The organism is Franconibacter pulveris (assembly GCF_056780215.1).
This window is the reverse complement of the sequence record NZ_CM165555.1, coordinates 3301256-3358018: the sequence shown is the minus strand read 5'-3', so window position 1 is coordinate 3358018 and position 56763 is coordinate 3301256. Positions and strand designations below refer to the sequence as shown.

Below are 56763 nucleotides of genomic sequence, written 5' to 3'. Positions count from 1 at the left end.
TGATCACCAGAATTTTCGCCGCGCCCGCCGCCGGGAACATCCAGACCATGGTGGCGATGATCCAGCCGGAAATAATCGCGTTGGCGAACATCTCGCCTGGTGTGTTCTGCATCACTTCCATACCGATAGAGACAAACGCATCGCGCGTCGCTTCGTCGAAAATCGGCATAAACTCAAACGCCAGCGCCGCAAGGCCGGTGCCGATAAGGTTACCGAACAGCACTACCCCCCACAGGCGAAACAGCAGCTTGAAGTTCGTACTGGTGGGTTTGTGCATCACCGGCAGTACCGCCGTGACGGTGTTCTCGGTAAACAGCTGCTGGCGCGCCATAATGACGATAATAAAGCCGAAGGTATAACCCAGGCTCTCCAGCAGGAAGCCGCCGGGAATGCCTTCCAGATGCACATGAAAAATCCCTTTCGCCAGCAAAGAGGCGCCCATTGAAAGCCCTGCTGCCACGGCGGACCAGAGCAGCGCCATCGCGTCGCGCTCCAGCTCTTTCTCCCCGTCCTGACGAATATGTTCGTGGATAGCCATCGCTCGCGAAGGCAGCTCTTCTTCATTCACTTCTATCTCTTCGCCGCTCTCCTTCTCTTCGCTTTCCACCTTCAGTTCATCGCTGGATTCGTCGATTTTATCTTCGCCAATTTTGTCCATAAGAGCTCTCCACGTAAAATATCGCTATCACTAAGCGTAGCGCTTTTATGCGTTTTGCCCGCAGATGAGCGAAAATTCGGACGATTATTGATCCTGAACCGAAGATTACTTCTTTTGGAGTACCCCTCATCGCCGCCCCGGATTTCTGGGCAGCGCCGCAGCTGTGCTATTATGCCGCCTCCCTGTAATAGAAGGAGCCGCGCGCCCATGCTGGAAGCACACCATCTCACCTGCGTTCGTGACGAACGCGTCCTGTTTGAAGCGCTGAGCCTGACCGTTCAGCCCGGTGAGATAGTGCAAATCGCAGGCGTCAACGGAGCGGGAAAAACCTCGCTGCTGCGTATTCTTACCGGCCTCGCAACCCCCGAATCGGGAAAGGTCTGCTGGCAGGGCGAACCCATCCGCCGCCAGCGCGACGTTTTTCATCATCAGCTTCTCTGGCTCGGCCACCAGCCCGGCGTGAAGGCGGTGCTCACCGCCGATGAAAACCTGCGTTTTTACCATCCGCGACTGTCGCAGGATGCGTGCTGGGCGGCGCTTGCTGCGACAGGCCTGGTCGGTTATGAAGATGTGCCGGTAGCGCAGCTCTCCGCCGGTCAACAGCGGCGTGTGGCGCTGGCCCGCCTGTGGCTGAGCGACGCCGCGCTGTGGGTGCTGGACGAACCCTTTACCGCGCTCGATGTCGCCGGCATCGAAACGCTGACGCGCCGCCTGGAACGCCACGCCTCACGCGGCGGCGCGGTAGTGCTCACTACCCACCAGCCCTTGCGCCCTGTGAGCTGTCCACTACGCTGTATTACGCTTAATGCGCCGGAGGCGGCGGCATGATGTGGCAGGTCTTTCAGAGAGAGCTTCGTCTGGCGCTGCGCAAAGGGGCGGAGATAGTCAACCCGCTGTGGTTCTTCCTTATCGTCATTACTCTTTTCCCGTTAGGCATTGGCCCGGAGCCGCAGATGCTCTCGCGCATCGCGCCAGGCGTGGTTTGGGTGGCGGCGCTGCTCGCTTCGCTGCTGGCGATGGAGCGGCTGTTCCGCGACGACTGGCAGGATGGCTCGCTGGAGCAGCTTATGCTGCTGCCATTGCCGCTGCCGGCAATGGTTGTCGCGAAAGTGGGCGCTCACTGGGTGGTCACCGGTCTGCCGCTGATTGTGCTGTCGCCGCTGGCCGCGCTGCTGCTGGGGCTGGATATGCGAAGCGCCATGACGCTCACGCTGACCCTGCTGCTGGGCACCCCGACGCTGAGTTTCCTTGGCGCCACGGGCGTCGGATTGACGGTGGGATTGCGGCGCGGCGGCGTGCTGCTGAGCCTGCTGGTGCTGCCGCTTACCGTACCGCTGCTGATTTTCGCTACCGCGGCGGTGGAAGCGGCGTCAATGCATATGGCGGTGAACGGTTATCTGGCGATTCTGGGCGCGTTTCTGGCGGCCAGCGCCACCTTAAGCCCGTTCGCGACGGCGGCGGCGCTGCGAATCAGTATTCAATAACAACAGCCCGGAGCGGGCATGATAAGTTTTGTGAGCGATAACCATGTGGAAAGCGTTACATCAGTTGGCTAAACCGGAGCGGCTCTACGCGCTCTGCGGCCGTTTTATCCCGTGGCTGGCGTTGCTGAGCGTTGCGCTGCTGGCGGTAGGCTGCGTCTGGGGCTTTGTCTACGCCCCGGCAGATTATCAGCAGGGGCAGAGCTATCGCATTATGTACCTGCACGTACCGGCGGCGATGTGGTCGATGGGCATTTACGCCTCGATGGCGATAGCGGCGTTTATCGGGCTGGTCTGGCAGATGAAAATGTCAGATCTGGTTGCGGCGGCGATGGCGCCGGTCGGCGCGGTCTATACCTTTATCGCGCTGGTGACCGGCTCCGCCTGGGGCAAGCCGATGTGGGGAACCTGGTGGATCTGGGATGCGCGGCTCACCTCCGAACTGGTGCTGCTCTTCTTATATGTTGGGGTTATCGCGCTCTATAACGCTTTTGACGATCGCCGTCTCGCAGGCCGCGCGGCGGGCATCCTGATTCTGGTCGGCGTGGTGAACCTGCCGATTATTCACTACTCGGTGGAGTGGTGGAACACCCTGCACCAGGGCTCTACCAATATGCAGCAGACCATCGACCCCTCTATGCGTATGCCGCTGCGCTGGACCATTTTCGGCTTCCTGGCGCTTTTTGTGACGCTGACGCTGATGCGTCTGCGCAATCTTATTCTTATTCAGGAGCGTCGTCGCCCGTGGGTGGCGGCGCTTGCCAGCCGGAAAGGAGCCGTGCAATGAATTCCGCTTTCCACAGCTGGGGCGAATTTTTCGCCATGGGCGGCTACGCCTTTTACGTCTGGCTGGCGGTCGCTTGTACGCTTATTTCGCTTGCGCTGTTGGTGGGGCACACCCTCTGGCAGCGCCGGGCGCTGCTGGCGCAGGTGCGTCAGCAGCAGGCGAGAGAACGCCGCATTCAGGCGGCGCGGCAGACAAAAGTTAAGGAAGCATAAGTGAACGCTCGTCGTAAAAATCGCCTTTATCTCGCTGTCGCGGTACTGATGGGGTTAGGGCTCACTATCGCGCTGGTGCTTTATGCGCTGCGCTCGAATATCGATCTTTTTTATACACCTGGCGAAATTCTGTACGGCAAAGGCGAAGCGCAGGAAAAACCCGAGCCGGGGCAGCGTCTGCGCGTCGGCGGCATGGTGATGCCAGGCAGCGTGCAGCGCGACAGCAAAACGCTGGAAGTGCACTTTAAGCTTTACGACGCCCGCGGCGTGATAGACGTAAGCTACACCGGCATCCTGCCGGATCTCTTTCGCGAAGGGCAGGGCGTCGTGGCGCAGGGCGTGCTGGAAGCGGGCAATCAGGTGGCGGCCAAAGAGGTGCTTGCTAAACATGATGAGAACTACACCCCGCCGGAAGTGAAAGCGGCGATGCAGGAGAACCACAAGCGCCCGCCGGAAGCTTATAAGGATAACCACTCATGATGCCGGAGATTGGCAACTACCTGCTCTGCCTTGCGCTCGGCGTTTCGCTGTTGCTGAGCGTCTACCCGCTGTGGGGCGCCGTGCGCCAGGACACGCGTTTAATGGCGCTTGCCCGCCCGCTCGCCTGGCTGCTCTTTTTCACGATCCTCGGCGCGTTCCTTACCCTGGTGCACGCTTTTGTGGTGAACGATTTCACCGTGCAATACGTAGTGAGCAACTCTAACCGCGAGCTGCCGGTCTGGTATCGCGTGGCGGCCACCTGGGGCGCGCATGAAGGGTCGCTGCTGCTCTGGGTGTTGCTGATGAGCGGCTGGACCTTCGCCGTGGCGATTTTCAGCCGCGGCATGCCGCAGGACGCGGTAGCGCGGGTGCTCGCCGTGATGGGGATGATAGCCTTTGGCTTCCTGCTTTTTATCCTCTTTACCTCCAACCCTTTCACCCGCACGCTGCCCGATTTCCCCATCGACGGGCGTGACTTAAACCCACTGTTGCAGGATATCGGTCTGATTTTCCATCCGCCGCTGCTCTATATGGGGTACGTGGGTTTCTCGGTCGCTTTCTCCTTTGCTATCGCCTCGCTGATGGCCGGGCGGCTGGATACCGCCTGGGCGCGCTGGTCGCGTCCCTGGACGCAGGCGGCGTGGGTCTTTCTCACCATCGGCATCGTGCTTGGCTCCGCCTGGGCCTACTATGAACTGGGCTGGGGCGGCTGGTGGTTCTGGGACCCGGTGGAAAACGCGTCCTTTATGCCCTGGCTTGTGGGTACGGCGCTGATGCATTCGCTGGCGGTAACCGAAAAGCGCGGCAGCTTCCGCGCCTGGACGGTGCTGCTCGCCATTACCGCCTTTTCCCTTTGTCTGCTTGGCACTTTTCTGGTGCGCTCCGGCGTGCTGGTTTCGGTACACTCGTTCGCTTCCGACCCGGCGCGCGGCATGTTCATCCTTGCGCTGCTGGTGATTGTGATTGGCGGTTCGCTGCTGCTTTACGCCGTGAAAGGCGGGCAAGTTCGGGCGCGAGTGAGCAACGAACTCTGGTCGCGCGAATCTTTCCTGCTTGGCAACAATGTGCTGCTGGTCGCCGCCATGCTGGTGGTTTTACTCGGCACGCTGCTGCCGCTGGTGCACAAACAGCTGGGGCTTGGCAGCATTTCCATTGGCGAGCCGTTCTTTAACACGCTCTTTAGCGCGCTGATGGCGCCGTTCGCGCTGCTGCTTGGCATCGGGCCGCTGGTGCGCTGGCGTCGGGACGAGCCGCAAAAGCTGGTTAAACGGCTGGCGGTGGCGCTGGCGGCGACCGTGGCGTTTTCCCTGCTGCTGCCGTGGCTGATGCAGGATCGCATTGAGGCCATGACGGTTGTGGGTCTGCTGATGGCAGGCTGGGTGCTGGTGCTGGCGCTGATGGAACTGCACGAGCGCGCCACGCACCGCCACGGTTTCTGGCGCGGCCTGGCGACGCTTTCGCGCAGCCACTGGGGAATGGTGCTGGGCCATGTGGGCGTGGCGGTGACGGTGGTCGGCATCGCTTTTAGCCAGAACTACAGCATTGAGCGCGACGTGCGCATGAAGGCGGGCGACAGTATCGACATTCACCAGTACCACTTCGTCTTTCGCGATGTGCATGACGCCACAGGCCCCAACTGGCGGGGCGGCGTGGGCATTATCGATGTTACCCGCAACGGCAAACCCGAAGCCACGCTGCATGCCGAGAAACGCTACTACAACAGCAGCCGGATGATGATGACCGAGGCGGCCATCGACGGCGGCCTGACGCGCGATCTCTACGCCGCCCTTGGCGAAGCGCTGGATGACGGCAGTTGGGCGGTGCGGCTTTATTACAAACCTTTTGTGCGCTGGATCTGGTACGGCGGCGTGCTGATGGCCCTTGGCGGCCTGCTCTGCATGCTTGACCCGCGCTACCGTCTGCGTAAAACCCTGAAGGAGGCGCAATGAAGCGCAAGGTGTTGTTTATCCCGCTGATCCTCTTTCTGCTGCTGGCGGGCGCGCTGCTCTGGCAACTGGTGCGCAACGCGGGGGGCGATGACCCGACCACGCTGGAATCCGCCCTGATTGGCAAACCGGTGCCGGTGTTTCGCCTGGAGTCGCTCAACGAGCCGGGCAAAATTTACGACCAGGCGGTGCTGACGCAGGGCAAGCCGCTGCTGCTTAACGTCTGGGCGACCTGGTGCCCTACCTGTCGCGCCGAACACCAGTTTTTAAACGGCCTTGCCGCGCAGGGCGTGCGGGTTGTCGGCATGAACTATAAAGATGACCGCCGCAAGGCGGTGAACTGGCTGAACGAATTGGGCAATCCTTATGCGTTGAGCCTTTACGACGGCAACGGCATGCTGGGGCTGGATCTGGGCGTTTACGGCGCGCCGGAAACGTTCCTTATCGACGGCAACGGCATTATTCGCTACCGCCACGCGGGCGATCTCAACGATCGCGTCTGGCAAAACGAGCTTAAGCCGCTGTGGGAGAAATACAGCAAGGGGGCGGGGGCATGAACCGCATTTTCGCGCTGTTTGTCGGCCTGCTTTTGAGCCTGAGCGCCTGGGCCGCCATCGACACCTATCAGTTTAAGGATGAAGCGCAGGAGCAACAGTTTCGCCAGCTTACCGAACAGCTGCGCTGCCCGAAATGCCAGAACAACAGCATTGCCGACTCTAACGCCATGATCGCCGCCGACATGCGCCAGAAGGTCTACGAACTGATGCAGCAGGGGCAGAGCAAGCAGCAGATAATCGACTATATGGTGGCGCGCTACGGCCATTTTGTGACGTACGAACCGCCGGTGACGCCGGGCACGATTATTCTCTGGCTGCTGCCCGCCTTGTTTGTTTTCGGCGGCGCAGTGATGATTGTTCGCCGCAGCCGTAAAAGAGCCGCGCAGGGCGCGCTCAGTGAAGCGGAACGCCAGCGGCTGGCGAAGCTGCTCGATGAAAAAGGGAACCTGCCATGACGCTGCTGATTACTGTCATCGTTGTTTTATTGGCGGCCGTTTCGGCGTTGCTCTTTTTCCCGTGGGCCGGGCGCCCGGCGGTCGATCGCGATACGCTTAACCGCGCCTTTTACCGTTCGCGCCTGCGCGAGCTGGAAGAGGAGAAAATCCCCGGGCGCGAAGAAATGGTGGTGGAGCTGCAACAAAGTTTGCTTGCGGACATTCCCGACCAGCAGCCTGCGAAACACCGCCCCTTCGGCCGTCTGGCGCTGCTGCCAGGCGTCATTCTGCTGGCGGCGGTCAGCATTGGCGCTTTTATCAAAACATCCAGTCTGTCTCACGTGCTGGAATGGCAGCAGGTTACGCAACAGACGCCAGCGCTTATCCAGCGGGTGATGGACCCGGACGCGAAACCGCTGACGATGGAAGAGATGGCGCGCCTGGGGCTTGGGCTGCGCACGCGCCTGCAGGATGACCCGCAAAACGCCGAAGGCTGGATGATGCTTGGGCGCATCGGCATGGTGCTGAACAACGCCTCTACCGCCACTGCCGCCTTTGAGCGCGCCTGGCGGCTGGCGCCGGATAACCTTGACGCGAAGCTCGACTATGCTGAAGTGCTTACCCGTTCGTCGGATGCGGAAGATAACCAGCAGGGCGAAAAACTGCTGCGGGAGGTGCTTTCCCAGCAGCATACCAATATCCGCGCGCTCGGCCTGCTCGCCTTCAGCGCTTTTGAGCAGCAGCGTTATAAAGAAGCGATTGGCGCCTGGCAAATAATGCTGCGCCTGCTGCCCGCTGACGATGAGCGCCGCGCGGTTATCATGCGCAGCATCGCGCAGGCGAAAGTAGAAAGCGGCATGGACAACGCGAAAGTGGCTGTTAAAATCACGCTGTCGCCGCAGGCGGAAAAAGCCTTGCCCGAGAAGGGGATAGTCTTTGTTTCCGTCACTGATGGCGTTTCAGCAGTGCCTGTCGCGGCAAAAAAATTGCCGCTGGGACATTTTCCGCTAACACTTACTCTTGACGATACCAACGCCATGATGCCGGACAGGCTGCTTTCCTCGGTGCGTCAGGGAATTATTAAAGTGCATATTTCGCAGGCGGGCACGCCCGCACCGCAGACGGGGGACTGGACAGGCCAGAGCGCGCTGATTCAGTTCAATGCTTCCACGCCGGTGGAAGTTGAGGTTTCGCAGCCTCAACCCTGAGCGCGACGACTTTACAGGGAGACTGAGATGAAATTTCGCCTGACCGGGCTTGCTCTGGCCGCCACGCTGCTGGCGGGCTGCGCCAGCTCTTCGCAAACGGAGCAGGGACGTTCGGACCCGTTCGAAGGGTTCAACCGCACCATGTATAACTTCAACTTTAACGTGGTGGACCCGTACGTACTGCGCCCGGTAGCGGTCGCCTGGCGCGATTATGTGCCGCAACCTGCGCGCAACGGCCTGAGCAACTTCACCGGCAACCTGGAAGAGCCAGCGGTGATGGTGAACTATTTCCTGCAGGGCAATCCTTACCAGGGGATGGTGCACTTTACCCGCTTCTTCCTCAACACCCTGCTGGGGATGGGCGGCTTTATCGATGTGGCGGGCATGGCGAATCCGAAGCTGGCGCGCGAAGAGCCGCACCGTTTTGGCAGCACGCTGGGCTATTACGGCGTGGGCTACGGTCCTTATCTGCAATTGCCTTTTTACGGCAGCTTTACGCTGCGTGAAGATGGCGGCGACGCGGTGGACACGCTCTATCCGGTGCTCTCCTGGCTGACCTGGCCGTTGTCGGTCGGAAAATGGGCGGTGGAAGGGGTTGAAACCCGTGCGCAACTGCTGGATTCCGACGGCCTGCTGCGCCAGTCTTCGGACCCCTATATTCTGGTGCGAGAAGCTTACTTCCAGCGTCATGACTTTATCGCCAATGGCGGTAAACTCAAGCCGCAAGAGAACCCGAACGCCCAGGCGATTCAGGACGATCTCAAAGAGATTGATGCTGAATAAGCGGTTGCAGGATGTGAAAAAGGCGAACTCCGGGTTCGCCTTTTTTATCGGCGCCGGTTGAAACCAGGCCGTTTTTGCAGGGCAGGTAATATTCCCACGCAAAAGAAAAGGCGAGCCATCGGCCCGCCTTTTTTGATAAGTAAACCGCTATCAGAACGCGTAGTTGAAGTTCACGCCATACAGCCAGGCTTTACCTTCAGATTTGAAGGTATACGGGCCTTCGGTGAATTCCACGTGCTGACCGTGCATATAAGAAATGCCAGCATCCACGGAAGCATCTTTATTGAAGGCGTAAGTAGCGCCGGCGCTCAGCCACAGACGATCCTGGTCCGGAATGGAGATGGAGCGGTGATCGGCCGGGACCGGGCTGTCGTCAAACGCGATACCAGTGCGGAAGGTCCAGTAGTTGTCCATGTAATAAGTGGTGCCCAGCGCGATGCGGTAAGCATCCCTGAAGTTCTCTTCTTTCTGGAACAGCGTCTGGCCGTTGCTGTTGGTCGCCTTCAGCTCCTCAAACTGGCTCCAGCTGGTGTAGGTCAGGCTATAGTGTACGGCCCACTGCGGCGCCACTTTGTTATAACCGGAGATTTCCCACATTTCAGGCAGGTTCAGCGTCAGCGCGCCGCCCGTAGTACTGCCGCCGGTGCCGTAAGGCAGACCCAGGCCATAGGCGGCGTTAATCGGGTTAATCGCCGCAGGCAGGCTGCTCTTGTAATCGCCGTCAAAGTCGATTTTGATTTCAGAACGGTAGGTAAAGCCGTAGCGGTTATCTTTATCCACTTCATAAAGGATGCCCGCGTTCCAGCCAAAGCCCCACTCATCGCCCTTCAGATAGGCGATTTGAGTATCCGAACTGATGCCGGCCGCCTGAGCTGCAATAGCGCGCGCAGTCGCTGCAGGAATAAGACCCGCCTGCGCCTGTCTTGCAATGCCGCCAGCAAGCAGCTGCGGCAGATCGCCTGCGTAACGTTCAATCTTCGCGCGCGCATAAACCGCGTCGAAGCCCACGCCGAAGCTCCAGTGGTTGTCCAGGCGATAGGCGCCGCTTAAGTTAAGGTTAATGGTTTCGAGGTCGGTATTGCCGCCCACGGAGCCGGCGGCGTAGCTGTCGTCATATTCCGTCGCCAGACCGTAGTTAGAGGTCACCGACGCGCCCCAGCCAAACTGCTCGTTAATCGGCGCCACGAAATGCAGGTTTGGCACCCAGGCGGTCGGCGCGATATTGTCCGCGTCCAGGCTGCGGCCAGTCTGCGAACGGCCGGAGACGTTGACATCCGGGTCTACGAAGATGGCGCCGCCGGAGAAGGTCGGGCGGTCGAACATCATAATCAGCGCCGGGTTGCGGCTCGCGTTGCCCGCATCGTCGGCGATAGCGCCTTCCCCTGAATAGGCACGGCCCAGGCCAGAGGAAGAAAATTCGTTTAGCTGGAAACCTGCAGACCAGGCTTGAGAAGAGACGATTGCCACTGCGACCGCGAGAGCAGACTTGGTAAACAGGGTTTTCTGGCTCATGACCATAACCTCATCCATTTATTATTTTTAAATAATGTTACCTAAGGTAACAGGAGCGCGAAGTGTAGGGTCTGAGGTACGGCTTACAAATCAGACCAGTGGCGAGAGTATAGGTCCGACCAGCCAATATGTTGCAAGTATGTTTATAACATTTTTCAATTGTGATCTTCGAAACGCGATCCCGTCTGCAAAATTCGAAGCGGCGTCGATCATCAGGTTGGGTGAATTTTGCGTTAGATCATTTTTAATTGTGATTTCGGTCACTTATCGCCGCTTAAACAAAGTTAATGTGGAGGGTGAATTTCCGGCAGCGTAAAATAACCGCATCGTTTTTGCGTTATTAAAAGAGGAAATCACAATGAGTAAATGCAGTGCTGATGAAACCCCGGTTTGTTGCTGTATTGATGTGGGTACCATCATGGACAATACCGATTGTACCGCCTCTTACAGCCGCGTATTCGCAAGCCGCGCCGAAGCAGAGGAAACCCTGGCGGCCCTGACGGCGAAGGCCCGTGAAGTGGAGTCGGAGCCGTGTCAGGTCACGCCGCGCTTTACCGACGTGGAAGGTGGCGTACAGCTGGATATTGATTTTGTTTTTGCCTGCCAGGCTGAAACCATGATTTTCCAGCTCGGCCTGCGGTAACCCCTTCTTCTTAAAACGCCTTCTTTTTACCAGGAAGGCGTTTTCTTTTGCCCCTCAATTCGTGTTTCGCCTCGCACTTTTTCCTCTCTCCGATTGGCTCAATGTAAATTTTTGGTTAAGAATGTTATCAGGTCAGACCACTTTTGCGCTTTAACGTTTTTACAGGGGAAGGTTATGAGTCAGGCATTACCGCTGGTCACCCGGCAGGGGGATCGCATTGCGATTATCAGTGGGTTACGTACCCCTTTCGCCCGTCAGGCGACGGCGTTTCACGGCGTTCCGGCGGTGGATCTCGGTAAGATGGTGGTCGGCGAACTGCTGGCGCGCAGCGAAATCTCGCCAGACGTTATCGAACAGCTGGTGTTTGGCCAGGTTGTGCAAATGCCGGAAGCGCCCAATATCGCCCGTGAAATTGTGCTTGGCACCGGTATGAACGTTCATACCGACGCTTATAGCGTCAGCCGCGCCTGCGCCACCAGCTTCCAGGCGGTAGCCAACGTCGCGGAAAGCCTGCTGGCGGGCACGATTCGCGCCGGGATTGCCGGCGGGGCGGATTCCTCCTCTGTGCTGCCGATTGGCGTGAGCAAAACGCTGGCGCGCACGCTGGTGGATGCGAACAAAGCGCGCACCATGAGCCAGCGGCTTAAGCTTTTTTCACGTCTGCGGATGCGCGACTTGCTGCCGGTGCCGCCTGCGGTAGCGGAATACTCCACGGGCCTGCGGATGGGCGATACCGCCGAGCAGATGGCGAAAACCCATGGCATTACCCGCGAGCAGCAGGATGCGCTGGCGCACCGCTCGCACCAGCTAGCCGCAAAGGCCTGGGAAGAGGGGAAACTTGCGCAGGAGGTCATGACCGCTTACGTGCCGCCTTACCGTGAACCCTTTAGCGAAGACAATAACGTTCGCAAAAATTCGACAATAGCCGATTACGCTAAGCTGCGCCCGGCATTCGACCGCCAGCACGGCACCGTAACCGCCGCGAACAGCACGCCGCTCACCGACGGCGCTGCGGCAGTTGTCCTGATGACCGAATCCCGCGCCAGAGAGCTGGGGCTGCAGCCGCTGGGCTACCTGAGAAGCTACGCTTTTACCGCGGTCGATGTTTGGGAAGATATGCTGCTCGGCCCCGCCTGGTCGACGCCGCTGGCGCTGGAGCGCGCCGGGCTTACGCTTAACGATATTACGCTGTTCGACATGCATGAAGCCTTCGCCTCGCAAACGCTCACGAATTTGAAAATGCTGGCAAGCGATCGTTTTGCCCGTGAGGTGCTTGGGCGCGATCGCGCGACGGGCGATGTGGACGAATCAAAATTCAACGTGCTGGGCGGCTCCATCGCCTACGGGCATCCGTTTGCCGCCACCGGCGCGCGCATGATTACCCAAACCTTAAACGAACTGCGCCGCCGCGGCGGCGGCTTTGGCCTGGTGACCGCCTGCGCGGCGGGGGGCCTGGGCGCGGCAATGGTGCTGGAGGCCGAATAATGGAATCGACATCCGCTTTTTATCTTCACGTTCGCCCGGATAACGTGGCGGTGGTGACTATCGACGTGCCGGACGAGAAAATGAACACCCTGAAGGCGGAGTTTGGTCCGCAGGTGCGCGCCATTCTTCGGCAAATTCGCGATAACAAAGCGCTGGAAGGGGTCGTGTTTATCTCGGGCAAGCCGGACAACTTTATCGCCGGCGCCGATATCAACATGATAGCCAGTTGCAAAACGGCCCAGGAGGCGGAAGCGCTGGCGCGCCAGGGGCAGCAGATCATGGCGGATATTCATGCGCTGCCAATCCCGGTCGTGGCGGCGATCAACGGGCCGTGCCTTGGCGGCGGGCTGGAGCTGGCGCTGGCCTGCCATCGCCGCGTCTGCACCGACTCCCCTAAAACGCTGCTGGGACTGCCGGAAGTGCAGCTGGGGCTGCTGCCCGGTTCCGGCGGCACTCAGCGCCTGCCGAGGCTGACTGGCGTCAGCACGGCGCTGGAGATGATCCTCGCTGGCAAGCAGCTACGACCGCGCCAGGCGCTGAAAGTTGGGCTGGTGGACGATGTGGTGCCACCCGCTATTTTGCTGGATGCCGCCGTAGCGCTGGTGAAAAAAGGTCGCGGCAACGGGCGGCGTTTGCCGGTGCGCGAACGCGTGCTCGCCGGGCCGCTGGGCCGCGCGCTGCTGTTTAAAATGGTGACGAAGCAAACCGAGCAGAAAACCCATGGCAACTACCCGGCGGCGCGGCGCATCATCGATGTCGTACGCACCGGGCTTGAGCAGGGGAGCGCGAGCGGCTACGACGCTGAAGCGAAAGCGTTTGGCGAGCTGGCGATGACGCCGCAGTCGGCGGCGCTGCGCGGTATTTTTTTCGCCAGCACCGAACTTAAAAAAGAGACCGGCAGCGAGGCGCAGCCAAAGCCCCTTCGCGCAGTGGGCGTGCTGGGCGGCGGGCTGATGGGCGGCGGCATCGCGTATGTCACCGCCAGTAAGGGCAAGCTGCCGGTTCGCATTAAGGATATTAATGAAAAAGGCATCAGCCACGCGCTGAAATACAGCTGGGATCTGCTTGAGAAAAAGGTGCGCCGTCGCCATCTCAAAGCAACAGAGCGCGACAGCCAGATGGCGTTAATTTCCGGTTCCACCGATTACCGCGGCTTTCATAATCGCGACATCGTCGTGGAAGCGGTGTTTGAAGACCTGGCGCTCAAGCAAAAGATGGTGGAGGAAGTGGAGCAGCACGCCGCGCCGCATACGATTTTCGCCTCGAACACCTCTTCGCTGCCGATTGGCGATATCGCCGCGAACGCGGCGCGCCCTCAGCAGGTCGTCGGCCTGCATTATTTTAGCCCGGTCGATAAAATGCCGCTGGTGGAGGTGATTCCGCACGCCGGCACCAGTCCGGAAACCATCGCCACCACCGTGCAGCTTGCTAAAAAGCAGGGCAAGACGCCGATTGTGGTGGCCGACTGCGCCGGGTTTTACGTCAACCGTATTCTTGCTCCCTATATGAATGAGGCGATGCGCTGCCTGATGGAAGGGGAGAGCATTGAACATATTGATGACGCGCTGGTGAAGTTTGGTTTCCCGGTTGGTCCAATCCAACTTTTGGATGAGGTAGGCATTGACGTAGGCACTAAAATTATCCCGGTGCTGGAAAAAGCCTATGGCTCCCGTTTCAGCGCGCCGCACGACGCCGTTGCAGCAATATTGAAGGACGATCGCAAAGGCAGAAAAAATGGCCGTGGTTTCTATCTTTATCCTGCGAAAGGGCGTAAAAGCAAAAAACAGCCAGACCCGGCTATTTATACGTTGACCGGCGTGAAGCCAGTCAACCGGCTTACCGGGGCGCAAATCGCCGAGCGCTGCGTCATGATGATGCTTAACGAGGCGGCGCGCTGTCTGGATGAAGGGGTAGTGCGTTCGCCGCGCGATGGGGATATCGGCGGCGTGTTCGGCATTGGTTTTCCGCCGTTTCTTGGCGGCCCGTTCCGCTATATGGATAGGCTGGGCGCGGGTGAGGTGGTCGCGACGCTGCAACGTCTTACCGCCCAATATGGGGAGCGCTTTGCCCCTTGCGACAGGCTGATACGGATGGCCGAAGAACGCCTCGTTTTCTGGTCTGAATTGAACCAGAAGGAAAAAATTGAGGTCAAACAAGAGTAACATCCGCTGCGGATGAAGCGCCGGTCGGTCAGTTTGTAAACGTTGATTGACTATACTTGCAGCAATAAGGTAAAAAACAGCGTTTCATCTGAAGTACGGATCAGGCACAATGCCCGGCCGCCCTGATAACCTTACTGGTTGTGTTATACCCGAAGGGGAAAAGGGCGATTCTGGTTAACAAAAGCGGTGCAATATGCAAGTTTTTATCATGCGTCACGGCGACGCAGCACTCGATGCCGCCAGTGATTCGGTTCGTCCGCTAACCCATTGCGGTTGTGATGAATCCCGTCAAATGGCGACCTGGTTAAAAGGTCAAAAGGTGGATATCGAACGTGTTCTGGTGAGCCCTTTCCTGCGAGCCGAACAGACACTGGATGTCGTACGGGAGGCAATGAATTTGCCGGAAACACAAGACATCCTGCCGGAGCTGACGCCTTGCGGCGATGTTCATCTGGTAGGGGACTATCTGCAGGCGCTGGCGAAAGAGGGAACCGCCTCGGTGCTGGTGATTTCGCACCTGCCGCTGGTCGGTTATCTGGTCTCTGAGCTTTGCCCTGGCGAAACGCCGCCAATGTTCACCACTTCCGCTATCGCTAACGTTACGCTCGATAACGAAAGCGGCAAAGGGGTGTTCAACTGGCAGATGAGCCCCTGCAATCTCAGAATGAAAAAAGCGATTTAACGCCAGTCGCATGAAAAAAGAGCCGCCCAGTGCGGCTCTCTGCTTTTTTGGCCCGGCGCTTTCTGTCTGTTCCCGCCATCTGCTGTGCAGCGCGCACGCGTCGGCTCAGGGCAACTGCGGCGGCTGCCACTCTTCCACTTCAATCAGCACCACCAGCGCGGCGTCGCCGCCATACTCTTTCGGCGCCTGATGAAACGCCATCACGTGGGGATGCTGCGCAAGCCACAGCGGCGTCTGCTGCTTAAGAATGTGCTTGCCGTGGCCGTGCATCACGCAGGCGCAAAAAACATGCTCGCGGCGGCAGGCGGCGATAAGCGCGCCCAGTTCCTGTTTCGCCTGCATCTGCGTCAGGCCGTGCAGGTCGAGGAACAGTTCAGGGGAGTAGTCGCCCCGGCGCAGCTTTTTCAGTTCGAAGTGATCGACGCCCGGGCGCACGTAGCGCATCGGCCCATCGCTGTTCAGCAGCGGCTGGAACTCATCGGAAAAGTAGTGGCTATTGTCCACTTGCTCTTGCAACAGGCGCTTTGGCGGCACCTCGCTCAGTTTCTTACGCGGCGGCGGATGGACGATGGTGTCCTGCTTTATCTGGCGGGTTCCGCGCATCAAATCACGAAACAGCGCGCTTTCTTCCTCGCTCAGCGATGGCTTCTTTTTCATCTCGTTCTCGTCTTAAGCATTTTGGGGCAGTTTACCTGACTTCGTGCGCGTGCCAAATAAAACGCCCAATTCCCGGCCTGCCGCGTCGGCGAATGCTGATTTATCGCCGTCTTCATGGCAAACTAGCCGCCGAATGTAAACGCGGTGCGGCCTGCGGAGGGCAATGTGGATAAAATTTTCGTCGATGAAGCAGTCAATGAACTGCACACCATTCAGGATATGCTGCGCTGGGCGGTTAGCCGGTTTAGCGCGGCGAACATCTGGTATGGTCATGGCACGGACAACCCCTGGGATGAGGCGGTGCAGTTGGTGCTGCCCACGCTCTGGCTGCCGCTGGATATTCCGGAAGATATGCGCACCGCGCGCCTGACCTCCAGCGAGCGTCACCGCATCGTTGAACGCGTGATTCGCCGCGTTAACGAGCGTATTCCGGTGGCCTACCTTACTAACAAAGCCTGGTTCTGCGGCCACGAGTTTTATGTGGATGAGCGCGTGCTGGTGCCGCGTTCGCCCATCGGCGAGCTTATCACCAACCGCTTCGCCGGGCTGATTGACCATCAGCCGCAGCACATTTTGGATATGTGCACCGGCAGCGGCTGCATCGCCATCGCCTGCGCTTATGAATTCCCGCAAGCGGAAGTGGACGCAGTCGACATCTCCACCGACGCGCTGGCGGTCACCGAACACAATATCGAAGAGCACGGCATGATCCACAACGTCACGCCGATCCGCTCCGATCTCTTCCGTGACCTGCCGAAAGTGCAGTACGACATCATCGTCACCAATCCGCCTTACGTGGATGAAGAAGATATGTCCGACCTGCCGGGCGAATACCGTCACGAGCCGGAGCTGGGGCTCGCTGCGGGCAGCGACGGGCTGAAGCTGGCGCGCCGTATTATGGCCTGCGCGCCGGATTACCTTACCGACAACGGCATTCTGATTTGTGAAGTGGGTAACAGCATGGTACATCTGATTGAGCAATATCCGGATGTCCCCTTCACCTGGCTTGAGTTTGACAACGGCGGTGATGGCGTCTTTATGCTGACCAAAGCGCAGCTTATCCGCGCGCGCGAACACTTCAGCATTTATCGGGATTAATCCGTACCTTGCGGGCCTGCGCGCCCGCATTCACTCCTTTCACATATAACGATGACAACGGTAAGGAGCCGTGATGGCAGGGAACAGTATTGGACAATTCTTTCGCGTAACGACCTTCGGTGAATCCCACGGTCTGGCGCTGGGCTGCATCGTGGACGGCGTGCCGCCGGGCATTCCGCTTACCGAAGCGGACCTGCAGCACGACCTCGACCGCCGCCGCCCCGGCACCTCTCGCTATACCACACAGCGCCGTGAACCGGACCAGGTGAAAATACTCTCCGGCGTGTTTGAAGGCGTCACCACCGGCACCAGCATCGGCCTGCTGATTGAAAACACCGATCAGCGCTCGCAGGATTACAGCGCTATTAAAGATGTGTTTCGTCCCGGCCATGCCGATTACACCTACGAACAAAAATATGGCCTGCGCGACTACCGTGGCGGCGGGCGCTCCTCAGCGCGTGAAACCGCGATGCGCGTGGCGGCGGGCGCCATCGCTAAAAAATATCTGGCGCAGAAATTCGGCGTGCAGATCCGCGCCTGCCTGACGCAGATGGGCGATATTCCACTGGAAATCAAAGCGTGGGATCAGGTGGAGCAGAACCCGTTTTTCTGTCCGGACCCGGATAAAATCGACGCGCTGGATGAACTGATGCGGGCGCTCAAAAAAGAGGGCGACTCAATCGGCGCGAAGGTGACTGTCGTGGCGGACGGCGTACCGCCGGGCCTCGGCGAGCCGGTATTTGACCGTCTTGATGCCGATATCGCCCATGCGCTGATGAGCATCAACGCGGTGAAAGGGGTGGAAATTGGCGAAGGTTTCGGCGCGGTGGCGCTCAAGGGCAGCCAGAACCGTGATGAAATCACCAAAGCGGGCTTCCAGAGCAACCACGCGGGCGGCATTCTCGGCGGCATCAGCAGCGGCCAGCAGATCGTCGCACATATCGCGCTTAAGCCCACCTCCAGCATTATGGTGCCGGGCCGCACCCTCAACCGCTTCGGCGAAGAGGTAGAGATGGTGACGCGCGGGCGCCACGATCCCTGCGTGGGGATCCGCGCGGTGCCGATCGCCGAAGCGATGTTGGCGATCGTGCTGATGGATCACCTGCTGCGTCAGCGCGCCCAGAACGCCGACGTCAGCACAACACTGCCTCGCTGGTAAAAGCATGAAAAAAGCACTCTGCGCGCTGCTGGCTCTCTGTGCCAGCAGCGCGGTTTTCGCCGCCACGCCGTGGCAAAAAATCAGTCATCCTATTCCCGGCAGCGCCCAGTCTATCGGCGCCTTTTCCAACGGCTGTATTGTGGGCGCGCAAGCGCTGCCGCTTAACGACGATGCTTATCAGGTAATGCGCACCGACCAGCGTCGCTATTTCGGTCATCCGGATCTGGTGCGTTTTATCCAGCGTCTCAGCGGCGAAACGCATCGCCTCGGCATGGGCACCGTACTGGTCGGCGACATGGGAATGCCTGCGGGAGGACGCTTTAACGGCGGTCACGCCAGCCACCAGACCGGGCTTGACGTCGATATCTTCCTTCAACTGCCGAAAACGCGCTGGAGCGCCTCACAGCTGCTCAAGCCTCAGGCGCTGGATCTGGTGGCGCGCGACGGGAAATCGGTTGTGCCTTCATTGTGGAAACCGGAAATCGGCGGGCTTATCAAGCTTGCCGCGCTGGATGATGAAGTGACGCGTATTTTCGTCAACCCGGCCATTAAGCAGCAACTGTGTCTGGACGCCGGGCCGGATCGCGACTGGCTGCGCAAAGTGCGCCCGTGGTTCCAGCACCGCGCCCATATGCATGTGCGCCTGCGCTGTCCGGCTGACAGCCTTGAGTGCGAAGAGCAAGCGCCGCCGCCGCCAGGCGATGGCTGCGGCGAGGAGCTGCAAAGTTGGTTTATTCCCGCCAAACCGGGCGGACAGGCGCCAGTGAAGAAAGCGCCGCCGCCGCCACCGCCTTCCTGTCAGGCGCTGCTGGATGAGCATGTACTTTAAGGATAAGTAAATGGATCTCTTTATGGTTTCCCCGCTGCTGCTTGGCGTGCTGTTTTTCGTCGCCATGCTGGCGGGGTTTATCGACGCGCTGGCGGGCGGCGGCGGGCTGCTGACCGTGCCTGCGTTGCTGGCGGCGGGCATGTCGCCCGCGCAGGCGCTGGCCACCAATAAGCTGCAGGCGTGCGGCGGTTCAATCTCTTCCTCGCTCTATTTTATCCGTCGCGGCGTGGTGGATCTTAAATCGCAGAAGCTTAACATTCTGATGACCTTCATCGGTTCGACCACCGGCGCGCTGCTGGTGCAGCATGTGAAATCTGACGTGCTGCGCCAGATCCTGCCGCTGCTGGTTATCGGCATCGGCCTCTATTTTTTGCTGATGCCGCGGCTTGGCGAAGAGGACCGGCAGCGTCGTCTCTATGGCCTGCCTTTTGCGCTGGTGGCCGGGGGCTGCGTGGGTTTTTATGACGGCTTCTTCGGCCCCGGCGCAGGCTCGTTTTACGCGCTGGCCTTTGTCACGCTCTGCGGCTATAACCTTGCTAAATCCACCGCTCACGCCAAGGTGCTCAACGCCACCTCGAATATTGGCGGCCTGCTGCTGTTTATTATCGGCGGCAAAGTGGTGTGGGGGACCGGGTTTATTATGCTGGCGGGGCAGTTTTTGGGCGCCCGCCTGGGTTCAAGGCTGGTGCTGAGCAAAGGCCAGAAGCTCATTCGCCCGATGATAGTGATTGTCTCGGCGGTCATGAGCGCCAAACTTTTATATGACAGCCATGGAACGGAAATTCTGCAAGCCTTAGGGATAAACTAATGAGTAAAGAACACCATTACCAACAGCTAATAGAGATATTCGACGGCTGCTTTGCCGGAGAATTTAATACCCGTCTGATTAAAGGCGACGATGAACCTGTCTATCTTCCGGCTGATGACGAAGCGCCTTATAACCGGGTGGTTTTCGCCCACGGTTTTTACGCCAGCGCCCTGCATGAGATTTCGCACTGGTGTATTGCGGGCAAAGCGCGGCGCGAGCTAGTGGACTTCGGCTACTGGTACTGCCCGGACGGACGCGACGAAGCCACGCAGCACCAGTTTGAAGATGTTGAAGTGAAGCCGCAGGCGCTGGAATGGCTCTTTTGCGCGGCGGCGAATTTTCCGTTTAACGTTAGCTGCGACAACCTGAGCGGCGATTTTGACCCGGATCGCATCGCTTTTCAGCGTCGGGTGCACGCTCAGGTGATGACTTATCTGGAGCAGGGGATCCCGACGCGCCCGGCGCGTTTTATCGCTGCTCTGCAAGATTATTACCAGACGCCGCCGTTTACGGCGGAGCAATTTCCATGGCCGGAAGACTTGTGCTGATCGCCATAGTACTGAAAGAGGAAACAAGATGATCGCGGAATTTGAAGCACGCATTCTGGCGCTGATTGACGACATGGTGGCGCATGCCAGCGATGATGAACTGTTCGCCAGCGGCTACCTGCGCGGGCACCTGACGCTGGCGGTAGCCGAGCTTGAGCAGGGCGACGATCATTCGCCGGAAGCGGTGTATGCGAAAGTGACCAACAGCCTTGAAACCGCCATCCATGCCGGCGAGCTCTCCCCGCGCGACCAGGCGCTGGTGCTTGGCATGTGGGATAACCTGTTCCAGCAGGCGAAGTTTAAGTAACCCTCGGGTCTTAACTTGCACCGCTCCTCTTCCTGACGGGGAGGAGCGGTTCAGGTATGCGTGAACGACTCCGGGCTGAAAAGCGTAGCGCCTTTCCCATCCACTGCGACACTCACATCACTTCACCGCTTTTCCTTTCAGCAGCTTTCGCACCCATAGACGGTTGGGGTTCAGCGTCGCAAGCGTTGCGCTATCCAGCGGCAGCGGGTCATCGTTCATTTGCGAAGCGAGAATTTCCGCAGCCAGCGGCGCGCTGCATAGCCCGCGGGAGCCAAGCGCGCCCAGCATAAAGAGATTGGCGTGAACCGGGGCGGGGGCGGCGTTTTCCGGCGCGGCGGCAAGCGTCGCGTATTGCGAAAGCGTTGCTGCGTAGTCCGCCACGTTGCCCACCATCGGCAAGTGGTCGCGCGTTGCGCACCTCACGCCGCAGCGCGCTTCGCCGCCGCTGACATTCACTTCCTGCGCCCAGTCGGCCTGCGGCAGGCAGTCAATCAGCCGCTGGCGGTTATGCTGCTGATCCGCCTCGTTATAAACCATCTGCTCGCGTCCGCGATGATAGCTTGCGCCGATACAGTGCATGCCGTTGGCCGGGTTTTGCGGCGTCAGATAACCGTCATAGCAGAGCACCTGGCGCAGCTTGCCAAGCGCCGGCGCGGTGGGGATATGGCTTACCTGGCCGCCGACCGGGTAGACCGGCAGCGGCGCCGTCTGTTCAAAGCGGCTTATCTGCCAGCCATTCGCCAGCACGGCGACCTGATGGTAAGCCTGCTCGCCGTTATCAAAATTGAGCCTCCAGCCGGTTTGCTCCTGTGCGAGCGCAGTAACGCGGCGACGATAATGCGTTTTTAAACCCAGCTTGCAGGCAAGCTCCAGCACGCCCGCCGTGAGTTGAGCGGGGCACAGCCAGCCGCCCTGCGGATATTCAATGCCGCCGCAGCCGGTGCGTACGCCCGCACGCGCTTCCACTTCCTGCGCCGTAACCGCCCGCGCCAGCGTCTGGGGTAAATCCAGGCTCAGCATCTGGTCAATCTTCTGCTGGCTTTTTTCATCGAAGCCAAGCTGCGTGACGCCGCACCAGTCGTGGTCGAATGTCACCGGCAGGCTGTCGTAAAGACGACGCGCAAACGTAAAAGCAGCCGGGAAAAAGCGCGCCAGCGCGGCGTCGTGCTGGCTTAGCAGCGGATAAAGCGCGCCCTGGCGGTTGCCGGATGCGCCCTGAGCCGGAGCGTCATCTTCACAATAAAGCGTCACCTGCCAGCCGCGGCGTAACAGCGCGAGCGAGAGCAGGGCGCTGGCGATGCCGCCGCCGATAATCGCGGCTTCCCGGGCGGCGGCAGGCGAGCGGGCAAACCAGGGCGTGCGCGAAACGGCGTCCTCTCGCGCTTCAAGGATGCCGGTCAGCATTTCGCGCTTGCGCCCAAAGCCTTTGCGCTTTTGCATGGTAAAACCCGCCTCCTGCAAACCCCGGCGTACAAACCCGGCTGAGGTGAATGTCGCAAGCGTGCCCTCTCTACGCGCCAGGCGCGCCATTGCCGAGAAAAGCTTCGGCGTCCACATATCCGGGTTTTTCGCTGGCGCAAAGCCGTCCAGAAACCAGGCGTCTACCTGTTGATTGAGCGAATCATCCAGCTCATCGACAAGCGAGTTGATATCCCCAAACCAGAGATCGAGCGTGACGCGCCCGTCGTCCAGCAACAAACGCTGGCAACCCGGCAGCGGCAGCGGCCATTGCTGCTGCAGCTTTTGCGCCCACGGCGCGAGTTCAGGCCAGTGGGCGTGCGCTTGCCTGAGATCCTGCGCGGTCAGCGGAAATTTTTCGAAGCTGATGAAGTGCAGGCGCTGAAGGGTCGCCTGCGGGTGGGCATGGCGAAAATCGTCAAACGCCTGCCAGAGCGTTAAGAAGTTGAGGCCAGTGCCGAAGCCGCTTTCGGCGACGACTAACGACGAACGGGGATGCGTGAGGAAGCGTTCCGGCAAGTGATTGCCGCCGAGAAAAACATAACGGGTTTCTTCCAGCCCATTATCATTAGAAAAGTAAACGTCATCAAAATCTCGGGAAACAGGTGTACCCTCACTATTAAAGTCAAGGCTGGCCGGTTGTATCGCGTTAAGTTTCACGTAAGTTGCTCGTCTGACAGGCGGTGGCACGATCTTAACGATGTGTGTAAAGCGGTGCAAATTTCCTGATATTTTGGCTGATCGGACTTGTTCGGCGTACAAGTGTACGCTATCTTGCGACACGAATCTTACAAAGTGCGACTACAGAGGTATTGAATGAAACGTGCAGTGATTACTGGCTTGGGCATCGTTTCCAGCATCGGTAATAACCAGCAGGAAGTCCTGGCATCTCTGCGTGAAGGGCGCTCGGGGATCACTTTCTCTCAAGAATTTCTCGATTCCGGTATGCGCAGCCACGTCTGGGGTAACGTAAAACTGGACACCACTGGCCTGATTGACCGCAAAGTGGTTCGTTTCATGAACGATGCCTCTATCTATGCGTATCTTTCGATGCAGGAAGCCATCAAGGATGCAGGCCTGAGCGAAGAGGTTTATCAGAACAACCCGCGCGTTGGCATCATCGCTGGTTCCGGCGGCTCTTCCAAAGCGCAGGTATTTGGCGCAGACGCGATGCGCAGCCCGCGCGGTCTGAAAGCGGTTGGTCCATATGTCGTGACCAAAGCGATGGCTTCCGCGGTCTCCGCCTGCCTGGCGACGCCGTTCAAAATCCACGGCGTGAACTATTCCATCAGCTCCGCTTGCGCGACTTCCGCACACTGCATCGGCAACGCGGTTGAGCAGATCCAGCTTGGCAAACAGGATATCGTTTTTGCCGGCGGCGGCGAAGAGCTGGGCTGGGAAATGGCCTGTGAGTTCGACGCCATGGGCGCGCTCTCCACCAAATACAACGAAACGCCGGAAAAAGCGTCCCGCACCTATGATGCGAACCGCGATGGCTTTGTTATCGCAGGCGGCGGCGGTATGGTCGTTGTGGAAGAGCTGGAGCACGCGCTGGCGCGCGGCGCCCACATTTATGCTGAAATCGTCGGCTACGGCGCGACTTCCGATGGCGCAGATATGGTTGCTCCGTCGGGCGAAGGCGCGGTGCGTTGCATGAAGATGGCGATGCAGGATCTCGACGCGCCAATCGACTACCTGAACTCGCACGGCACTTCCACGCCGGTGGGCGACGTGAAAGAGCTGGGCGCTATTCGTGAAGTGTTCGGCAACAATACCCCGGCGATTTCCGCCACCAAGGCGATGACCGGCCACTCTCTGGGCGCCGCAGGCGTGCAGGAAGCTATCTACTCCCTGCTGATGCTGGAGCACGGTTTTATCGCGCCGAGCATTAACATTGAAGAGATGGATGAGCAGGCGGAAGGTCTTAACATTGTAACGGAACCGACCGTGCGCGAGCTGACGACCGTGATGTCTAACAGCTTCGGTTTTGGCGGCACCAACGCCACGCTGGTTATGCGTAAGCTGAAAGCGTAAAACGCTACCCGATAGAAAAGAGCGCGAAGGCGCTCTTTTTTTTGCCTTTTTGCCAGCTTAGCCCGGCGGTAGCGCTGCTTCAGGCTCTCCCCACAGCCCACTATTTTCCCGGTGCGGATAGTAAAGCAAATCATAAACAGGCGGTTTCAGATGGTTATTAATTCAGGGTTGTGTCTCTTTAAAAGAAATAACCCTGCGACAAGCGGCATTAAAATTTGATGCTGTATTTTTTAGATTGATAACGGCCGGGATTTATATATTAAAAAGAAAGGAATAAATGCCGCTAATAATAAGTCAGGGGATTAATTCTTTAGTCAGCTAATTAATAAGGTTGCATCACCCTGGTTGTTAAAGGGGTGGACGCTCGCTTTGTCTGTATCATTCTCCCGGTTTCCCTCGCCGCCCCAGTCCTGGTCAGGGCTCAGGAGACGAGCCTGGCCTGATGGCAGCCTCCGCCTAAGCAAAATTTATCTCCTTGTATTTAAAGTAATTACCTAAAAAATATCCTGCTGCATATATGTAAAATTAAAGTTTTGCTGAACTAAGCCGATAGAGTGTAGCGCCACTAAAGCAAGCAAAAAGAAATATCACCTGTTTATTTTGATAGTTCTTCCTGCAATAAGTAGTTCCATTCTGCTGCTGGCGGCATTTATGCAGACATATGAAAGCCGAAATTTTTAATTTGCGGAATTCAGGGAAAACTTTTTTATTAAGGCGTTAAATCGCCCGGGAGTTGTTATGCCCTCAAAAAAGTCTTTGGGTAAACGGACTTTTTCGATTACAGGGAAATCAGTTTTGATTGTGATGCTCTCTGCTTGCAGCGGCGGCGGCGGCGGTGGCGGTGGTGGCGGCGACAACAGCGGCACCGTTAACGGCGTCACGGGCGACGGCGCCAGTAAGACGAGCGCGCAGAACAGCGGCGGCGGCGCGGGTAATAACGCCAGTTCGGGCAACGACAGCAGCGGCGTTGCGGCAACCCCGCCGGTCAACAACACGCTTTTAAAAGCGCCGGTTGCTCAGCCCGGCGGGCCTGCGCTTTCTGCAGGGGAAACCGTTGTCAGCACGCCATGGAACCAGAACCTGTTTACTACCAACGCGGCGGCGGCGAGAGCGGCAGGCGTGAACGGCGCCGGCGTTACCGTTGGCGTTGCGGATACGGGCATCGACAGCCAGAACCCGGCATTGCAGGGCGCCGTGACGGGCGTGCTCAATTATGTCGACCCGGCAACCAACAACCTTAACGTAGAAGATGTGCGCGGCCACGGCACGTCGGTCGCCCAGACGCTGGCGGGCCGTACAGCCCGCGTTTTCTCCGGCGGCACCGCTTCCGGCGCGTCGCTTATCAGCGCCCGTATTATCCCCGACAGCAGCAACGCCGCCTACAGCCTTTCCCTGTCTCAGGTTAACAGCGACCTGGCGCGCGCGGGCGCGAAAATCATCAACAACTCATGGGAAATCCCGAACTGGGACACGACGAATAGCGCGACAACCAACTACTACGTCAACGCCTGGAAGCCATTTATCGCCCAGGGCGGACTGGTGGTGTTCGCAAGCGGCAACAGTTCCGCCGCCAACCCGAGCACCATCGCCAGCCTGCCTGTCGTTTCAGGCTCGCAGGAGCTGGAAAAAGGCTGGCTGGTGGTGACGGCGACCAATAACCTGAACGCTATCGCCTCTTACGCGAACCGCTGCGGCATCAGCAAATACAATTGCCTCGCTGCGCCGGGTAACGTTTATGTGCTTGAGGAAGACGAGCAGGGCAACGCGCAGCTGCGTCTGGTGAACGGCACCTCTTTCGCCGCGCCGCAGGTCTCAGGCGCGGCCGCGCAGGTCTGGCAGCAGTTCCCTTATTTCTCAAACGATCTGGTACGCCAGACGCTGCTTGGCACCGCCGCCGACCTCGGCGCGCCGGGGGTGGATGAGGTTTATGGCTACGGCATGCTCGACGTGGGCAAAGCCATCAAAGGTCCGGCGAAGTTTGACTGGGGCGATGTCAGCGTATCGTTTGATGGTTACAGCTCGACCTGGAGCAACCCCATCAGCGGCGCAGGCGGGCTGATTAAAAACGGCACCGGCACGCTGGTGATGACGGAAGAAGCCACCTATACCGGCGCGACCCGCGTACTGGGCGGCATCCTCTCCGGCAAGGGCATCGCCTCTTCCGCAAGCGTAGGCAGCGCAGGCGCCCTCGACATGCGCGGCGTAAAGGGCGATGTTGATAACCGTGGATATGTGATCCTTCGCGATGGCGAAACCCGCTTCGGCGGCAACTACACGCAGTATGGCGAAGGGCATCTTGCTTTCATGCTGGGCTCTACGCTTAACGTTGCGGGTAATGCCGCGCTGGATGGCGATCTTCACGTGTTGGGCGTGCCTCAGGGTTACGTTACCAAAAGCCAGCAGGAGGTGATTAACGCCGGGTCGGTGCAGGGGCAGTTCAGCAGCTTCACGCAGGAGCCAGGCGTTTTCCTGGACGCTTCGGTAGGTTACAGCGCAAACCAGGTCTGGCTGAATATTCAGCGCCTTCAGGCCACGCAGGTGAGCGGCGTGAATTACACGCCAGCCGCCGCTTCCGGCGCAACGCGCCTTGAGCAGGCTTTTGTGCAACTGGATAACCAACCGGCGGACGCGCAGAAAACCGCGTTTGCGGCGACGGCGGCGCAAATTCAGCAAGCGCCGACGGCGCAGGCGGCGCAGGCGACGCTTGAGAGCCTTTCCGGGCAGCTTCCGGCGGCGGGCAGCGCGATGGCCTATCAGTCCATCAACCTGAGCCAGCGTCGCGACGCGGAGCATATCGCGCAACTGATGGACGCGCCGCAAAGCCGCCAGTGGGCGGAGCGTTTCTCCTGGAACGGCAGCCTTGGCCACGCCGGTTTTGCGCCAGTAAACTACGCCGCGAACGGCTGGGTGACGGGGCACGATACCTTTATCGACAGCAACACCTTTATCGGCAGTTCGCTGATGTTTGGCAACACCTCCGGCAGCCTGAGCAGCGGCGGTGAAAGCAGTCGCGGCACGCTGAATGAAGCGGCGCTTTACGGCGGCAAAATCTTTGGCGGCTACTATGTGACCGGACGTATGGCGTCCGGCTACTACGACGGCGATCAGCGCCGCATGCTGTGGCTTGGCAGCCAGTCCGAGCGCGTCAGCAGCCGTCAGAGCGGCAGCTGGTTTACGCTTGGCAGCGAGAGCGGTTATCGCTTCAGCGGCGAGCAGTGGCAGGTTACGCCGTTTGCGGACGCGCAGTATATCAGCCTGCGTCAGCGCGCTTTCGAAGAGCAGAGCCGCAGCGGCTTCGGTCTGAAGGCGGATGACCAGACCACCGGCCGCTGGCAGGCGGGCGTGGGTTTACGCACCCGCTACACGCAGGAACTGCTGAAATATGGTCGCATTGGCGTCGGTTTCCAGACGCATTATCAGCGCACCGTCAGCCAGGAAAGCGGCCGTTATCAGGCAAGCTTTACCGGCGTCGACCAGGCTATGCCGCTGGCGGGCGTCACAGCGCCGCAGGATGTCTGGACGACGGGCGTCAGTGTGATGTGGCAATTTAACGATGATTACAGCCTGTCGTTTGGCGGTGAACATACCCTCAGCGACGGCCGAAGCGACGCGCAGCTGGAAGCAGGCTTCAGCGTCGGCTTTTAATCACGGGTAATGAAACAAAAGGCTCCCTTCGGGGAGCCTTTTTTATTGCGGCTAGATAACCAGCCAGAGCAGAAGCAGTACGATGACAAACGCGAACAGCGCTAGCCCGGGGCGGGCCGAGAGGTTTTTCATCGGCTCGATAACCGAGGCGATAAGCGGGTTATAGATAGGCTGGATGTTACGCACTTCAAGGCTTTCCGGCGAACGTTCGGCGCGGCGGACAAACACCTGGTTGAGGATATCCTGCACCTGGGCGGTCGTCAGCAGGGTTTGCGGCGTGGCCTGATAGCGCTGCTGGGCGTAATCGCTCATCTCTTGCCATTCTCGCGGCTCCATCGGCTGGCGCAGCGCGGCCTGCACGCTATGCAGCGTGGGCGAAGGCTGCTGGGCGAGCGTCTGGCGCGCCGTAAGCCAGGTCGTCAGCAGGGCGAAATGTTTCGCCGGGATCAGCTCGCCGGTTTTCACGCCGGAGAGTTCCAGCATCGATTGCCAGATGAGCTTCGGCGACTCGCCCGTGGCGGCGGCAAGCTTCGTCACCAGTTGGTTAAGCGTATTGTGCTCGGCAGGCTGCAACGGGCGGTCGGTGGCCGGGCGCTGCTGCGGCTGCGGAATATTCAGTTGATTATTCTGTAAAAGCGACAACACGCTTTTAAGCTGGTCCGGCGTAAGCTGGTTCAGGGCCGCGTGGCCAAACTGCTGGCGAATGTAATCGCTCGCCGCCTGGCGGTTGTTGCCCACGCTCAGCAACTCGGTAAGCTGCGACAACACCTGGCGGTTGGCATGGGTTTGCTGCGCGCTGGTCAGGCGCTGGTTCAGGTTTTGCTCGGCGGCGGGAAAATGGCGCGAGAGCAGGGGGGCGTCGCTTTTAAGCCCTAAATCATGCTTCATGCCCGCCCACACTTCCGCGCTCTGTTGCTGAGTCAGCGCAACAAGGCGGGTAATGAGGCGCTCCAGCACGGTGCGCTGCTGAGTGGAAAGCGGCTGCTCTTGCGGTGGAAGTGCGGAGGGCGGCTCGCCGGGAGGGCGCGCCGTAGCGCCCTGAATGGGTTGCATCATCAATAATCCTTAACTGACCGGACGTTGTCGCGAAACATTACCAGGCTGTTAAGTATGCCTGGCGGCGAGATTATGGCACACTTACCGGTTATCTCCCGCACAAAACAGGTACTGAAACGTGAAAATCCTCGTTGATGAAAATATGCCTTACGCCCGTGAGCTTTTCAGCCGCCTTGGCGAGGTAAAAGCGGTGCCGGGCCGTCCAATCCCGCAGAGTGAACTGGACGACGCCGACGCGCTGATGGTGCGCTCGGTGACGAAGGTCAACCGCGACCTGCTTGCCGGTAAACGCATAAAATTCGTCGGCACCGCCACCGCCGGCACCGATCACGTTGATGAAGCATATTTACGCGAGGCGGGCGTCGCTTTTTCCGCCGCGCCCGGCTGTAACGCCATCGCCGTGGTGGAATATGTTTTCTCCGCGCTAATGGGGCTTGCCGAGCGCGACGGCTTTGCGCTTACTGACCGCACCGTCGGCATCGTCGGCGTCGGCAATGTCGGCTCCCGCCTGCAGGCGCGGCTGGAAGCGCTGGGCGTGCGCACGCTGTTGTGCGACCCGCCGCGCGCAGAGCGGGGCGACGACGCGGATTTCCGGCCGCTGGACGAGCTGGTTAATGAGGCGGATATCCTGACGTTCCACACGCCGCTTTATAAAGAAGGCGCTTACAAAACGCTGCATCTGGCCGATGAGGCGCTGATCCGCCGCCTCAAGCCCGGCGCCATTCTTATTAACGCCTGCCGCGGGCCGGTGGTAGATAACGCCGCGCTGCTGAAATGCCTGAACGAAGGGCAGAAGTTAAGCGTGGTGCTGGATGTCTGGGAGCCGGAGCCGGAACTCAACCTCGACCTGCTGAAAAAAGTGGATATCGGCACCGCGCACATCGCCGGTTACACCCTGGAAGGCAAAGCGCGCGGCACGACGCAGGTGTTTGAAGCATTCAGCGCGTTTATCGGCCAGGCGCAGCAGGTTGCCCTTGATACGTTGCTTCCCGCGCCGGAGTTTGGCCGCATTACGCTGCACGGGCCGCTCGATCAGGCAACGCTAAAAAGACTTATCCATCTGGTGTATGATGTGCGCCGCGATGATGCGCCGCTGCGTAAAGTAGCGGGCATCCCGGGTGAGTTTGATAAGCTTCGCAAGAACTACCTTGAGCGCCGCGAATGGTCGTCCCTGTATGTGCAGTGCGACGACGCCGTCAGCGCTGAACTGTTGCAAAAGCTTGGCTTTAACGCTGTTTATCATCCGGCCCGTTAACCACTTTCTCTCATTCCCCGCCCGTAGCGCGCGGGGAATGCTTTTTTATTGTCTGGAGTAAACCACCATGTCTGAAGGCTGGAACATCGCCATACTGGGCGCCACGGGCGCCGTGGGAGAGGCCCTGCTCGAACTGCTTGCCGAGCGTCAGTTCCCGGTGGGCGAACTTTACCCTCTGGCTCGTGCGGAAAGCGCGGGCGAAACGCTGCGTTTCGCAGGCAAAAGCGTGCAGGTTCAGGATGCCGACGCGTTTGACTGGACTCAGGCGCAGCTCGCCTTTTTCGTTGCGGGCGTCGAAGCTTCCGCGCGCTATGCGGAAGAGGCCACTAACGCGGGCTGTCTGGTTATCGACTCCAGCGGCCTGTTCGCGCTGGAGCCGGATGTGCCGCTGGTCGTGCCGGATGTTAACCCGTTTGTGCTGGCCGATTACCGCAACCGTAATCTGGTGGCCGTGGCGGACAGCCTGACCAGCCAGCTGCTGTGCGCGCTCAAACCGCTGATTGACGAAGGCGGCCTTTCCCGCATTCAGGTCACCAGCCTGCTTTCCGTTTCCGCGCAGGGCAAGGCGGCGGTGGATGCGCTGGCGGGGCAGAGCGCGAAGCTGCTCAACGGCATTCCGATTGATGAAGACGATTTCTTCGGCCGCCAGCTGGCGTTCAACCTGCTGCCGATGCTGCCGGACAGCGAGGGCAGCGTGCGTCAGGAGCGCCGCCTGGTAGATGAAGTTCGTAAAGTCTTGCAAGACGAAGGGCTGATTATCTCCGCAAGCCTCGTGCAGTCGCCGGTTTTCTACGGCCATGCGCAGATGGTGAATTTTGAAGCGCTGCGCCCGCTGGCGGCGGAAGAGGCGCGCGACGCCTTCGCGCGCGGCGAGGATATCGCCCTTTCCGAAGAGAGCGAGTTCCCGACGCAGGTGGGCGACGCATCCGGCAATGCTCAGCTTTCCGTAGGCTGCGTGCACAACGATTACGGCATGCCGGAGCAGATCCAGTTCTGGTCGGTGGCGGATAACGTCCGCTTTGGCGGCGCGCTGATGGCGGTAAAAACCGCGGAGAAACTCCTTCAGGAGTATTTCTACTGATGTCGGAAAGTCTGGAAAAGCCGGTAATGAAAATCGCGCTCGGCATTGAGTACGACGGCAGTAAATATTATGGCTGGCAGCGTCAGCAGGAAGTGCGCAGCGTGCAGGAGAAGCTTGAGAAAGCGCTTTCGCAAGTGGCGAACGAGCCTGTCAGCATCTTTTGCGCCGGGCGCACCGACGCGGGGGTACACGCCACCGGGCAGGTTGTGCATTTCGAAACCACGGCGCAGCGTAAGGACGCGGCCTGGACGCTGGGCGTAAATGCGAATTTACCTGGTGACATCGCCGTACGCTGGGTAAAAGATGTGCCGGAAGATTTTCACGCGCGATTTAGCGCCACGGCGCGCCGCTATCGTTACGTTATCTATAATCATCGCCTGCGCCCGGCGGTGTTGCAGCAGGGCGTAACCCATTACCACCTGCCGCTGGACGCCGAACGTATGCACCGGGCGGCGCAGTGCCTGCTTGGCGAAAACGACTTTACCTCGTTTCGCGCCGTGCAGTGCCAGTCGCGTACGCCCTGGCGCAACCTGATGCACATCTTCGTAACGCGCTATGGCGCTTACGTGGTGGTGGATATCAAAGCGAACGCTTTTGTACACCATATGGTGCGCAATATCGTCGGCAGCCTGATGGAAATCGGCTGCGGCAACCAGCCGGAAACCTGGATGGCGGAGCTGCTGGCGGCGAAGGACAGAACCCTTGCCGCCGCCACAGCGAAAGCGGAAGGGCTCTATCTGGTTTCGGTGGACTACCCGGCGCATTTTGCGCTGCCCAGACCGCCGATGGGCCCCCTTTTTTTAGCTGACTGAATGCTGTTGAGGAAGGCAAAACATGATGGATGCTATCCGCTTTATCGTTGATTTTATTTTGCACATTGATGTGCATCTGGCCGAACTGGTGGCCGCCTACGGCGTCTGGGTTTACGCCATACTGTTCCTGATTTTGTTCTGCGAAACGGGGCTGGTGGTGACGCCGTTTTTACCGGGCGACTCGCTGCTGTTTGTGGCGGGGACGCTCTCCGCGCTGCCTTCCAACGATCTCAACGTGCATCTGATGGTCGTGCTGATGGTGATTGCCGCTATTCTTGGCGATGCGGTGAACTACACTATCGGGCGTCTGTTCGGCGCGAAGCTTTTCAGCAACCCGGACTCGAAAATCTTCCGGCAGAGCTATCTTGATAAAACGCATGCGTTTTACGAGCGCCACGGCGGCAAGACGATTATTCTGGCGCGCTTCGTGCCGATTGTGCGCACTTTCGCGCCGTTCGTCGCTGGCATGGGCCATATGTCCTACCGCCATTTCGCTTTCTATAATGTGATTGGCGCGCTGTTGTGGGTGCTTATCTTTACCTACGCTGGCTATTTCTTCGGCACCATACCGTTAATTCAGGAAAACCTGAAAGTGGTTATGGTGTTGATTATTCTCGCGTCTGTCTTGCCGGGCGTTTATGAAGTGGTGCGCCACAAGCGCGCCGCAGCGCGGCAGTCAAAATAAGGGCTATAAGCGGTTCGACCACTTTTTTATCCAAAGTCGCGGGCCATTATGGTTTAATGAACAGCATTTATGGTCTGTCGGGGGCAAAAATGGCATTATGCGCCCCCACAGAAAAACTGGCATCGACCAGGTTCAGGCAGAAAGGTCATCAATGAGCTGGATTGAACGAATTCTCAATAAAAGCAATATTACCCCCACCCGCAGGGCGAACATTCCGGAAGGCGTGTGGACCAAGTGTGACAACTGCGGCCAGGTGCTTTATCGCGCCGAGCTGGAGCGCAACCTGGAGGTCTGCCCGAAGTGCGACCACCATATGCGCATGGCGGCCCGCGATCGTCTGCACAGCCTGCTGGACGAAGGTTCGCTGGTGGAACTGGGTAGTGAGCTTGAGCCGAAAGATGTGCTGAAGTTCAAAGATTCCAAAAAATACAAAGACCGTCTGGCAACCGCCCAGAAAGAGACCGGCGAAAAAGACGCGCTGATCGTTATGAAAGGCACCCTGCACGGGATGCCGGTTGTCGCGGCGGCCTTTGAGTTTGCTTTCATGGGCGGCTCCATGGGTTCTGTCGTCGGCGCGCGTTTTGTCCGCGCCGTTGAGCAGGCGCTGGAAGATAACTGCCCGCTGATTTGCTTCTCCGCCTCTGGCGGCGCGCGTATGCAGGAAGCGCTGATGTCGCTGATGCAGATGGCGAAAACCTCTGCGGCGCTGGCGAAAATGCAGGAGCGCGGCTTGCCGTATATCTCCGTGCTGACCGACCCGACCATGGGCGGCGTCTCCGCGAGCTTCGCGATGCTGGGCGACCTTAACATCGCCGAGCCGAAAGCGCTGATTGGCTTCGCCGGCCCGCGCGTTATCGAGCAAACCGTACGTGAAAAACTGCCGCCGGGCTTCCAGCGCAGCGAGTTCCTGATCGAAAAGGGCGCTATCGACATGATAGTCCGTCGTCCGGAGCTGCGACTGAAGCTTGCCAGCATTCTGGCGAAGCTGATGAATCTGCCGGCGCCGAACCCGGATGCGCCGCGCGAAGCGGTCGTGGTTCCGCCCGCGCCGGAACAGGGTCAGCAAGAGGCCTGATAGTCTTGAAGGGCAGGGCCGCACCGGCGCTGCCCTTTTTCTTTTCTGAACCGTAACCAGGATACGGGCATCATGGAACAGCAATCTATTCCGCAAGCCACGTCGCCTCTGGCCACGTGGCTTTCTTATCTGGAAAACCTGCACAGTAAAACCATCGACATGGGGCTTGAGCGCGTCTCCCGCGTGGCGGCCGCGCTTGGCGTAACCAAACCCGCACCGTTCGTTTTCACCGTCGCGGGCACTAACGGCAAGGGCACCACCTGTCGCACGCTGGAAGCGGTGCTGATGGCGGCCGGCTACAAGGTAGGGGTGTATAGTTCTCCGCATCTGGTGCGTTATACCGAACGCGTGCGCGTACAGGGCAAAGAATTGCCCGAGGCGCGCCATACCGCCTCCTTCGCGGAAATCGAAACGGCGCGGGGCGAAACCTCGCTCACCTATTTCGAATACGGCACGCTCTCGGCGCTGTGGCTTTTTAAACAGGCGCAGCTGGATGTGGTTATCCTCGAAGTCGGGCTGGGCGGTCGTCTGGACGCGACTAACCTGGTGGATGCGGATGTGGCTGCGGTCACCAGCATCGCGCTCGATCACGTCGACTGGCTGGGGCCGGATCGCGAAAGCATCGGCCGCGAAAAAGCGGGCGTTTTCCGCCAGGGCAAACCGGCCGTGGTGGGCGAGCCGGATATGCCCCATACCATCGCCGACGTGGCTGCGGAGAAAGGCGCGCTGCTGCTGCGCCTCGGCGCAGACTGGAACTATGAGGTAGGTGAAGGGGGCTGGCGGTTTGCTGACGCTCAGGGCGCGCTTGAAAACCTGCCGCTGCCGCAGGTGCCGCAGCCTAACGCCGCCACGGCGCTCGCCGCGCTGCGCGCAAGCGGGCTGGCGATAAGCGAAGAGGCTATCCGCGAGGGCATTGCCCGCGCAACGCTGCCGGGACGTTTTCAGATTGTGAGCGACTCCCCGCGCCTTATCCTCGATGTGGCGCATAATCCTCATGCGGCAGCTTACCTGGCCGAACGCCTGCGCCAGGCGCCAACGCGCGGCCGGGTGCTGGCGGTGATCGGCATGCTGCATGACAAAGATATCGCCGGGACGCTGGCCTGTCTGGAGCCTGTAGTCGATAGCTGGTATTGTGCCCCTCTGGAAGGGCCCCGCGGCGCCAGCGCAGAGCAGTTAATCGAGCATCTCGGCGCAGGCGAGGTTTTCGCAAGTGTGGCCCAGGCCTGGCGTGCGGCGATGGCGCAGGCGCAGGCGTCAGATACGGTGCTGGTGTGTGGGTCGTTCCACACGGTAGCGCAGGTAATGGAAGAGATGGACGCGGGGAGAACCGGTGGCGAGTAAGTTTCAGAACCGATTAGTGGGAACCATTGTGCTGGTGGCGCTCGGGGTAATCGTGCTGCCAGGGCTGCTTGACGGAAAGAAAAAGCATTATCAGGATGAGTTCGCCGCTATTCCTCTGGTGCCGAAACCAGGCGACACGAACGAACCCGATATGCTGCCGGCGGCCACTCAGGCGCTGCCGGCTCAGCCGCCGGAAGGGGCGGCGGAAGAGGTGAGGGCGGGCAACGCGGCGACCTCTTCTATTGATACCACGCGCCTGCCGGCGGAAACCGGCGCGGGCATTGACGAAGTACCGGAAGAGGTACAGCCGAAACCCAAACCGAAGCCGGTGGAGAAACCGAAGCCGGTAGAGAAGCCGCAGAGCAAACCGCAGCGCGATAAAACCGATGAGCAGCTGGCGATGCTGAGCGAAGAGGAACAGCCTGCCGCGAAGCCGACCCAGAACAAACCCGAAGCGCCGCCTGCCGGTAAAGCCTATGTGGTGCAGTTGGGCGCGCTGAAAAATGCCGACAAAGTAAATGAAATTGTTGGTAAACTTCGCGCCAGCGGCTATCGCGTTTATACCTCGCCTTCAACGCCGGTGGCGGGGAAAATCACCCGCATTCTGGTTGGCCCGGAAGCGTCAAAAGATAAGCTTAAAGGTTCGCTTGGCGAACTGAATAAGATTTCCGGCCTCAACGGCGTGGTGATGAACTATAGCGTGAACTGATAAAAGCGCGCCGGTCAGGCGCGTGAATCGGTCAGCCGTTTGCGAAGCGGTCAGGGCAACAAGTAAGCGAAACGGGCCTTTACCGCGCTGCGCGGGATAATGGCGTTGAATCTTTTTTCAACGCCATTTTTTATTGAAGTGGGATAAGGAAACCCTACGCAAACGTTTTCTTTTTCTGTTAGAATGCGCCCCGAACTGGACGTCAGGGCGATTTATCGTGGGACACATTCATGGTCTGGATAGATTACGCCATTATTGCGGTGATTGGCTTCTCCTGTCTGATTAGCCTTATCCGCGGGTTTGTGCGGGAAGCGTTATCACTGGTGACGTGGGGCTGTGCTTTCTTTGTCGCCAGCCATTACTACACTTACCTGGCAGTCTGGTTCACTGGCTTTGAGGACGAACTGGTACGAAATGGGATTGCTATCGCGGTGCTGTTTATCGCGACGCTTATCGTCGGTGCGGTGGTCAACTATGTGATTGGCGCGCTGGTGGAGAAAACCGGCCTGTCGGGGACAGACAGGGTGTTGGGGATCTGTTTCGGTGCTTTACGAGGAGTGCTGATTGTCGCCGCCATTCTGTTCTTTCTGGATACCTTTACCGGCCTGTCGAAAAGCGAAGACTGGCAAAAGTCGCAGCTCATTCCGCAATTCAGTTTCATCATCAGGTGGTTTTTTGATTACCTGCAAAGCTCGTCAAGTTTCTTACCCCGGTAATCGTGCCGGGGGCAGGCTTTGAATTGAGGAAAAGACAACATGTGCGGTATTGTCGGTATCGCCGGTGTTATGCCGGTAAACCAGTCGATTTATGACGCGTTAACGGTGCTTCAGCACCGTGGGCAGGATGCCGCAGGCATCATCACCATTGATGCAAATAACTGCTTCCGTCTGCGTAAGGCAAACGGTCTGGTGAATGATGTATTCGAAGCCCGCCATATGCAGCGTCTGCAGGGCAATATGGGCATCGGCCATGTGCGCTATCCGACCGCAGGCAGCTCCAGCGCTTCCGAGGCGCAGCCGTTCTACGTCAACTCCCCGTATGGCATCACGCTTGCCCACAACGGCAACCTGACCAACGCCCATGAGCTGCGCAAAATGCTGTTCCAGGAAAAGCGCCGCCATATCAACACCACCTCCGATTCCGAAGTTCTGCTGAATATTTTTGCGAGCGAATTAGATAACTTTCGCCACTACCCGCTGGAAGCGGACAACATTTTCGCCGCCATCGCCGCCACCAATCGCCTGATTCGCGGCGCTTACGCTTGCGTGGCGATGATCATCGGCCACGGCATGGTCGCTTTCCGCGACCCGAACGGCATCCGTCCGCTGGTGCTTGGCAAGCGCGACGTGGGCGACGGGCGCACCGAGTATATGGTCGCTTCTGAGAGCGTGGCGCTGGATACGCTGGGCTTTGAGTTCCTGCGCGACGTGGCGCCGGGCGAAGCGGTTTACATCACCGAAAAAGGCCAGCTCTTTACCCGCCAGTGCGCGGATAATCCGGTGAGCAACCCGTGCCTGTTCGAATATGTGTACTTTGCGCGTCCGGACTCGTTCATCGACAAGATCTCTGTCTACAGCGCCCGCGTGGGCATGGGCAAAAAGCTCGGCGAGAAAATCGCCCGCGAGTGGGAAGATCTGGATATCGACGTGGTTATTCCTATCCCGGAGACCTCCTGCGATATCGCGCTCGAAATCGCCCGCATTCTGGACAAGCCGTACCGCCAGGGGTTTGTGAAAAACCGCTACGTGGGCCGCACCTTTATCATGCCGGGTCAGCATCTGCGCCGTAAGTCGGTGCGCCGCAAGCTTAACGCCAACCGTGCCGAGTTCCGTGATAAGAACGTGCTGCTGGTGGATGACTCCATCGTACGCGGCACCACCTCTGAGCAGATTATCGAGATGGCGCGCGAAGCGGGCGCGAAAAAGGTTTACCTCGCTTCCGCCGCGCCGGAGATTCGCTTCCCGAACGTTTATGGCATTGATATGCCAAGCGCCAATGAGCTTATCGCCCACGGCCGCGAAGTGGATGAGATCCGCCAGATTATCGGCGCCGACGGGCTGATTTTCCAGGATCTCAACGATCTTATCGAGGCGGTGCGCGCTGAGAACCCGGATATTCAGCAGTTCGAATGCTCCGTGTTTAACGGCGTGTATGTGACCAAAGATGTGGATCACAACTATCTGGAGTACCTGGATTCCCTGCGTAACGACGACGCCAAAGCGGTGATGCGGCAGAACGAAGTGGAAAACCTCGAGATGCATAACGAAGGCTAAGCTTTTCGCTTCGCTTTGATAAAACGCGAACTTTTTAGTTCGCGTTTTGTTTTTCAGGGGCGACAGATTTGCATCTCGCGGCGTCTTGCGGCAAAGTCAGCCCACCATAAAAGCAGGGGCGATAGTATGAAACGACTCATAGTGGGCATTTCCGGGGCGAGCGGGGCGATTTACGGCGTGCGCCTGTTGCAGGTGTTGCAGAACCTGGCGGAAATTGAAACCCATCTGGTGATGAGTCAGGCGGCGCGCCAGACGCTGTCGCTGGAAACGAATTTTTCCCTGCGCGAAGTGCAGGCGCTGGCGGATGTGGTGCACGACGCCCGGGATATCGCTGCCAGCATCTCTTCCGGTTCGTTTAAAACCGACGGCATGGTTATTTTGCCTTGTTCGATTAAAACCCTTTCCGGCATTGTTAACAGCTATACCGATGGGCTGCTCACCCGCGCGGCGGACGTGGTGCTGAAAGAGAGAAGGACGCTGGTGCTGGGCGTGCGTGAAACGCCGCTGCACCTGGGCCACTTGCGGTTGATGACCCAGGCGGCAGAACTGGGCGCAGTGATTATGCCGCCAATGCCGGCGTTTTATCACCGTCCGCAAAGCCTGGACGAGGTGATTAACCAGACCGTTAACCGGGTGCTGGATCAGTTTGACATTACGCTGCCGGCAGATCTTTTCGCCCGCTGGCAGGGCGCCTGAGCGCGGTAAATCGCGCCAACAAAGTGCAATACTTTGCGGCGCGCCTCATTTTGGGGCGATTCTGTAACAGCGATCATATCCTGCAAAATTAATCCCGCCTTTTTGCTTTTCCCGCTGAGATTCCGAAGCGGGGAGTGCTATCTTTCCCTCAGATAACGTTGTTGCAACCTTCCATTAACATTATTTGGCGCGATTTTCAGGCGCAGAAAAGTGGCATGAGAAGTGCAATACGATAGCTGTTACACACAACAACACAACGCAACAGATAATAAAATCAGCAAACTTGAGGGTAATGTATGAAGAAGAAGGTGCTCGCTCTGTCTTTACTGCTCGGCCTGACTGGCGCGTCGAGCGTATTCGCAGCGCTCCCACAGACGGTTCGTATTGGTACGGATGCCACTTATGCGCCGTTCTCTTCAAAAGATGCGAAGGGCGACTTTGTCGGCTTTGATATCGACCTTGGCAACGAGATGTGCAAGCGCATGCAGGTGAAATGCACCTGGGTTGGCAGCGACTTTGACTCCCTGATCCCGTCTCTGAAGGCGAAGAAAATCGACGCCATTATTTCCTCACTCTCCATCACTGAAAAACGTCAGCAGGAAATCGCGTTTTCCGACAAGCTCTACGCTGCCGATTCCCGTCTGATTGCCGCGAAAGGCTCGCCCATTCAGCCAACCATCGACTCGCTGAAAGGCAAACACGTGGGCGTGTTGCAGGGCTCCACGCAGGAAGCGTATGCCAATGAAAAATGGCGCAACGCGGGCGTCGACGTGGTGGCTTACCAGAACCAGGACCTGATCTATTCCGACCTGACGGCTGGTCGTCTGGATGCCGCTTTGCAGGATGAAGTGGCCGCCAGCGAAGGCTTCCTGAAACAGCCAGCCGGTAAAGGGTACGATTTTGCCGGCCCGTCGGTGAAAGATAAGAAATACTTCGGCGACGGCACCGGCATTGGCCTGCGCAAGGATGACGCCGAGCTGAAAGCGGCATTCGACAAAGCTTTCGCCGAGCTGCGTAAAGATGGCACCTACGACAAAATGGCGAAGAAATACTTCAACTTTAATGTCTATGGCGACTGATACTCATCGGTAACGCGACGGCCCGGTAACACGGGCCGTCAGATTAACTGGCGTTTCGCTTGTAAAGGCGTGCTTTTTTCTGGTGCGCGCCCGGCAAAGTTGCATCATCGTGGTGCATTTGGCGCACCAGAATGGGGCGATACTGCATAGTTAAGCATTTGAGAGCGGAAAAAGTGCATGCGCACCGATAATTTTTTGCTTTAGAATGCACAAAAATGGCACGATAACTGCACCTTTTAGGTTATAAAAAGTGTCCATTGCGCGTTTACTGAGGATTAACATGAAAAAACGGCTGTTATCGCTTTCTCTGGTGCTGGCTTTTTCCAGCGTTTCCATGGCCTTCGCCGCGATCCCCCAAAAATTACGTATCGGTACCGACCCCACTTACGCGCCTTTTGAATCCAAAAACGCGCAGGGCGAACTGGTGGGGTTTGATATCGATCTGGCGAAAGAGCTTTGCAAGCGTATTCAGACGCAGTGCACCTTTGTGGAGAACCCGCTTGATGCGCTCATCCCTTCGCTGAAAGCGAAAAAAATCGACGCCATCATGTCTTCGCTCTCCATTACTGAGAAACGCCAGCAGGAAATCGCCTTCACCGACAAGCTTTACGCCGCCGATTCTCGCCTGGTGGTGACTAAAGGCTCGCCCATTCAGCCCACTCTTGAGGCGCTGAAAGGCAAACGCGTGGGCGTGCTGCAGGGCACCACGCAGGAAACATACGGCAATGTGCACTGGGCGCCGAAAGGGGTGGAGATTGTCTCCTATCAAGGGCAGGACAATATTTACGCCGACCTGACGGCGGGCCGCATCGACGCCGCGTTCCAGGATGAGGTGGCCGCCAGCGAAGGCTTCCTCAAGCAGCCCATCGGCAAAAATTACCAGTTCGGCGGCTCGTCCATCAAAGACGAGAAGCTGTTCGGCGTAGGCACCGGCATGGGGCTGCGTAAAGAAGATAACGAGCTGCGCGAAGCGCTGAACAAGGCGTTTGCGCAAATGCGCGCCGACGGCACCTACGACAAGCTGGCGAAGCAGTATTTCGATTTCAACGTATACGGTGACTAACGTTCGCCTGTAGCAGCACGTTTAAGGAGAAAGGCTTGCGGGCCTTTCTCTTAACGTCAGCGGCAAGGCGAAACGCGTTACCCGCAAAGACCGCACTGACGACAGGACTGGCAGCATGTTGTATGGGTTTTCAGAAGTGATTTTACAGGGGGCCATCGTCACGCTTGAACTGGCGATAAGCTCCGTCATCCTTTCCGTTATTATTGGCCTTGCCGGCGCGGGCGCGAAGCTTTCCCGCAACCGTCCGCTGGCGCTGGTGTTCGAAGGTTACACCACCCTTATTCGCGGCGTGCCGGATCTGGTGCTGATGCTGCTGATTTTCTATGGCCTGCAGATTGCCCTCAATACCGTTACCGACGCGATGGGAATGGATCAGTTTGATATCGACCCGATGGTCGCTGGCATCATTACGCTGGGCTTTATCTACGGCGCGTACTTTACCGAAACGTTCCGCGGCGCCTATATGGCGGTGCCGAAAGGGCATATCGAGGCGGCGACCGCTTTTGGCTTTACGGGCTCGCAAACCTTTCGCCGCATTCTGTTTCCGGCCATGATGCGTTACGCGCTGCCGGGCATCGGCAACAACTGGCAGGTGATTTTAAAAGCCACGGCGCTGGTTTCCCTGCTGGGGCTGGAAGATGTGGTCAAAGCGACCCAGCTTGCCGGGAAAAGCACCTGGCAGCCGTTCTACTTCGCGATTGTCTGCGGGGTTATCTATCTGGTGTTTACTACCGTGTCAAACGGCGTGCTGCTGCTGCTTGAGCGCCGCTACAGCGTGGGCGTGAAGAGGGCAGACCTGTGATTGAGATTATTCAGGAATACTGGAAATCCCTGCTGTGGACCGACGGTTACCGCTTTACCGGCGTGGCCATCACGCTCTGGCTGCTGATCGCTTCCGTGGTGATGGGCGGCATTCTGGCGCTGTTTCTGGCGATTGGCCGCGTCTCCAGCAATAAGTTTATTCAGTTCCCCATCTGGCTGTTTACCTATGTGTTCCGCGGTACGCCGCTTTATGTTCAGCTGCTGGTGTTCTACTCCGGCATGTATACGCTTGAGGTGGTGAAGGGCACCGAACTGCTCAACGCCTTCTTTCGCAGCGGGCTGAACTGTACGGTGCTGGCGCTGACGCTTAACACCTGCGCCTATACCACGGAGATTTTCGCCGGCGCTATTCGTTCCGTGCCGCACGGTGAAATTGAAGCGGCGCGCGCCTACGGCTTTTCGCGCGTGAAAATGTATCGCTGCATTATTCTGCCTTCGGCGCTGCGCATCGCGCTGCCGGCTTACAGCAACGAAGTGATCCTGATGCTGCACTCTACGGCGCTGGCCTTTACCGCTACGGTGCCAGACCTGCTGAAGATAGCCCGCGACATCAACTCCGCTACCTATCAGCCGTTCACCGCCTTCGGCATTGCCGCGGTGCTCTACCTGATAATTTCTTATGTTCTGATTAGCCTCTTCCGCAAGGCGGAAAAGCGCTGGCTGGGGCACGTTAAACCCGTTTCCTCGTCGCACTGAGTGATCACGCATGTCTGAGAATAAATTAAACGTTACCGATCTGCACAAACGCTACGGCGAACATGAAGTGCTGAAAGGGGTTTCGCTGAAAGCGAACGCCGGGGATGTTATCAGCATCATCGGCTCTTCCGGCTCCGGGAAAAGCACATTCCTGCGCTGCATTAACTTCCTTGAAAAGCCGAGCGAAGGTTCTATTGTCGTGAATAACCAGAACATTACGCTGGTGCGCGACAAAGACGGCCAGCTTAAGGTGGCGGACAAAAATCAGCTTAGGTTGCTGCGCACCCGCCTGACCATGGTGTTCCAGCACTTTAACCTCTGGAGCCACATGACGGTGCTGGAGAACGTAATGGAAGCGCCGATCCAGGTGCTGGGCTTAAGCAAGCACGAAGCCCGCGAACGCGCGCTGAAATACCTCGCTAAAGTGGGTATTGACGAGCGTGCCCAGGGCAAATACCCGGTGCACCTCTCAGGCGGCCAGCAGCAGCGCGTTTCCATCGCCCGCGCGCTGGCGATGGAGCCTGAAGTGCTGCTGTTCGACGAACCCACTTCCGCGCTCGACCCGGAGCTGGTGGGCGAAGTGTTGCGCATTATGCAGCAACTCGCCGAAGAGGGGAAAACGATGGTAGTGGTAACCCACGAGATGGAGTTTGCCCGCCACGTTTCCACCCACGTTATCTTCCTGCATCAGGGAAAAATTGAAGAGGAGGGGGCGCCGGACGAACTCTTCGGCAACCCGAAAAGCCAGCGCCTGCAACAGTTTTTGAAAGGGTCGCTGAAGTAATATGCAGGCTGCCGGTTTGCCCGGCAGCCTTTTATCACAGCGACAGCAGCCGGTTCGCCGTGGCTTCATCCGTCACCAGCCCGTTTACCCAGCGCCCCGCCACTGCCGCGCGAATGGCGGCAAACTTACGCTCGCCGCCCGCGAAGCCGATAATATTTCGCGTGGTGTTCGCCTCAAGCGGCACGCTGGTCAACAGCGCATCCAGTTCACTGTAGATTCGCTCTCCTTGCTGGTTGAAAAAATGGCCGAGCATTTCGCCCGCGGCGCCTTTGCTTTGCAGGTCGCTGACCTGTTGATCGGTAATAAATCCTTCCGCATTCAGCGGGCAGCCTGGCGAAACCTCGCCGATGCCAAGGAAGATGACGCTGGCGTTTAATGCGCGTTGAGTGACGCGCTGATAAACCTGATGCCGGCACCACATTTCACGATCGTCAGGGCTGTCGGCATAGAGCGGCGCGGGAATAAAGAAATATTTACCCTGCATTTTTTCCGCCATTTTCAGCGGCACATCGTAGCGCGTGCCTGAGTCATCCCGCGCGATGGCGCCAATCATAGAAACGCAGTGATGCTGCGGTCGGTCTGTCCAGGGCAGGGCATCGATAATGGCGCGCAAGGTTTTACCCGAACCGATGCCGAAGGTGTGCGGTTTGTCTTCGCTAATAAACTGCGACATCACTTCTGCGCCTTCTACCGCCAGCATCTGCTGTACGGCGTCATCATCAAGCTGGCCTGAAGGAACCACGCGGCAAAGCGTCAGCCCGAACTTTGCGCTCAGCGCCTGCGCCAGCGCAAGACAATGGGTAACCGGATGCGCAATCTTAACGCTCACCATGCCTTGCTCGCGGGCGGCAGACACTAACCTCTGGGCGACCTGGCGAGAAAGCCCCAGCGACTGAGCAATCTCCTGCTGTGTTAATCCCGCCACGTAATACATCCATGCGGCGCGCGCCGCCAGCTCCTGTTTTTTCTCTTCTTTGTTCATGCCCGTTCCTCAATTTTTCTGCCGCTAGTTTACGGCCTGACGCTATGTTTTGTTAGCCGGGCAATTGTCAGGTTAGAGAGCAAATGACCATTTTGTGATGGTTGTCGCTGAATAGTTTCCGGGGTCGCAACTACCATATAACAAACGGGCAAATGCTCAATTAGATGGCAAATGTTTAAATTGGAGGGTGTATGGCTGCTCAGTCTGTCTGGATGCATATTGGCGCAGGGTCTTTTCATCGGGCGCATCAGGCCTGGTATCTGCATAAGCTTATTGAACAAGGCGACGATAGCTGGACTATCGCGTTGGGCAATGTGCGTGACGATGCGCGCGACCTGCTGGAGCGGCTCGCGGCGCAAAACGGCGAATACATGCTGGAGACCGTGTCCCCGCAAGGCGACCGTCGCTACGAAAAAATCACCTCTGTACGGAAAGTACTGAAGTGGGATAGCGAAATTAGCGAGTTGGTGAAGCAGGGCGCCAGCGAAGAGACCCGCGTTATTGCCTTCACCGTTACCGAAGGCGGTTATTATCTTACGCCGGAGCACGAGCTCGATAGTGAGCAGGCCGATATTCAGGCGGACCTGAAAGGGGAAATCCGCACTCTGTATGGCGCGCTTACCCGCATACTTAAACAGCGTATGGCCGAAGGCGGCGCGCCCGTCACACTGTTGAATTGCGATAACCTGCGTCACAATGGCGAACGTTTTCGCCACGGCTTTCTTTCCTTCCTGAGAGCCAAAGAAGAAACCGCGCTTTATGCGTGGGTGAGTCGCCAGACGACCTCCCCCAATACCATGGTCGACCGCATTACGCCGCGTCCCACTGCCGATGTAGCGGAGCGGGTAAAAGCCGCGACCGGCATGGCGGACCGTGCGCCTGTCATGGGCGAATCGTTTATCCAGTGGGTGATAGAAGATGACTTTATCGCCGGGCGCCCGGCGCTGGAAAAAGCTGGCGTTGAGCTCGTCGATTCCGTCCTGCCATGGGAAGAGGCGAAAATCCGCATCCTTAACGCCACGCATAGCTGCATCGCCTGGGCGGGAACGCTGGCAGGGCTTTCTTATATTGACGAAAGCACTCGCGAGCCCGCCATAAGGCAAATGGCATGGGACTATGTTTCGCAGGATGTCATTCCTTCTCTCACACCAGGTACGCTTGATTTAGCGCAATACCGGGACGTGGTGCTGGCCCGTTTTAGCAACCCCTACATCAAAGACACCAACCAACGCGTAGCCGCCGATGGGCTGTCAAAAATTCCGGGCATGGTGACGCCTACGCTTATCGCTTGCTATGCGCGAGGCCACGAACCGCGAGCCAGCGCGGTGTTGCCTGCGCTTTTCTTCCTGTTCCTGCGGCGCTGGGCGCAGGGGCAACTGCCTTACGAATATCAGGATGGCGTAATGCAGCCCGCGCTGATGGCCGCGCTTTTCGCAAGCCCCGATCCCTTAAAAACGTTTACCGCCAACGAAGCGCTGTTCGGCGAGCTGGCGCATCAGCCCTCGTTCCATGAGCTGATGAAACGTACCGTTGCTCGGTTAGAGGAATGGGTAGAAGAAACCACCGGGCAACCGCTGACAGCCTGACGGGAGGCGCTATGTACCTCGGCATTGATATTGGCACATCAGAGCTTAAAGCCTTGCTGCTGGATGAGCAGGGGGAAATCGTGGCGTCGCAGCATGCGACGCTGACGGTACAGCGTCCGCATCCACACTGGGCGGAACAGGATCCGCACGCCTGGTGGCAGGCGACCTGCCAGGTTGTGGCAGCGTTACGTCAGCAGGCGCCGCAGGCCTGGTCTTCGGTGCGCGCCATAGGACTTTCGGGCCAGATGCACGGAGCCGTATTACTGGATAAGAATGGAAACGTATTGCGTCCCTGCATTTTATGGAATGACACGCGCAGCGCCCCGGAGTGCGATGACCTGCGCGTGCGCCACCCTGAGATGATGGCGATAAGCGGCAACATGATCATGCCGGGGTTTACCGCCCCGAAGCTGCTCTGGGTGGCGCGCCATGAGCCAGAACTATTCCAAAAGGTTGATAAGGTCCTGCTGCCAAAAGATTACTTACGCTGGCGCCTGAGCGGCGAATTTGTCTCCGATCCTTCCGATGCGGCAGGCACGCTGTGGCTTGATGTAGCAAAACGCGACTGGTCAGAAACGCTGCTGGCGGCGACTGACCTGCGTCGTGAACAAATGCCGCGCCTGGTGGAGGGCAGTGCGGTGAGCGGCGTGTTGCGGGCTTCACTCGCGACGGAATGGGGACTCAGCGCTGATGTCGTGATAGCGGGCGGCGGCGGCGATAACGCCACGTCGGCGGTGGGCGTGGGGGCGATAAACCCCGGCGATGCGCTGATCTCGCTTGGCACCTCGGGTGTCATTTTTGTCGTCAACGATGCGCTTCAGGCGGACCCAACATCCGGAGTACATGCGTTTTGCCATGCTCTGCCGGCGCGCTGGCACCAGATGAGCGTTATGCTCAGCGCCGCAAGCTGTCTGCGTTGGATATGTAATCTGTTGGGCGTTACGGAAAGCCAACTGATGGCGGAGGTGGCGCGCCTTTCTGATGAGGAAAAAAGGCGGGCGCCTATCTTTCTGCCCTATCTGAGCGGCGAACGGACGCCGCATAACGATCCCCACGCCACCGGCAGCTTCTTTAACCTGCGACATGAAACCTGTCGCGCGCTATTAGGGTACGCGGTGATCGAAGGCGTTACCTTCGGCCTGGCTGATGGCATGGCGGTGCTGGGAACGGCCCGGGATACCATTACGTGCTGCAGCCTGACCGGCGGAGGGGCGCGCAGCCCGCTCTGGGCGCAACTTATCGCCGATGTGCTGCAGGTGCGCGTGGTAACGCATCCTGCAAGCTCCTCGGGCGCGCTTGGCGCGGCCCGGCTCGGCTGGCTGGCGAAAGGAGGCGAAGCGCAAAAGGTCTGCCGCAAGCCGCCCGTCTTACACGCCTTTGAACCCGATGATGCGCGCTATCCCTGGCTTGCGCAGCGGCTGGCTCTGTTCCGCCTGCTTTATCAACAGCAGCAGCAGGCCCGCGAGTTATTACCCGACTAATTAAGACAAACGGCCCGGAAACCGTCGTCGTTTCCGGTCTACCTGTACCCAAATTAAGAGGACGGTGTTATGCAATCTCAACAATACTGGTTTGGCCTGCCCAGACATTTGCTGTGGGGGTTTATCGCTATTGCCATCTTCATGAGCGGTGATGGCTTTGAGATGGCGTTTTTATCCAAACACATTACCGATCTCGGGTTCAGCCCGGCGCAATCGGCAATGGTTTTTGCCGTTTACGGCTTTGCCGCCGCGCTGGCGGCCTGGGCATCGGGCGTCGTCGCGGAGCTTATCACCCCGCAAAAAGCGATGCTGATCGGCTTTGCGCTGTGGATTGTGATGCATACGTTGTTTATGGCGCTCGGCTTAGGACTGCGCAACTATCCTTTAATGCTGCTGTTTTATGGCATCCGCGGGCTGGCTTATCCGCTGTTTATTTACTCGTTTATGATGATGCTGGTACAGGTACTGCCGCGTGAGAAGCTGGCGGCGGCGACGGGCTGGTTCTGGGCGATGTACTCGGTCGGTATTGGCGTGGTGGGAAGCTATCTGCCAAGTTTTACCATTCCGATGATAGGTGAAACCGGTACGCTGTGGATGGCCATTGGTTGGGTTGCGCTGGGCGGCATCACCGCGTTTATTAGTCTGCGCAACGTGCCGGTGGACCGCTCGCGGGTAAATTTGCCGGTGAAAGAAAAAATGACGGAATTGAGCCGGGCGGCGACCATTCTGTTTACCAACCGCGACATTTTTTACGCCTGCCTGATTCGTATTATTAACACGCTGTCGCTTTTCGGTTTTGCCATCATTATGCCGCTGCTGTTCGTTGACCGTCTTGGCTTCACCATTTCCGAATGGCTGCAAATCTGGGCAGTGTTCTTCTTCGTAACGATTTTTACCAACATTATATGGGGGATTACCGGTGAGTATATCGGCTGGATCCGTCAGGTGCGTTGGTTTGGCTGTCTGGGCATGGCGGTCTCCAGCCTGACCTTTTACTACCTGCCGCTCTGGGCGGGACACAACTTCGCGATGGCGCTGATCCCGGCGGTTATGTTGGGGATTTTCGTCGCCGCTTTTGTGCCGATGACGGCAGTGTTCCCGACGCTTGAGCCGCATCACAAGGGCGCTGCGGTATCGATTTATAACTTGTCCGCTGGCATGAGTAACTTTCTCGCCCCCGCAATCGCATCGCTCATTTTGCCTTTCTTCGATATAGAAGGCGTAGTATGGGCCTATACCGGGCTGTACGTTTTTGCGGGCGTGCTGACTTTCATTATCAACGTTCCGCAGCCGAAACGCGCCTCAAAAGCGGCGAAAGCCGCCGACGCCTACGCTGAACAACGTATCTGAATGCCGGGCCACGCAAGTGGCCCTTTTTTCACCGCACCACGTCATGCAGCGCTTCTTCCAGGTCAAACCAGCGAAAGCCGAAGCCGGACTCTTCAAGCCGCTTCGGCAGCGCGCGCTGGCCGCCCAGCACCAGCACGGCGGATTCGCCCATGATCAGGCGCACGGCGCTTGCCGGCGCGCGCATAAAGGCGGGGCGGTGCAGCACGTGGCCGAGCGCATGCGCGAACTGCTCGTTGCGAACCGGGTAAGGGGAGACCATATTGAACGGCCCGCGCAGGTCGTTGTTCAACAGCCAGAGGATGGCGTTGACCATGTCATCAACGTGGATCCAGGCGAGATACTGACGGCCGCTGCCGATAGGCCCGCCGAGCCCGGCGCGAAAAAGCGGCACCAGTTTGCCAAGCATGCCGCCTTTCGGCGCCAGCACCGCGCCGGTGCGCAGCAGGCAGACGCGGGTTTTGTCGCTCTGCGCCCCGCAGGCGATTTGCTCCCAGCGGGCGCAGAGTTTATGGGTGAATTCGTTATGCGGCGGTTCGTCTTCATTCACCACCACTTCGCCCAGATCGCCGTAATATCCTGTAGCGGAGCCGGAAATCAACACCTCTGGCGGGTTTTCGCCAGCGTGAAACATCTCTACCAGACGCTGGGTTGTCTGCCAGCGGCTCTGACATAGCCGCTGCTTTTGCGCCTCCGTCCAGCGCTTGTCGGCTATCGGCTCGCCCGCAAGGTTAATGACGGCGTCAAACTCGTCGAGGTTTTCATGATCGGTAAGCCCTTTCCACAGATTGACGCGGGCGTCGAACGTGGTGCGGGCTTTGTTGAGATCGCGAGTGACGACGGTGACGTGGTGACCCAGCTCCAGCAGGCGCGGCACAAGGTGACGGCCAATCAGGCCAGTGCCGCCAGTTATCAGGATATTCATGCAACCTCCCGGTTGCGCTTAGCGTCGCCAGCTCATGGTCATTGAGACGGAATCGGCGTAACGCAGCGCGTGAAGTTTATCTATCTCCACTTCAGCATAGGTGACCCAGGCGTGATCGCGCGCGATATTGAGCACATCCTGGGTTAATTTCTCCAGCAGGGAGAAGCGGTTGCTCTCGACATGCTGAATTATCTGCTTGGTAATGGTGCGGTAGTTCAGCGCGTCGTTGATATCTTCGCTGGCGCGCGCTTTCTCCGCCGGATAGTGGATCGTCACGTTGACGACGATATCCTGTCGGTTTGCTATCTCTTCTTCTTTGATACCGATAAAAGTGCGCAGGCGCAGGTTTTTGACGCGAATAATGGCGTCTGGCTGCTGTGTCATGCCGGTTTCCTCCGTGGGGCTAAGTGGCGCCTATCATACAGGAGGAAGCGAAGCGCGCCCATGCCGGGCGCGCCATTGTCAGACGGTTTCCGCGCGTTTCCAGGCGCGCTCCGTGGCCGGGCGGTTCTGGATGCGGGTAAACCAGTTATTCACCGCCGGATAGATGTTGAGATCGATGCGCTGGCGCTCGTGAGACACGACCCACGGATAGGCGGCGATATCCGCAATGCTGTAGCCGTCGCCACCGAGCCAGGGCGTCTTCTCCAGCCGTTTGTTGAGCACGCCATACAGGCGCTGCGTCTCTACCTGATACCGTTCAATGGCGTAGGGCACCGGTTGCGGCGCGAAATGATTAAAGTGGTGATTTTGCCCAAGCATCGGGCCGAAGCCGCCTACCTGCCAGAAGAGCCACTGCAGGGTCGCCTGCCGCTCGCGCAGTTCAGTACTCAGCAGCTTGCCGGTTTTCTCTGCTAAATAGAGCAGAATGGCGCCGGATTCGAAAATGCTTAGCGGGCCGCCGCCGTCGGCAGGGTCATGGTCGATAATGGCCGGAATTTTATTATTAGGCGAGATGGCGAGAAATTCGGGTTTGAACTGCTCCCCTTTGCTGATATCCACGCGGTGCAGGCGATAATCGAGTTCCGCTTCCTCCAAAAACAGCGTCACCTTGTGACCGTTCGGGGTGGGCGCATAGTACAGGTCGATCATAACAACTCCCGTCAGAACGTAATGAAAATTCCTCTTCCGGCAAGTATAGGCGCAAAGCGTGCACGCGCAGGCAGCGCAGGGGTTTCTGGCAGGTGACAGCCCGATGTTTTGCTGTATATTTTTTAATTTTACCCCTGAAGCCTGCGAGGAAATATGTCCACACCTGCTATTACGCTCTGGTCCGACGCCAATTACTTTAGTCCGTACGTTATGTCCGTTTACGTGGCGCTACAGGAAAAGGGGCTTGATTTCTCGCTGAAAACCATCGATTTGTCGAGTGGAGAACATCTCAGGCCCGGCTGGCAGGGCTTTGACTCAACCCGCCGGGTGCCGCTATTGCAGGTGGGCGATTTTTTTCTTAGCGAATCTTCCGCGATTGCTGAATATCTGGAAGAGCGTTTCGTCCCGCCAGTCTGGAGCCGTCTTTATCCGCATGAGCTTGAAAAGCGCGCCCGCGCGCGGCAGGTGCAGGCGTGGCTGCGCAGCGACCTGATGCCGATACGCGAAGAGCGACCCACGGAAGTGGTGTTTGCCGGCGAGAAAAAAGCGCCTTTAAGCGAGGCGGGTCGCCAGGCGGCGGAAAAACTCTTCGCGCTTGCCCAGTCATTGCTGGTGGAAGGGCAGCAAAACCTGTTCGGCGAATGGTCGATTGCCGACACCGATTTAGCGCTGATGCTCAACCGCCTCGTGCTTAATGGCGATGCGGTGCCGGAACGGTTGGCGGATTATGCGGCGTTTCAGTGGCAGCGGGCTTCCGTTCAGCGTTTTATCGCACTCTCTGCGAAGCATCCGGGCTGATAAGCCAGGCGGGATAGGCTATCATTCGCCAACCGAATACAGACTTACAAAGGTGAGTTATGAAACTGATGATTGCATCGGATATTCATGGTTCGCTACCGGCTACCGAGCGCCTCCTTGCCTTGTTCGGGCAGAGCGGCGCCCGCTGGCTTATTCTGCTTGGCGACGTGCTTTATCATGGCCCGCGCAACGCGCTGCCGGAAGGTTACGCGCCAGCGGAAGTGGCCGAACGGCTCAACAGGCTGGCGGATAAAATTCTTTGCGTGCGCGGAAACTGCGACAGCGAAGTGGATCAGATGCTGTTGCAGTTCCCCATTACCGCGCCCTGGCAGCAGATACTGCTCGAAAAGCAGCGTCTGTTTTTGACTCACGGTCATCTCTATCACCCGGAAAACCTGCCGCCGCTGGGCGCAGGCGATGTGTTTGTCTCAGGACACACGCATATTCCGGTGGCGGAGCGCCGAAACGACATCATCTTCTTCAACCCAGGCTCCGTCAGCATACCCAAAGGGGGCTTCGCCGCGAGCTATGGCATGCTGGAAGATGACGTTTTGAGCATTAATGCGCTGGATAATTCTGCGGTTATTGCGCAGATTTCAATTAACCCGTAAGTTGAGCTATTAATCATAAACGCGCCGTAAGAGCGCTTAGCGAGAAGGTTTCCCGATGGTGGAGCAGAGTCATTTGGCAGGCACGGAATGGGTGGATATTGTCAACGAGGACAATGAGGTGATCGCGCAGTCGAGCCGCGAACAAATGCGCGCCGAACGGCTGCGTCACCGCGCGACGTATATCGTGGTGCACGACGGGATGGGCAAAATCCTCGTGCAGCGCCGCACAGAAACCAAAGATTTCCTGCCAGGCATGCTCGACGCCACCGCAGGCGGCGTGGTTCAGGCGGATGAAGCGCTGCTGGAAAGCGCCCGCCGCGAGGCGGAAGAGGAGCTTGGCATCGCAGGCGTGCCATTCGCCGAGCACGGGCAGTTCTATTTCGAAGATGAAAACTGCCGCGTCTGGGGCGGGCTGTTCAGCTGTGTGACCCACGGTCCGTTCGCGCTGCAGGAGAGTGAAATCAGTGAAGTATGCTGGATGTCGCCGGAAGAGATCACCGCTCGCTGCGATGAGTTCACGCCGGATACCTTAAAAGCGCTGGCGCTGTGGCTCAGTCGTAACGCCAGCACCGAATCCAGCAAGGCGGAAGAAGCGTAATCGCGACGTTTTGCAGGAAATAAAAAAGGCAGCCAGGTGGCTGCCTTTTTCGTTGCCGCAGCAGATTACTGCTGGGAAGCCTGAATCGCAGTCAGGGCGATGGTGTAGACGATATCGTCAACCAGCGCGCCGCGGGACAGGTCGTTTACCGGCTTACGCATACCCTGCAGCATCGGCCCGATGGAGATCAGGTCTGCGGAACGCTGTACGGCTTTGTACGTGGTGTTGCCGGTGTTCAGATCCGGGAAGATGAACACGGTAGCGCGACCCGCAACCGGCGAGTCCGGCGCTTTGGACTTCGCTACGTCCGCCATTACCGCAGCGTCATACTGCAGCGGGCCGTCAATCATCAGATCCGGGCGTTTTTCCTGCGCCAGACGAGTCGCTTCGCGTACTTTCTCAACGTCGCTTCCCGCGCCGGAGTTGCCGGTGGAGTAAGAGAGCATCGCTACGCGCGGCTCAATGCCGAAAGCGGCAGCGGAGTCAGCGGACTGAATCGCGATTTCCGCCAGCTGTTCTGCGGTCGGATCCGGGTTGATCGCGCAGTCGCCGTAAACATAAACCTGCTCCGGCAGCAGCATGAAGAACACGGAAGAAACGAGCGAGCTGCCCGGCGCGGTTTTGATTATCTGCAGCGGCGGACGGATGGTGTTGGCGGTGGTGTGTACCGCGCCGGAAACCAGGCCGTCGACTTCATCCTGCTCCAGCATCAGCGTGCCGAGCACCACGTTGTCTTCCAGCTGTTCGCGAGCCACCGCTTCGGTCATGCCTTTGCTCTTACGCAGCTCAACCAGACGGGCGACATAGCTTTCGCGAACCACTTCCGGATCGACGATTTCGATGCCGGTGCCGAGCTCAACGCCCTGCGCGGCCGCCACGCGGCTGATTTCATCCGGGTTGCCTAACAATACGCAGGTCGCGATGCCGCGCTCGGCGCAGATGGCCGCCGCTTTTACGGTACGCGGTTCGTCGCCTTCCGGCAGCACAACGCGTTTGCCCGCTTTGCGCGCAAGCTCGGTCAGCTGGTAACGGAACGCTGGCGGAGAGAGACGGCGGCTGCGCTCGGAAGTGGCAGACAGGGAATCAATCCACTCGGTGTTGATGTGGCTTGCCACATATTCCTGTACTTTCTCGATGCGCTCGTGGTCGTCAGCAGGCACTTCAAGGTTGAAGCTCTGCAGGCTGAGCGAGGTCTGCCAGGTATTGGTGTTGACCATAAAGACCGGCAGGCCGGTGGCGAAAGCGCGCTCGCACAGCTTGTTGATGCGGGCGTCCATTTCGTAGCCGCCGGTCAGCAGGATAGCGCCGATTTCCACGCCGTTCATCGCGGCCAGGCACGCGGCAACCAGCACGTCCGGACGGTCTGCCGAGGTGACCAGCAGCGAGCCCGGGCGGAAGTGTTCCAGCATGTGCGGAATGCTGCGCGCACAGAAGGTGACAGACTTCACGCGGCGGGTTTTGATATCGCCTTCGTTAATGATGGTGGCGTTCAGGTGGCGAGCCATGTCGATGGCGCGGGTGGCTATCAGATCAAAGCTCCACGGCACCGCGCCCAGTACGGGCAGCGGGCTGACGGTCTGCAGATGCTGCGCATCGATGCTGACCACTTTCGCTTTCGTAGAGTCGTCGAAAATCTCAGAGAGATCCGGACGGGTGCGGCCCTGCTCGTCAACCGGCGCGTTCAGCTTGTTGACGATAACGCCGGTAATGTTGCCGTTTTTCGTGCCGCCGAAGCTGCTGCGAGTCAGTTCGATGCGCTCTTTCAGCTGTTCCGGGTTGTCGGTGCCCTGAGACATCACGAACACGATTTCCGCGTTCAGCGTCTTGGCGATTTCATAGTTCAGCGACTGGGCGAACTGATGTTTGCGGGTCGGCACCAGGCCTTCCACCAACACCACTTCAGCGTCTTTGGTGTTCTCGTGGAAGCGAGCAATGATCTCTTCCATCAACACGTCTTTCTGGTTGCTGGAAAGCAGCGATTCGACGTGGCTCATACGCAGCGGTTCAGCAGCCGGCAGGTTGCTGTTGGCGCGCACGATAGCAGTGGTCTGATCGAGCTTATCGCCGCCGGTACGCGGCTGGGCGATAGGCTTGAAGACGCTCAGACGAACGCCTTTACGTTCCATAGCGCGGATAACGCCGAGGCTGACGCTGGTCAGGCCGACGCTGGTTCCGGTAGGAATAAGCATGATAGTACGGGACACGGTTTATCCTCTTTCGTTCGTTGCGGCCAGAATCCTCTGGCGCGACACAAAACAACACCGCCAGCACAGGCTGGCGGTGGGGTATCAGGCGGTCAGACGGCTGGCGTCCTGAGCGATAACCAGTTCTTCGTTGGTCGGGATGACCACGGCGAGGGTGGTGCCTTCTTTGTTAATGAAGCCAGACTTGCCGAAGCGGGCGGCCAGGTTGCGCTCGTGGTCGACTTCAAAGCCGAGCACGCCCAGTTTGCCAAGGGAGAGTTCACGCACCATAGCGGCGTTCTCACCGATGCCGCCGGTGAAGACCACGGCGTCCAGACGGCCTTCCATCAGCGCGGTGTAGGAGCCGATGTATTTCGCCAGGCGGTGGCAGTAAACGTCCATCGCACGCTTCGCGTCTTCTTTCGCTTCGTAGTTGTCTTCAACGTAGCGGCAGTCGCTGGTCACTTCGGTCAGACCCAGCAGACCGGACTCTTTGGTCAGCAGCTTGTTAATCTGATCAACGCTCATGCCCAGCGCATCGTGCAGATGGAATACGATAGCCGGGTCGATGTCGCCGGAACGGGTGCCCATCACCAGACCTTCCAGCGGGGTCAGACCCATAGAGGTATCCACGCATTTGCCGTTACGGATAGCAGAGACCGAGCCGCCGTTGCCCAGATGGCAGGTAATGATGTTCAGCTCTTCCACCGGCTTGTTCAGCATTTTGGCCGCTTCCTGAGTGACATAGAAGTGGCTGGTGCCGTGCGCGCCGTAACGGCGGATGCCATGCTCTTTGTACAGTTTGTACGGCAGAGCGTAGAGATAAGACTCTTCAGGCATGGTCTGATGGAACGCGGTGTCGAATACGGCCACGTTTTTCTTAGCCAGTTTCGGGAAAGATTTCAGCGCTTCAGCGATGCCGATAAGGTGAGCCGGGTTGTGCAGCGGGGCGAAAGAGGCTGCATCTTTGATGCCCTGGATGACCGAGTCGTCAATCACGACTGAGCTGGTGTACTTCTCGCCGCCATGTACGATACGATGACCAATTGCGGTCAGCTGTGCGGAGAGTTCAGGTTTTTGTGCCAGAATAGTATTAACGATGAAGTTCAGCGCTTCGCTGTGTGCAGCGCCTGCGCCCAGCGCAGCTTCCTGCTTACCGCCATCCATTTTCCATTTGATGCGGGCTTCAGGAAGATGGAAACACTCGGCCAGACCGGAGAGGTACTCTTCACCATTAACAGCATCGATGATTGCGAATTTCAGTGAGGAGCTACCGCAGTTGAGAACCAGTACTAACTTACTCGACATGGAAGTACCTATTATTGATACGTGGCTAAAAAAACGTCAGGGAGTCTCTGAGCGTAGCGCAAGATGACGCCGACATTTATGATTAACGTCATGCCAGGCGAACATTCTGCCATGACAAGAAATACTCATGAGTTTACGCCATTTTGCGCGTTTTTTCGGCAACGGCGTTTTATGAATTAGTTTGACAGCGTCCGGCGCCCGGTCTACGCCATCACAGGCGCGCACAGGATACTCGATCGCGGCGAGGATTGACAAAATATTTTGAACGTTGTCATGTACAGTTGTTATCTTGCACGATTATTTTATTTTTTATATTTGAAGTTGAGGTGACGCCATGTCTACACCCGAAAATCGCCCGGTGAGTTTCTTCAGTCTGTTCCGTCGCGGGCAGCACTATGCGAAGACGTGGCCTCTTGAAAAACGCCTCGCTCCCGTCTTTGTTGAAAACCGCGTTATCCGCGCCACCCGCCATGCAATCCGCTTTATGCCGCCGATTGCCGTATTTACATTATGCTGGCAAATTGCGCTTGGCGGGCAGCTGGGCCCGGCGGTCGCGACCGCGCTGTTCGCCCTGAGCCTGCCGATGCAGGGGCTGTGGTGGCTTGGCAAACGTTCGGTCACGCCGTTGCCGCCTTCGGTATTGCAATGGTTTTACGAAGTGCGCGGCAAGTTGCAGGAGGCAGGGCAGGCGCTGGCGCCGGTCGAAGGCAAGCCTGATTATCAGGCGCTGGCCGATACGTTAAAGCGCGCGTTTAAGCAGCTCGACAAAACTTTCCTTGATGATTTGTAATTGACCCCGGGTTGCGCATATAAAGGAAGGCACACTTTTTCTGTGCTCTCAGGCCTTTTATG

At 58.4% G+C, this 56763-nt stretch carries 55 protein-coding genes (1 of these 55 running past the window's edge); 44 read left to right on the top strand and 11 right to left on the bottom strand.

Annotation, left to right across the window (positions count from 1 at the left end):
• Positions 1-658, bottom strand: partial view of a formate/nitrite transporter family protein gene (locus ACU4F7_RS15845; protein WP_029593492.1) — the 5' portion only. It extends 296 nt beyond the left edge of the window; the window shows 658 of its 954 coding nt (coding positions 1-658); its start codon is at positions 656-658; its stop codon lies beyond the left edge, outside the window.
• Between the two features lie 207 nt (positions 659-865).
• Between ACU4F7_RS15845 and ccmA the strand changes: the two genes are divergently transcribed.
• The 10 genes from ccmA to mlaA are packed head-to-tail and all read left to right on the top strand — an operon-like array spanning position 866 to position 8546.
• Positions 866-1486, top strand: a complete 621-nt coding sequence (gene ccmA, locus ACU4F7_RS15840) for a cytochrome c biogenesis heme-transporting ATPase CcmA (protein ID WP_481637310.1) — start codon at positions 866-868, stop codon at positions 1484-1486.
• Entirely contained in the window at positions 1483-2142 is a 660-nt protein-coding gene (gene ccmB, locus ACU4F7_RS15835; RefSeq protein WP_029593490.1) for a heme exporter protein CcmB, read from the top strand. The genes ccmA and ccmB overlap by 4 nt, the downstream gene beginning before the upstream one ends.
• Before the next feature lie 43 nt (positions 2143-2185).
• Complete coding sequence (locus ACU4F7_RS15830) at positions 2186-2926, top strand: heme ABC transporter permease (RefSeq protein ID WP_029593489.1); 741 nt, start codon at positions 2186-2188, stop codon at positions 2924-2926.
• Complete coding sequence (ccmD, locus tag ACU4F7_RS15825; RefSeq protein ID WP_481637309.1) at positions 2923-3138, top strand: heme exporter protein CcmD; 216 nt, start codon at positions 2923-2925, stop codon at positions 3136-3138. The genes ACU4F7_RS15830 and ccmD overlap by 4 nt, the downstream gene beginning before the upstream one ends.
• The gene (ccmE, locus tag ACU4F7_RS15820) at positions 3139-3618 is read left to right on the top strand and encodes a cytochrome c maturation protein CcmE (protein WP_024558513.1); all 480 of its coding nucleotides are present in this window, start codon (positions 3139-3141) and stop codon (positions 3616-3618) included.
• Complete coding sequence (locus ACU4F7_RS15815) at positions 3615-5567, top strand: heme lyase CcmF/NrfE family subunit (RefSeq protein ID WP_029593486.1); 1953 nt, start codon at positions 3615-3617, stop codon at positions 5565-5567. The genes ccmE and ACU4F7_RS15815 overlap by 4 nt, the downstream gene beginning before the upstream one ends.
• A complete protein-coding gene (gene dsbE / locus ACU4F7_RS15810) occupies positions 5564-6121 on the top strand; it encodes a thiol:disulfide interchange protein DsbE (protein ID WP_029593485.1) in 558 nt (185 codons plus the stop codon). The genes ACU4F7_RS15815 and dsbE overlap by 4 nt, the downstream gene beginning before the upstream one ends.
• Positions 6118-6576, top strand: a complete 459-nt coding sequence (locus ACU4F7_RS15805; protein ID WP_029593484.1) for a cytochrome c-type biogenesis protein — start codon at positions 6118-6120, stop codon at positions 6574-6576. Before dsbE ends, ACU4F7_RS15805 begins: the two co-directional genes overlap by 4 nt.
• Positions 6573-7763 carry a c-type cytochrome biogenesis protein CcmI gene (ccmI, locus tag ACU4F7_RS15800; protein WP_481637308.1) on the top strand — a complete coding sequence of 397 codons (1191 nt, stop codon included), beginning with the start codon at positions 6573-6575 and terminating at the stop codon, positions 7761-7763. Before ACU4F7_RS15805 ends, ccmI begins: the two co-directional genes overlap by 4 nt.
• A gap of 27 nt (positions 7764-7790) precedes the next feature.
• Positions 7791-8546, top strand: coding sequence for a phospholipid-binding lipoprotein MlaA (gene mlaA / locus ACU4F7_RS15795; RefSeq protein ID WP_029593482.1), 756 nt, complete (start codon positions 7791-7793; stop codon positions 8544-8546).
• A 150-nt stretch (positions 8547-8696) separates the two neighbouring features.
• Here mlaA and fadL read toward each other — a convergent pair whose 3' ends face one another.
• Positions 8697-10058, bottom strand: coding sequence for a long-chain fatty acid transporter FadL (gene fadL / locus ACU4F7_RS15790; RefSeq protein ID WP_481637307.1), 1362 nt, complete (start codon positions 10056-10058; stop codon positions 8697-8699).
• 358 nt (positions 10059-10416) lie between these two features.
• On the opposite strand from fadL, the gene ACU4F7_RS15785 reads away from it, so the two are divergent.
• From ACU4F7_RS15785 to sixA, 4 genes are all read left to right on the top strand, one after another.
• Entirely contained in the window at positions 10417-10701 is a 285-nt protein-coding gene (locus tag ACU4F7_RS15785; protein ID WP_029593480.1) for a YfcZ/YiiS family protein, read from the top strand.
• 174 nt (positions 10702-10875) lie between these two features.
• On the top strand, positions 10876-12186 hold the full coding sequence (gene fadI / locus ACU4F7_RS15780) for an acetyl-CoA C-acyltransferase FadI (RefSeq protein WP_481637306.1): 1311 nt from the start codon (positions 10876-10878) through the stop codon (positions 12184-12186).
• The gene (gene fadJ / locus ACU4F7_RS15775; RefSeq protein ID WP_481637305.1) at positions 12186-14348 is read left to right on the top strand and encodes a fatty acid oxidation complex subunit alpha FadJ; all 2163 of its coding nucleotides are present in this window, start codon (positions 12186-12188) and stop codon (positions 14346-14348) included. The genes fadI and fadJ overlap by 1 nt, the downstream gene beginning before the upstream one ends.
• 193 nt (positions 14349-14541) lie before the next feature.
• Positions 14542-15030, top strand: a complete 489-nt coding sequence (gene sixA, locus ACU4F7_RS15770; RefSeq protein WP_029593477.1) for a phosphohistidine phosphatase SixA — start codon at positions 14542-14544, stop codon at positions 15028-15030.
• 105 nt (positions 15031-15135) lie between these two features.
• Here sixA and smrB read toward each other — a convergent pair whose 3' ends face one another.
• Positions 15136-15687, bottom strand: a complete 552-nt coding sequence (gene smrB / locus ACU4F7_RS15765; protein WP_029593476.1) for an endonuclease SmrB — start codon at positions 15685-15687, stop codon at positions 15136-15138.
• A gap of 165 nt (positions 15688-15852) precedes the next feature.
• On the opposite strand from smrB, the gene prmB reads away from it, so the two are divergent.
• The 6 genes from prmB to ACU4F7_RS15735 all read left to right on the top strand — a co-directional run bounded on the left by prmB (position 15853) and on the right by ACU4F7_RS15735 (position 20436).
• Positions 15853-16785, top strand: coding sequence for a 50S ribosomal protein L3 N(5)-glutamine methyltransferase (gene prmB / locus ACU4F7_RS15760; protein WP_029593475.1), 933 nt, complete (start codon positions 15853-15855; stop codon positions 16783-16785).
• Positions 16786-16858: 73 nt separating this feature from the next.
• Complete coding sequence (gene aroC / locus ACU4F7_RS15755; protein WP_024561607.1) at positions 16859-17944, top strand: chorismate synthase; 1086 nt, start codon at positions 16859-16861, stop codon at positions 17942-17944.
• 4 nt (positions 17945-17948) lie between these two features.
• Positions 17949-18773, top strand: coding sequence for a penicillin-insensitive murein endopeptidase (gene mepA / locus ACU4F7_RS15750; protein WP_029593474.1), 825 nt, complete (start codon positions 17949-17951; stop codon positions 18771-18773).
• Between the two features lie 10 nt (positions 18774-18783).
• Positions 18784-19581 carry a sulfite exporter TauE/SafE family protein gene (locus ACU4F7_RS15745; protein ID WP_024558227.1) on the top strand — a complete coding sequence of 266 codons (798 nt, stop codon included), beginning with the start codon at positions 18784-18786 and terminating at the stop codon, positions 19579-19581.
• Positions 19581-20129, top strand: a complete 549-nt coding sequence (locus ACU4F7_RS15740) for an elongation factor P hydroxylase (protein ID WP_029593472.1) — start codon at positions 19581-19583, stop codon at positions 20127-20129. Before ACU4F7_RS15745 ends, ACU4F7_RS15740 begins: the two co-directional genes overlap by 1 nt.
• 28 nt (positions 20130-20157) lie before the next feature.
• Complete coding sequence (locus ACU4F7_RS15735) at positions 20158-20436, top strand: YfcL family protein (protein ID WP_029593471.1); 279 nt, start codon at positions 20158-20160, stop codon at positions 20434-20436.
• Between the two features lie 117 nt (positions 20437-20553).
• On the opposite strand, the gene mnmC is transcribed toward ACU4F7_RS15735, so the two are convergent.
• Positions 20554-22554, bottom strand: coding sequence for a bifunctional tRNA (5-methylaminomethyl-2-thiouridine)(34)-methyltransferase MnmC2/FAD-dependent 5-carboxymethylaminomethyl-2-thiouridine(34) oxidoreductase MnmC1 (gene mnmC, locus ACU4F7_RS15730; RefSeq protein WP_481637304.1), 2001 nt, complete (start codon positions 22552-22554; stop codon positions 20554-20556).
• 156 nt (positions 22555-22710) lie between these two features.
• On the opposite strand from mnmC, the gene fabB reads away from it, so the two are divergent.
• Together fabB and ACU4F7_RS15720 are read left to right on the top strand one after the other, a co-directional pair.
• On the top strand, positions 22711-23928 hold the full coding sequence (gene fabB, locus ACU4F7_RS15725; RefSeq protein ID WP_029593469.1) for a beta-ketoacyl-ACP synthase I: 1218 nt from the start codon (positions 22711-22713) through the stop codon (positions 23926-23928).
• A gap of 804 nt (positions 23929-24732) precedes the next feature.
• Positions 24733-27573 (top strand): S8 family serine peptidase, encoded by a 2841-nt coding sequence (locus ACU4F7_RS15720; RefSeq protein WP_481638743.1) that lies wholly within the window; start codon positions 24733-24735, stop codon positions 27571-27573.
• 51 nt (positions 27574-27624) lie between these two features.
• Here ACU4F7_RS15720 and flk read toward each other — a convergent pair whose 3' ends face one another.
• Entirely contained in the window at positions 27625-28626 is a 1002-nt protein-coding gene (gene flk / locus ACU4F7_RS15715) for a flagella biosynthesis regulator Flk (protein WP_481638742.1), read from the bottom strand.
• Between the two features lie 121 nt (positions 28627-28747).
• On the opposite strand from flk, the gene pdxB reads away from it, so the two are divergent.
• The 15 genes from pdxB to hisP all read left to right on the top strand — a co-directional run bounded on the left by pdxB (position 28748) and on the right by hisP (position 43000).
• The gene (pdxB, locus tag ACU4F7_RS15710) at positions 28748-29884 is read left to right on the top strand and encodes a 4-phosphoerythronate dehydrogenase PdxB (protein WP_481637303.1); all 1137 of its coding nucleotides are present in this window, start codon (positions 28748-28750) and stop codon (positions 29882-29884) included.
• Between the two features lie 67 nt (positions 29885-29951).
• Positions 29952-30965, top strand: coding sequence for an aspartate-semialdehyde dehydrogenase (locus tag ACU4F7_RS15705; protein WP_024561728.1), 1014 nt, complete (start codon positions 29952-29954; stop codon positions 30963-30965).
• On the top strand, positions 30965-31777 hold the full coding sequence (gene truA / locus ACU4F7_RS15700; RefSeq protein WP_029593465.1) for a tRNA pseudouridine(38-40) synthase TruA: 813 nt from the start codon (positions 30965-30967) through the stop codon (positions 31775-31777). The genes ACU4F7_RS15705 and truA overlap by 1 nt, the downstream gene beginning before the upstream one ends.
• A 25-nt stretch (positions 31778-31802) precedes the next feature.
• Complete coding sequence (locus ACU4F7_RS15695) at positions 31803-32462, top strand: DedA family protein (RefSeq protein WP_028020010.1); 660 nt, start codon at positions 31803-31805, stop codon at positions 32460-32462.
• Between the two features lie 151 nt (positions 32463-32613).
• Positions 32614-33537, top strand: a complete 924-nt coding sequence (accD, locus tag ACU4F7_RS15690) for an acetyl-CoA carboxylase, carboxyltransferase subunit beta (RefSeq protein WP_024556193.1) — start codon at positions 32614-32616, stop codon at positions 33535-33537.
• Between the two features lie 72 nt (positions 33538-33609).
• Positions 33610-34878: a bifunctional tetrahydrofolate synthase/dihydrofolate synthase gene (gene folC, locus ACU4F7_RS15685; RefSeq protein WP_481637302.1), complete on the top strand. Its 1269-nt coding sequence runs from the start codon at positions 33610-33612 to the stop codon at positions 34876-34878.
• The gene (gene dedD / locus ACU4F7_RS15680) at positions 34868-35587 is read left to right on the top strand and encodes a cell division protein DedD (protein ID WP_029593463.1); all 720 of its coding nucleotides are present in this window, start codon (positions 34868-34870) and stop codon (positions 35585-35587) included. Before folC ends, dedD begins: the two co-directional genes overlap by 11 nt.
• Positions 35588-35817: 230 nt before the next feature.
• Positions 35818-36303, top strand: coding sequence for a colicin V production protein (cvpA, locus tag ACU4F7_RS15675; RefSeq protein WP_024556196.1), 486 nt, complete (start codon positions 35818-35820; stop codon positions 36301-36303).
• A gap of 39 nt (positions 36304-36342) precedes the next feature.
• Entirely contained in the window at positions 36343-37860 is a 1518-nt protein-coding gene (purF, locus tag ACU4F7_RS15670; RefSeq protein ID WP_024556197.1) for an amidophosphoribosyltransferase, read from the top strand.
• Between the two features lie 126 nt (positions 37861-37986).
• The gene (locus ACU4F7_RS15665) at positions 37987-38556 is read left to right on the top strand and encodes a UbiX family flavin prenyltransferase (RefSeq protein ID WP_481637301.1); all 570 of its coding nucleotides are present in this window, start codon (positions 37987-37989) and stop codon (positions 38554-38556) included.
• A gap of 296 nt (positions 38557-38852) precedes the next feature.
• The gene (gene argT / locus ACU4F7_RS15660) at positions 38853-39635 is read left to right on the top strand and encodes a lysine/arginine/ornithine ABC transporter substrate-binding protein ArgT (RefSeq protein WP_024556199.1); all 783 of its coding nucleotides are present in this window, start codon (positions 38853-38855) and stop codon (positions 39633-39635) included.
• A 280-nt stretch (positions 39636-39915) separates the two neighbouring features.
• Positions 39916-40698, top strand: coding sequence for a histidine ABC transporter substrate-binding protein HisJ (hisJ, locus tag ACU4F7_RS15655; RefSeq protein ID WP_481637300.1), 783 nt, complete (start codon positions 39916-39918; stop codon positions 40696-40698).
• Between the two features lie 115 nt (positions 40699-40813).
• Positions 40814-41500, top strand: coding sequence for a histidine ABC transporter permease HisQ (locus ACU4F7_RS15650; RefSeq protein ID WP_029593459.1), 687 nt, complete (start codon positions 40814-40816; stop codon positions 41498-41500).
• Positions 41497-42216: an ABC transporter permease gene (locus tag ACU4F7_RS15645; RefSeq protein WP_024556202.1), complete on the top strand. Its 720-nt coding sequence runs from the start codon at positions 41497-41499 to the stop codon at positions 42214-42216. The genes ACU4F7_RS15650 and ACU4F7_RS15645 overlap by 4 nt, the downstream gene beginning before the upstream one ends.
• Positions 42217-42226: 10 nt before the next feature.
• Positions 42227-43000 carry a histidine ABC transporter ATP-binding protein HisP gene (gene hisP / locus ACU4F7_RS15640; protein ID WP_024556203.1) on the top strand — a complete coding sequence of 258 codons (774 nt, stop codon included), beginning with the start codon at positions 42227-42229 and terminating at the stop codon, positions 42998-43000.
• A 34-nt stretch (positions 43001-43034) separates the two neighbouring features.
• Here the strand turns inward: hisP and ACU4F7_RS15635 are convergent, their stop codons facing one another.
• On the bottom strand, positions 43035-43982 hold the full coding sequence (locus ACU4F7_RS15635) for a sugar-binding transcriptional regulator (RefSeq protein ID WP_029593458.1): 948 nt from the start codon (positions 43980-43982) through the stop codon (positions 43035-43037).
• A gap of 191 nt (positions 43983-44173) precedes the next feature.
• Between ACU4F7_RS15635 and dalD the strand changes: the two genes are divergently transcribed.
• The 3 genes from dalD to ACU4F7_RS15620 all read left to right on the top strand — a co-directional run bounded on the left by dalD (position 44174) and on the right by ACU4F7_RS15620 (position 48399).
• Positions 44174-45568: a D-arabinitol 4-dehydrogenase gene (gene dalD / locus ACU4F7_RS15630; protein ID WP_481637299.1), complete on the top strand. Its 1395-nt coding sequence runs from the start codon at positions 44174-44176 to the stop codon at positions 45566-45568.
• Between the two features lie 11 nt (positions 45569-45579).
• The gene (gene xylB, locus ACU4F7_RS15625) at positions 45580-47049 is read left to right on the top strand and encodes a xylulokinase (RefSeq protein WP_481637298.1); all 1470 of its coding nucleotides are present in this window, start codon (positions 45580-45582) and stop codon (positions 47047-47049) included.
• 69 nt (positions 47050-47118) lie between these two features.
• Positions 47119-48399 (top strand): MFS transporter, encoded by a 1281-nt coding sequence (locus tag ACU4F7_RS15620; RefSeq protein ID WP_029593455.1) that lies wholly within the window; start codon positions 47119-47121, stop codon positions 48397-48399.
• Between the two features lie 28 nt (positions 48400-48427).
• On the opposite strand, the gene ACU4F7_RS15615 is transcribed toward ACU4F7_RS15620, so the two are convergent.
• The 3 genes from ACU4F7_RS15615 to yfcG all read right to left on the bottom strand — a co-directional run bounded on the left by ACU4F7_RS15615 (position 48428) and on the right by yfcG (position 50413).
• Positions 48428-49321, bottom strand: coding sequence for a TIGR01777 family oxidoreductase (locus ACU4F7_RS15615; protein WP_481637297.1), 894 nt, complete (start codon positions 49319-49321; stop codon positions 48428-48430).
• 18 nt (positions 49322-49339) lie between these two features.
• Positions 49340-49705: a dihydroneopterin triphosphate 2'-epimerase gene (gene folX, locus ACU4F7_RS15610; RefSeq protein WP_035888750.1), complete on the bottom strand. Its 366-nt coding sequence runs from the start codon at positions 49703-49705 to the stop codon at positions 49340-49342.
• A gap of 78 nt (positions 49706-49783) precedes the next feature.
• Entirely contained in the window at positions 49784-50413 is a 630-nt protein-coding gene (yfcG, locus tag ACU4F7_RS15605; RefSeq protein WP_481637296.1) for a GSH-dependent disulfide bond oxidoreductase, read from the bottom strand.
• A gap of 153 nt (positions 50414-50566) precedes the next feature.
• Between yfcG and yfcF the strand changes: the two genes are divergently transcribed.
• Genes yfcF through yfcD form a run of 3 tightly spaced genes read left to right on the top strand, consistent with a single transcriptional unit; the run spans position 50567 to position 52420 of the window.
• Entirely contained in the window at positions 50567-51211 is a 645-nt protein-coding gene (gene yfcF, locus ACU4F7_RS15600; RefSeq protein WP_481637295.1) for a glutathione transferase, read from the top strand.
• 59 nt (positions 51212-51270) lie between these two features.
• Positions 51271-51822, top strand: a complete 552-nt coding sequence (gene yfcE / locus ACU4F7_RS15595) for a phosphodiesterase (protein ID WP_029593451.1) — start codon at positions 51271-51273, stop codon at positions 51820-51822.
• A 55-nt stretch (positions 51823-51877) separates the two neighbouring features.
• A complete protein-coding gene (yfcD, locus tag ACU4F7_RS15590) occupies positions 51878-52420 on the top strand; it encodes an NUDIX hydrolase YfcD (protein ID WP_029593450.1) in 543 nt (180 codons plus the stop codon).
• Between the two features lie 65 nt (positions 52421-52485).
• On the opposite strand, the gene pta is transcribed toward yfcD, so the two are convergent.
• Both pta and ackA read right to left on the bottom strand, forming a co-directional pair.
• Positions 52486-54624 carry a phosphate acetyltransferase gene (pta, locus tag ACU4F7_RS15585; protein WP_029593449.1) on the bottom strand — a complete coding sequence of 713 codons (2139 nt, stop codon included), beginning with the start codon at positions 54622-54624 and terminating at the stop codon, positions 52486-52488.
• Positions 54625-54708: 84 nt separating this feature from the next.
• The gene (ackA, locus tag ACU4F7_RS15580; protein WP_024556215.1) at positions 54709-55911 is read right to left on the bottom strand and encodes an acetate kinase; all 1203 of its coding nucleotides are present in this window, start codon (positions 55909-55911) and stop codon (positions 54709-54711) included.
• 334 nt (positions 55912-56245) lie between these two features.
• Here ackA and yfbV point away from each other — a divergent pair, with 334 nt between their 5' ends.
• A complete protein-coding gene (gene yfbV / locus ACU4F7_RS15575; RefSeq protein WP_024556216.1) occupies positions 56246-56701 on the top strand; it encodes a terminus macrodomain insulation protein YfbV in 456 nt (151 codons plus the stop codon).
• Positions 56702-56763 lie beyond the last annotated feature (62 nt).

Coding starts and splice junctions, on each gene's coding strand:
- hisP (WP_024556203.1), top strand. CDS start 42,227: ATGTCTGAGAATAAATTAAACGTTACCGATCTGCACAAACGCTACGGC.
- fadL (WP_481637307.1), bottom strand. CDS start 10,058: ATGAGCCAGAAAACCCTGTTTACCAAGTCTGCTCTCGCGGTCGCAGTG.
- folX (WP_035888750.1), bottom strand. CDS start 49,705: ATGACACAGCAGCCAGACGCCATTATTCGCGTCAAAAACCTGCGCCTG.
- ACU4F7_RS15665 (WP_481637301.1), top strand. CDS start 37,987: ATGAAACGACTCATAGTGGGCATTTCCGGGGCGAGCGGGGCGATTTAC.
- ACU4F7_RS15650 (WP_029593459.1), top strand. CDS start 40,814: ATGTTGTATGGGTTTTCAGAAGTGATTTTACAGGGGGCCATCGTCACG.
- ccmD (WP_481637309.1), top strand. CDS start 2,923: ATGAATTCCGCTTTCCACAGCTGGGGCGAATTTTTCGCCATGGGCGGC.
- ccmA (WP_481637310.1), top strand. CDS start 866: ATGCTGGAAGCACACCATCTCACCTGCGTTCGTGACGAACGCGTCCTG.
- ccmB (WP_029593490.1), top strand. CDS start 1,483: ATGATGTGGCAGGTCTTTCAGAGAGAGCTTCGTCTGGCGCTGCGCAAA.
- ACU4F7_RS15745 (WP_024558227.1), top strand. CDS start 18,784: ATGGATCTCTTTATGGTTTCCCCGCTGCTGCTTGGCGTGCTGTTTTTC.
- flk (WP_481638742.1), bottom strand. CDS start 28,626: ATGCAACCCATTCAGGGCGCTACGGCGCGCCCTCCCGGCGAGCCGCCC.
- ACU4F7_RS15720 (WP_481638743.1), top strand. CDS start 24,733: ATGCTCTCTGCTTGCAGCGGCGGCGGCGGCGGTGGCGGTGGTGGCGGC.
- fabB (WP_029593469.1), top strand. CDS start 22,711: ATGAAACGTGCAGTGATTACTGGCTTGGGCATCGTTTCCAGCATCGGT.
- yfcF (WP_481637295.1), top strand. CDS start 50,567: ATGTCCACACCTGCTATTACGCTCTGGTCCGACGCCAATTACTTTAGT.
- yfcE (WP_029593451.1), top strand. CDS start 51,271: ATGAAACTGATGATTGCATCGGATATTCATGGTTCGCTACCGGCTACC.
- ccmI (WP_481637308.1), top strand. CDS start 6,573: ATGACGCTGCTGATTACTGTCATCGTTGTTTTATTGGCGGCCGTTTCG.
- ACU4F7_RS15695 (WP_028020010.1), top strand. CDS start 31,803: ATGGATGCTATCCGCTTTATCGTTGATTTTATTTTGCACATTGATGTG.
- yfbV (WP_024556216.1), top strand. CDS start 56,246: ATGTCTACACCCGAAAATCGCCCGGTGAGTTTCTTCAGTCTGTTCCGT.
- smrB (WP_029593476.1), bottom strand. CDS start 15,687: ATGAAAAAGAAGCCATCGCTGAGCGAGGAAGAAAGCGCGCTGTTTCGT.
- ACU4F7_RS15740 (WP_029593472.1), top strand. CDS start 19,581: ATGAGTAAAGAACACCATTACCAACAGCTAATAGAGATATTCGACGGC.
- ackA (WP_024556215.1), bottom strand. CDS start 55,911: ATGTCGAGTAAGTTAGTACTGGTTCTCAACTGCGGTAGCTCCTCACTG.
- aroC (WP_024561607.1), top strand. CDS start 16,859: ATGGCAGGGAACAGTATTGGACAATTCTTTCGCGTAACGACCTTCGGT.
- fadI (WP_481637306.1), top strand. CDS start 10,876: ATGAGTCAGGCATTACCGCTGGTCACCCGGCAGGGGGATCGCATTGCG.
- ACU4F7_RS15620 (WP_029593455.1), top strand. CDS start 47,119: ATGCAATCTCAACAATACTGGTTTGGCCTGCCCAGACATTTGCTGTGG.
- ACU4F7_RS15830 (WP_029593489.1), top strand. CDS start 2,186: ATGTGGAAAGCGTTACATCAGTTGGCTAAACCGGAGCGGCTCTACGCG.
- cvpA (WP_024556196.1), top strand. CDS start 35,818: ATGGTCTGGATAGATTACGCCATTATTGCGGTGATTGGCTTCTCCTGT.
- xylB (WP_481637298.1), top strand. CDS start 45,580: ATGTACCTCGGCATTGATATTGGCACATCAGAGCTTAAAGCCTTGCTG.
- yfcG (WP_481637296.1), bottom strand. CDS start 50,413: ATGATCGACCTGTACTATGCGCCCACCCCGAACGGTCACAAGGTGACG.
- mepA (WP_029593474.1), top strand. CDS start 17,949: ATGAAAAAAGCACTCTGCGCGCTGCTGGCTCTCTGTGCCAGCAGCGCG.
- fadJ (WP_481637305.1), top strand. CDS start 12,186: ATGGAATCGACATCCGCTTTTTATCTTCACGTTCGCCCGGATAACGTG.
- folC (WP_481637302.1), top strand. CDS start 33,610: ATGGAACAGCAATCTATTCCGCAAGCCACGTCGCCTCTGGCCACGTGG.
- argT (WP_024556199.1), top strand. CDS start 38,853: ATGAAGAAGAAGGTGCTCGCTCTGTCTTTACTGCTCGGCCTGACTGGC.
- sixA (WP_029593477.1), top strand. CDS start 14,542: ATGCAAGTTTTTATCATGCGTCACGGCGACGCAGCACTCGATGCCGCC.
- ACU4F7_RS15815 (WP_029593486.1), top strand. CDS start 3,615: ATGATGCCGGAGATTGGCAACTACCTGCTCTGCCTTGCGCTCGGCGTT.
- ACU4F7_RS15735 (WP_029593471.1), top strand. CDS start 20,158: ATGATCGCGGAATTTGAAGCACGCATTCTGGCGCTGATTGACGACATG.
- yfcD (WP_029593450.1), top strand. CDS start 51,878: ATGGTGGAGCAGAGTCATTTGGCAGGCACGGAATGGGTGGATATTGTC.
- truA (WP_029593465.1), top strand. CDS start 30,965: ATGTCGGAAAGTCTGGAAAAGCCGGTAATGAAAATCGCGCTCGGCATT.
- accD (WP_024556193.1), top strand. CDS start 32,614: ATGAGCTGGATTGAACGAATTCTCAATAAAAGCAATATTACCCCCACC.
- ACU4F7_RS15635 (WP_029593458.1), bottom strand. CDS start 43,982: ATGAACAAAGAAGAGAAAAAACAGGAGCTGGCGGCGCGCGCCGCATGG.
- mlaA (WP_029593482.1), top strand. CDS start 7,791: ATGAAATTTCGCCTGACCGGGCTTGCTCTGGCCGCCACGCTGCTGGCG.
- ACU4F7_RS15705 (WP_024561728.1), top strand. CDS start 29,952: ATGTCTGAAGGCTGGAACATCGCCATACTGGGCGCCACGGGCGCCGTG.
- hisJ (WP_481637300.1), top strand. CDS start 39,916: ATGAAAAAACGGCTGTTATCGCTTTCTCTGGTGCTGGCTTTTTCCAGC.
- ACU4F7_RS15805 (WP_029593484.1), top strand. CDS start 6,118: ATGAACCGCATTTTCGCGCTGTTTGTCGGCCTGCTTTTGAGCCTGAGC.
- ACU4F7_RS15785 (WP_029593480.1), top strand. CDS start 10,417: ATGAGTAAATGCAGTGCTGATGAAACCCCGGTTTGTTGCTGTATTGAT.
- dalD (WP_481637299.1), top strand. CDS start 44,174: ATGGCTGCTCAGTCTGTCTGGATGCATATTGGCGCAGGGTCTTTTCAT.
- ACU4F7_RS15615 (WP_481637297.1), bottom strand. CDS start 49,321: ATGAATATCCTGATAACTGGCGGCACTGGCCTGATTGGCCGTCACCTT.
- dsbE (WP_029593485.1), top strand. CDS start 5,564: ATGAAGCGCAAGGTGTTGTTTATCCCGCTGATCCTCTTTCTGCTGCTG.
- purF (WP_024556197.1), top strand. CDS start 36,343: ATGTGCGGTATTGTCGGTATCGCCGGTGTTATGCCGGTAAACCAGTCG.